The sequence below is a fragment of the Shinella yambaruensis genome (genome assembly GCF_022899355.1).
GTDB lineage: Bacteria > Pseudomonadota > Alphaproteobacteria > Rhizobiales > Rhizobiaceae > Shinella > Shinella yambaruensis.
Map to the genome: position 1 here is coordinate 113,130 of NZ_JALJCK010000013.1, position 56,533 is coordinate 169,662.

Genomic DNA, 56,533 nt, shown 5'->3' on the forward strand with positions numbered 1-56,533 from the left:
GAACGGTCATCGGCGGATGTCCGAACGATTCCTGATGCCCGATTGCCAAATCACGAGGAAAGCCATGTCCATCACCGTCTATTCCAAGCCCGCCTGCGTCCAGTGCACCGCGACCACCCGTGCGCTCGACCGCCAGGGCATCGACTACAGCGTCGTCGATATCTCCGAGGATGCCGATGCGTTCGCGCTCGTGCAGGGTCTCGGCTATCGCCAGGTGCCCGTCGTCGTTGCCGGCGAGCAGCACTGGGCCGGCTTCCGCCCGGACATGATCAGCGCGCTCGCCTGACCCCGCGCGATGGCCGGGCTCGTCTATTTCTCCAGCCGATCGGAAAACACCCACCGCTTCGTCGGGAAGCTCCGGGTCGCGGCGCTGCGGCTCCCGGTCGATGCGGCCGCGGAGCCGCCGGAGGCGGGAAGGCCTTTCGTGCTGGTCTCGCCGACCTATGGCGGGGGCGGGGAGAAGGGGGCGGTGCCGAAACCGGTCATCCGCTTCCTCAACAATCCCCGCAACCGCAGCCTGATCCGCGGCGTGATCGCGGCCGGCAATACCAATTTCGGCACCGGTTATGCCGTCGCGGGCAAGATCATCTCCGCGAAATGCGCCGTGCCGTTCCTCTATCGTTTCGAATTGCTCGGGACGGACGAGGATGTCGACAACGTCAGACAGGGACTGGAACGATTTTGGACACGATGACGCTCGAAAAAGCACCGAAGGCACCGGAGATCACGGCGCTGGACTACCACGCGCTGAACGCCATGCTGAACCTCTACGACGAGACGGGGAAGATCCAGCTCGACAAGGACCGGCTGGCGGCAAAACAGTATTTCCTCCAGCACGTCAACCAGAACACGGTGTTCTTCCACAATCTCCGGGAAAAGCTCGATTACCTGGTGACGGAGGGGTATTACGAGCAGGAGGTGCTCGACCAGTATTCCTTCAACTTCGTGCGCGATCTGTTCGATCACGCCTATGACAGGAAGTTCCGCTTTCCGACATTCCTCGGTGCGTTCAAATATTACACGTCCTATACGCTGAAGACCTTTGACGGGAAGCGCTACCTCGAACGCTACGAGGATCGCGTCTGCATGGTGGCGCTGACCCTGGCGCGCGGCAACGAGCAGCTTGCCCGCGGCCTCGTCGACGAGATCATTTCCGGCCGCTTCCAGCCGGCGACGCCGACCTTCCTCAATGCCGGCAAGAAGCAGCGGGGCGAGCTCGTCTCCTGCTTCCTGCTGCGTGTCGAGGACAACATGGAGAGCATCGGCCGCTCCATCAATTCCGCCCTGCAGCTGTCCAAGCGCGGCGGGGGCGTCGCACTCTCGCTCACCAACCTGCGCGAGATGGGCGCGCCGATCAAGCAGATCGAGAACCAGTCCTCGGGCGTCATCCCGGTGATGAAACTGCTGGAAGACTCGTTCTCCTACGCCAACCAGCTCGGAGCGCGGCAGGGCGCGGGGGCGGTCTACTTGCATGCCCATCATCCCGACATCATGCGCTTCCTCGACACCAAGCGCGAGAATGCCGACGAGAAGATCCGCATCAAGACGCTGTCGCTCGGCGTCGTCATTCCCGACATCACCTTCGAGCTCGCCCGCAACAACGACGACATGTACCTCTTCTCGCCGCATGACGTGGAGCGCGTTTACGGCGTGCCCTTCACCGAAATCTCGGTGACGGAAAAGTATCGCGAGATGGTCGAGGACGGACGCATCCGCAAGAAGAAGATCAAGGCGCGCGACTTCTTCCAGGTCATCGCCGAGATCCAGTTCGAATCGGGCTACCCCTACATCATGTTCGAGGACACGGTGAACCGGGCCAACCCGATCGCCGGCCGCATCACCATGAGCAATCTCTGCTCGGAAATCCTGCAGGTGAGCGAGGCGAGCGAATTCAACGACGACCTCTCCTATTCGAAGATGGGCAAGGACATTTCCTGCAATCTCGGCTCGCTCAACATCGCCGCCGCCATGGACTCACCGGATTTCGGCCAGACGATCGAGACGGCGATCCGCGCGCTGACCGCCGTCTCCGAGATGAGCCATATCTCCTCGGTCCCCTCCGTCGAGAAGGGCAACGACGACAGCCACGCCATCGGCCTCGGGCAGATGAACCTGCACGGCTATCTCGCCCGCGAGCGCATCTTCTACGGCTCGCAGGAAGGCGTCGACTTCACCAATATCTACTTCTACACGGTGACCTATCACGCCATCCGCGCCTCCAACCGGCTGGCGGTGGAGAAGGGCGTCAGCTTCAAGGGCTTCGAGAACTCGAAATACGCCTCGGGCGAATACTTCGACAAATACACCGAAGCCGAATGGCTGCCGGCGACAGAGAAGGTGAGAGGTATCTTCGAAGATGCCGGCATTCACATTCCGACGCAGGAAGACTGGGCGGACCTGAAGAAGGCAGTCATGGAAGGCGGCCTCTACAACCAGAATCTCCAGGCCGTGCCGCCGACGGGCTCGATCTCCTACATCAATCACTCGACCTCCTCGATCCACCCGATCGTCTCGAAGATCGAGATCCGCAAGGAGGGCAAGATCGGCCGCGTCTACTATCCGGCCGCGTTCATGACGAACGACAACCTGGACTACTATCAGGACGCCTACGAGATCGGTCCGGAGAAGATCATCGATACCTACGCGGCGGCGACGCAGCATGTCGACCAGGGCCTGTCGCTGACGCTGTTCTTCCGCGACACGGCGACGACGCGCGACATCAACCGGGCGCAGATCTACGCCTGGAAGAAGGGCATCAAGACCATCTACTACATCCGCCTTCGCCAGATGGCGCTGTCCGGCACGGAAGTGCAGGGCTGCGTGTCGTGCGCGCTTTAAACCCGGGCTGCCCCTCACCCTAACCCTCTCCCCGCAAGCGGGGAGAGGGGACCTGCCCCGCCGAAGCGGGGATGTTTGTGGAAAACGGTGCAGCATATCCCTTCTCCCCGCCCGCGGGGAGAAGGTGGCGGCAGCCGGATGAGGGGCAGAGCAAGAAGATTTCGAATTCGAGGAACGCCATGAACATCCAAGTGAAGACCAAGACCCCGAAGGCGGCCGCCGCCGTGCGCGCCATCAACTGGAACCGCATCGAGGACGACAAGGACCTGGAGGTCTGGAACCGGCTGACCGGCAATTTCTGGCTGCCGGAAAAGGTGCCGCTCTCCAACGACATTCCCTCCTGGGCGACGCTGAAACCGGAGGAGCAGAAACTCACCATCCGCGTCTTCACCGGCCTGACCCTGCTGGACACGATCCAGAACGGCGTCGGCGCAGTGAGGCTGATGGAGGATGCCGTCACGCCGCACGAGGAGGCGGTGCTCTCCAACATCTCCTTCATGGAGGCCGTGCACGCGCGCTCCTATTCCTCCATCTTCTCGACGCTGTGCCTGACGCCCGACGTTGACGACGCCTATCGCTGGTCGGAGGAGAACGAGTTCCTGCAGAAGAAATCCGCGCTGATCATGGAGCAGTATGCGTCGGGCGATCCCCTGAGGAAGAAGGTCGCCTCCGTCTTCCTCGAAAGCTTCCTGTTCTATTCCGGCTTCTACCTGCCGATGTACTGGTCGAGCCGCGCCAAGCTCACCAACACCGCCGACATGATCCGCCTCATCATTCGCGACGAGGCGGTGCACGGCTACTATATCGGCTACAAGTTCCAGCGCGGGACAGAGCGGTTGAGCGCGGAGAAGCGGCAGGAGATCAAGGATTTCTCCTTCGACCTGCTGCTTGAGCTCTACGACAATGAGGCGAAGTACACCGAGGAGCTCTACGATGGCGTCGGCCTTACCGAGGACGTCAAGAAGTTCCTGCACTACAATGCCAACAAGGCTCTGATGAATCTCGGCTACGAAGCGCTCTTCCCGCCGGAAGCCTGCAAGGTCAACCCGGCCATCCTTTCCGCCCTCTCGCCGAATGCCGACGAGAACCACGACTTCTTCTCCGGTTCCGGCTCGTCCTATGTCATCGGCAAGGCGGTGGCGACCGAGGACGAGGATTGGGACTTCTGAGGCCGGGAGCCCGAGATCCCGCGCGGCGGGTCAGCCGTTTTCCGGCGGTCCGCCCGGCAGCCCCGTGCCGAAGCTTCGCAGTGCCCAGCGCCTGCCGTCGCTGGAAAGCGCCAGCATGCCGAGCGGCTCGACGTCGATACGCCAGATCGAGGCCAGCGGCGCACCGGTCACATGCAGGAACAGCAGCTTCAGGACGATGGCATGGGTGACGGCCAGCGTGTTGCCGCCTTTCGCATGCCGGCTCTCCAGCCAGGCCGCCGCCCGGGCCTGTACCGTTTCGAACGGCTCGCCGCCATGCGGGGTGGAGGACGGGTCGGACATCCAGTGCTGCAGGTCCTCCGGCGACCGTTCCGCCACATCCGCAACCGTCCGGCCGTTCCATCGTCCGTAGTCGGCATCCCGGAGCGCCGGGCACGATGCCGCGTCGGGGGAGAAGGCGGCGGCGGTTTCAATGGCAGGACGCTCGGGTGCGTGCAGCACGCTATCGAACCGGCGGAGGCCCCGGGCCAGTTCGCCCAGTCGCGCCCGTTCCCTGGGCAGCAGCGGATCACCGGAGGAAAATCGCGATTGCTGATTGGCCACGGTCGCGCCGCGGCACAGGATCACAAGGCGCGTGGCCCTGCCTGCGGCCGGCTTCGGCTCTTCTGCTTCCGTCTTCACGTCTATCCATGCTCCACGCTGGTCAAGGGACAAGGGACGCCGCGCTGGCGCGCCGCCGATGGATATCCATATCATCCCGGCACGCCAGTGGAATCCCGCGGCGGTCACATCCCCGTCGCCGCATTTTGCGGGCGTAGGCTCCGCCGCTCCGCGAGCCAGTGCAGCCCGCCCGCCCTGACCGCGTCGTAGACGGCGCGCCCCAGCGAAAGGCCGACGTCGGTGTGAAGCCCGGCAAAGGGGGCTTCGGGGTTTCCGCGGGGCGAGGCGACGACGATGCAGTCCGTCCCCGTGCCGGTCACGACGTGGCCATCGCGGATGAGCCCGAGATCGATGATGGCGGCCGTGCGGGCTTCGGCGGCGATCGACAGCGCCTCGATGCGCGCCGCCTTGGACAACGGCGTTCCGGCATGGGCGAGGAGATTGATCGTGCCGGCCGGCGCGCTTCCGTCGAACGGTTCGCCCACCCGGCCGGCATTGGAAAGGCCGACGGTGGCGAGGCAGCAGGAGGTGACGGCGCCGGCCTCGACGCTGGCGAGATGGTGGTGCGCGAGGCTGCGCGACGTCATGAGATGCACCGCCTCGCCAAGGCCGGCGACCTCCATGCGCCTGCGCAAGAGCGCGACGGGATCGACATGCGCCGGCAGGTCCCCGTCGCGGACCTCGAGCCAGGCGACGGAGCGTGCAACGACGAAGCCCGGCCGGGTGAGCGACCAGCTCAGCATGTTCTGCGGCTCGGTGAATTCCGCGACGAGGAAAGGCGCCGTCCAGCGGATCGAGAAGGCGTGCACGCGGCCTGCGGATCCTTCCCGTTCAATGGCCGGGCGCATCGTCGTCCGCCGCTGTGGTGTCGGAAGCCTTGTCGAAGACCGCGCGCCAGCGCGCCACCAGCTCGCAATAGGTGCTGCCGGAGAATTTTTCGGCGAGGCGGTGCTGCTGGCGCAGCGTCAGGCGCAGCGCCGCGCGGCCGAAGCGGTCAGAGGGGGCGATGAAATCATCCGGTTCGACCTTCCGGCCCAGCGCCTCCAGCACGGCCTTGCGCAGAAGCGGCAGGTCGGGGCGGGCGAACTGGTCGTAGAGACCCTGGAAGCGGGCGTGGGCGTCGATGTCGAAGTCCGTATCCGCTCCCATGCCGTCCATGACCGGGTTGGCCGGGTGGAGATAGCCGAGCGGCACCAGATGGTCGGGGATCGGCGTGTTGGCCGAATGGGTGCGCTTCGCTTTCAGGAGCTGCGGCAGGAGGTGGGTATGGGGGCCGGGCGGCGAGACGCCGCCGGTATCCGGCCCGCCGATCTTCTGGAAGACCTCGACGCGGCCGATGCGCGTCAGCGCGACCCGGTGGGGATGGGCCTTCAGGATGGCGCCGCCGGCCGGATTTGCAGGATCGAACAGGCTGCGCCCGGCATTTTCCCGGAGGATGGCGAGGAGGTCCGGATCCGCGGTACGGATGCAGAAATCGCATTGCGGCAGGCCGAGGCCCATGTCGAAGAGGATCGCCCTGCGGTCGGCGGGGCGCACCGCATCCTCGTCCGGCCCGAGTTCCGTAAGGGTATCGCGCCGGTTCCCGGCGGCCTCCCGGTGGGGCAGGCACAGGGCGACGGCGTGGCTCCAGCGGTGCGGCTTCGGGCTCAGCGTCTCGTAGGCGACGGGCTCGATCCGGTCCACCGTCGCGGCATTGAGGCGGATCGCGCCGCGCCGGGTCGCCCGCACGAAGAGGGCCGGCGCATCGGCTTCGAGATATTCGCCCTTGTCCTGGTGGAATTCCGCGATGGCGCCGAAGGAGCCCATGCTCCAGCCCGCCTTCTCGTCGACGAGGTGGGTTTGCAGGATATCCCGGAGATCAGCCATGGTCGTCTTCATCCTTCTTCTGCGACAGGTCGACCGGCTGCACGATCAGGCCGCCGGCGGCGGCGCCGATGAACGCCTCGACCGTATAGACGTCTTCAAGGGTCCTTGCGGTCAGCACCGCCTCCGGCCGGCCTTCCGCATGGGCGCGGCCGCGATGCAGGAGGAGCAGCCGGTCGCACCAGCGCGCGGCGAGCGTCAGGTCGTGCATGGAGGCGATGATGATCCGGCCCTCCGCCGCCAGCTCCCGGAAGAGCCGCATGAGCGCGATCTGGTGCTGCGGGTCGAGCCCGGCCAGCGGCTCGTCCGCCAGCAGCACCGGCGTTTCCTGCGCAAGCGCCCGCGCGATGAGCACGCGTGCCCGCTCGCCGCCGGAAAGGCTGGTGACGGCGCGGTAGCGGAAGGCGGAAAGGTCCATGCGGGTGATCGCGGCCTCTATCGCCGCCCGATCCCGTTCCGAAGGGGCGGCGAAGCGCGCATGGTGCGGCAGGCGCCCGAGCGCCACCACGGCCTCCACGCTCATCGCCCAGGCGGTCTCGCGTTCCTGCGGCAGATAGGCGAGGTGGCGCGCGCGCTCCGCAGCGCGAAGGCCGGCGAGGTCGACGCCGTCGAGGCGGACCATGCCGCTGGCCGGCACGAGGCCGAGGCAGGCGCGCAGGAAGGTCGACTTGCCCGCGCCGTTCGGACCGATGAGGCCGGTGAAGCTGCCCTTGCCGACGGTGAGCGAGACGCCGTCCACGACGCGCTTGCCGGCGAGCGTCGCCGACAGGTTCTCGATGGTGAGGATGCTCACAGCCCCGCCCTCCTGTGCGACCAGACGAGCCAGAAGAAGAAGGGAGCGCCGACGATGGCCGTCAGCACGCCGAGCTTGATGTCGCGATCCGGCGCGATGACGCGCACCAGCGTGTCGGTGCAAAGCAGGAGCGCCGCACCGCCGAGCGCGCTGGCCGGCAGCAGCCGCGAGGGCTGTGCGCCGACAAGGGGCCGTAGCACATGCGGCACGACGAGGCCGACGAAGCCGATGGCGCCCGTGACGGCGGTGGCGGCCCCGACCGAGAGCGCGGTGCCGGCGACGGCAAGCCATTGCACCCGCGCAAGGTCGATGCCCATGCTCGCGGCCGCATCGGGGCCGAGGGCCAGCGCGTCGAGCGCCCGGCCGAGACGGAACAGCAGCAGCCAGCCGGCCGCCGTGAAGGGCAGTACCAGCCAGACATGGGGCATGGAGCGATCGGTGAGCGAACCGAGCATCCAGTACATGATCTCCGTCGCCGCAAAGGGATTGGGCGAGAGGTTGAGCACCAGCGAGGTCATCGCGCCGGCAAGGCTGGAGATCGCGATGCCGGTGAGGATGACCGTGAGCGGCCGCCCGTCCACGCCTGCCATCGCCTTGAGGACGAGGACGGCCAGCATCGCGCCGGCCAGCGCCATGAGCGGCAGGGCGAGCATGAAAAGCGCCGAAAGGCCGGTATAGATGGCGACGACGGCGCCGAGCGAGGCCGAGGCGCTGATGCCGATCAGCCCCGGTTCGGCCAGCGGATTGCGCAGATATCCCTGCAGCGCCGCCCCCGAAAGGCCGAGCGTCGCCCCGACGATGAGGCCGAGCAGCGCGCGGGGCAGGCGGATCTCCTGCATCACCAGGACGAGCAGTTCCTCGCCGCCGCCGAACAGGGCGTGAAGACTGTCGGAAAAGGCGACGTCGGCCGGGCCGATGGTGAGCGAGAGGAGAAAGAGCGCGAGGGTTATCGCCGCAAGGACGACGAGGGTGGTCCGGAAATGGGAGCGGATGGTCACGGTGCGGCCCCCCTGGCCCGGCGTGCGGCGGCCTGCAGGGCGCGGGCGGCCTCAAGGGTGAACGGCCCGCCGCAGACGGTCAGCCGGTTTTCGAGGGGTGCCTCGGCGCTGGCCGCCGCAAGGGCGCGATAGACCGGATGGGCGAAGTTCTGTTCGGCAAGGGCCGGCCCTTCGACCTCTGATTGGCCGCCCGCCATCAGCTCGGGATCGGCAAGGACGAGCAGTTCCAGCGGCAGGCGGGCGGTTCCCGTCATGCCAAGCATCTCGGCGATGTTGTCGAGGCCCGCACGCTTCACCACTTCGGAAACGAGCGTGCCGGAGCCGGCGGTATAGCTGTTGGCGAAGGTGAGGGCGGTGCGCAGCCGCGGCGTCCCTGCGGCTTCGAGCGCCGCGATCTGCGCATCCATGCCGGCGATCAGCGTCTTCGCCCGCACGGGATTGCCGAGCAGGTCGCCCATGCGGGCGAGGTTCGCGCGGACCCCGTCGAAGGAGGCTTCCGGCTGGAATTCCTCGATGCGGAAGCCGAGCCGGCGCAGCAGCGAGATGGTCGTGCGCGTCGTGTAGGTGCCGGCGAGCACGAGGTCAGGCTTCATCAGGAAGATCTCCTCCGCCAGCCCATGGTTGACGGCATAGGCGCCGGCCTCCTCCGCCATGGCCGAGGTGCCGGCGTCGCGCGCCAGATAGGAGACCGAATGGAGCTGGCCGGGCCGTGCGACGAGCATGGCCAGTTGGTCGGTGCAGACATTCATCGACACGACACGCTGCGGAACCTTGTCGGCACCGGTGGCCGCGGCCGGCCAGGCGAGGCCGGCAAGGATCGCCGCAAGCCAGCGCCGGCTGCCCATCAGAAGGTCGCCTTCAGGCCGGCGAAGGCTGTCAGGCCCGGCGTGTTGAAGCCGTAGACCTCCTGGTAGTCGCGGTCGAACAGGTTGTCGATGCGGCCGAAGATCTCCACCGTGTCGTTGACCTTGAAGCTGCCGCCGACATTGACCACCGTGTAGCCGCCGAGCGTCACGCGCGGCGGAACGAGGGTGGCGAAAACCACGTCCTTCATCCTTCCGTTGAACACCGCCTCGGCAAAGACGCGCGCCCGCTCGTCGTGGAAGACATAGGCGGCATTCAGCGAGCCCATGTGGCGCGGCCGGCGCACCTCCTCGAGGCGCGGCCCGCCGGCCTCCGCCTGCTCGGTCGCATGCGTATAGGTATAGGCGCCGGTCAGCGTGAGGCCGTTGAAGAAGTCGACGGTCGCGGAGACCTCGACGCCCTGCCGGCGGCTTTCGCCGTCACGGTTGACCGGCATCGACGTGAAGTCCGGATTGAAGACCGTGGCGATCTCGTTTTCGAGGTTCTGGCGGAAATAGGTCACGTCGACGACGAGTCCGCCGTCGAAGAAGCTCTTCTCGACACCGATATCCCAGCCGAGGCTTTCCTCCGGCTTCAGGTTGGGGTTGCCCTTGAACGTGCCGGGAAAATAGCCGAACTGCTCGTAGAAGGTAGGGTTGGTGACGGCGGTGCCGAGGGAGGCATGCAGGCGCGTATCGGCCTGCGGCACCTGCCAGGCCGCGCTCACCGTCCAGGTGGCGGCATCGGCGAATGCACCGTTCCAGTCCTGCCGGATGCCGCCGTTGAGATAGAACTGCTCGAAGAATTCCCCCCGGTATTCGCCGATCAGCGAATGGGTGTTGCGGCTGAAGGTTTGCGTGAGATGGGACGGCGAGAAGGTCTCGCGCTGCCATTCGTAGCCGGCGGTCAGCTGGTGCACCTGGTTTTCCAGCGCGTCATGGCGGTAGGAGGCCTGGTAGGTGGCGTTGTAGCGGTTGCCGTCGTTCCAGCTGTCGCCGAACGCTTCGGAATGATCGAAGCGGTGAAGGTCATAGGCGGAGAACCGGGCCTTCTGCGTCAACGCGCCGTCGAGCGCGCTGTTGCTGAGGCCGATGGAGCCGAGAAGCTCGCGGTTCTTCGTATAGTCGCCCACGTCATAGGCCATGGCCGTGTCGTTGTCCTGCTGGTCGAGGTCGCTGCGGCGGTTCACGTAGCGCAGCGTGCCATCGATTGTCGTCTCGGGCGAGAGGTCGACGGAGAAACGGCCGTTCAGCGTACCGTTGCGGTCGCCGTCCTTTTCCCCGCCGATGTCGGAAATGTTGAAGCCGCCGGTGCGGCGCAGCATGCCGGAGAGCGAATAATCATAGTTTTCCCCGCCGCCCCGGGTGGAAAGCGCGCCCATGACGGTGCCATCACTGCCGACCTCGGTGCGCGCGCTCGACGTGGCGGTGCCGCGCTCGCCGCGCTTCGTGATGATGTTGATGACGCCCGACATGGCGTTGGCGCCCCAGAAGGTGCTCTGCGCGCCGCGCAGGATCTCGATGCGCTCGATGTCGTCGGCGATCAGGCTGCCGAAATCGAATTCGCCCTGGTCGTTGTTGTTGGCCTCGACGCCGTCGATCATCACGAGCACGTGGTTGCCTTCCGCCCCGCGCACGCGCACCTGCGTGAGGCCGCCGAAAGACCCGGTGCGCGACACGGCGAAGCCCGGCACGAGCCGAAGCGCATCGGCGACATAGCGCACCTGGTTCTTTTCGATCTGTTCCCCCGTGATGACGGTGACGGCACGGCCGGATTTCTTGAGGTCCACCGAGGTCAGGCCGTCGGTGATGACGATCTCGTCGAGATCGGTCGGCGTATCGGCCGCGGCCCTTTCCTGGGCGTAAACCGGCGGACACAGCGCGATAACGAGCAGGGAGGCCCCCGCCAGGTGCTTCTTCATCTTTCCCCCAAGGCAGGACGCGCCTGCACGGTTTTCCACCGCGGGCGAGGGAGGATCATGGAAAAGCAGGCACTTTCCCGAACCGTCCACCGGCGCGGCGACATCGTCGACAATGTCACCGCTACGGACGGCCGCGCCCGGACACACCCCGTATCCTGGCATGGGTGACCGGCACAGGCAGGTCTCCTGACTTCCGCGTCGTCGCTATCCTCGCCTTCCCGTGCAGAGCGCACAGTGGCATCGTGAGGCAAGCTCGGCGGTTACAGTTGCGGGGGCAGCCACGGTCTCGGCCCCTGATGGGTAATCCTCACCGTGTTCCCTTTTCATCCGTCGGGCTGACGGAACCTGTGTCGCGAACAAAGTTTATTGGCGGTTGCGAAGCCCGGTCAAGGGGCATAAGGCCGTACCCACAGTCATGGGGGGCAGAAATTGACCGGCTAACGGCGCCAGCGCCAACGCCGTCAGGATCATGCCACCGGGGAAGGCATACGGCCGGCTCCGCAGGGAGCGAGCCTTATGGGTCCGATGCTTACCGCGCCGAGTTGGGGCCGAGGCGTGCCGTGGTGGGTGCGCTCCCCTGCCCTTGTGAACCTGGTGACGGAGGCCACGAAGTGCGCCGGCACGAGTTCGATGCCATAGCGGCCTTCCTGACCCGGACGGCATAGGCCGGTTGGGTCAGTCGTCCCGCCGCCGGTCTTGGAGTGGTCGGCTGGCCGGTGCGCACGCCGCGGGCACGGGAAGGTCGTGCAGGCGCATCAGGCCGTCGATGGATGCAGCCGCGTGTCCAGGGCGAAGCTTTCCTGGAATTTCAGGGCATAGGTGCCCGGCGCGGCGCCTGCGAGAAAGATCAGGTTCCAGCTGTGCGGCGAGACCGCGCTGGGGATCGCGACGAAACGGTGCCGTCGCAGCAGGTCGTCGCCGAAGGCCTGCTGGCCCGCGCCGGGAATGCCCGGGCGCAGCCAGTTGGGATTGGGCACCGTTTGCGGATCGACGACGTGGACATCGCCGATATCGGCAATGACGGCGGCCGTCATGCGATGGGCCACCGTGTCGAGCGCACGAAATCCCTTGTGGACCGCGACTTCGAGAATTGCGGTCGCAGGATCGAGCGAGCAGTAGACCGCGCGCGTGCCCTTGCTGTTCCAGCGGCCGCCCACGCGGTAGGCGCCTTCGCCGCTATCCCAGCTCGGGGCATGGATAGCCTGATCGAGCCGCCACGCGACCAGCTCGCTCCCGCCGAGCGCGATGGGCAGAACGGTCATGCGTAGACGCCGTATTCCAGGCGGTCGAGATGATCCTCGACCAGCTCCACGCCGGCAGGCGTGCCGAGAAGGTCGATGGGGCGGCGCTGGTCGAGCCCGATGGCCGGCCGCTCCAGCCATTGCTCGGCTTCCGCCTGCGATCCGAAAATATCCGTCGCCTTTGCGAGAATCTCGGCGAATTTCCAGGTCCGGCCGCTCTGTTCCAGGCTGAGCGGCTTGGAGGGCGTGTCCTTCCGCCGCTGCCAGGTGCGCAGGCTCATGCCCACGGCCTTTTCGAGCGATTCGTTCTTGCCGATGAAGACGAGATTGCCGACAAGGTGATCCAGCGCCGATGCGGGCAGGCCGTGCAGAAGCAGTTCGTGCGCGTCGAGCGCATTGGTCAGGCGGCGCGACAGGATGCGCGAACCGCCGAGCAGGGCTTCGATTTTCTGCAGTTCGCCACCGGTTGCTGCCTGCGATGCTTTTGCTGCGACGGCCATGGCCATTCTCCCGCGTCATCTGTCGCTTGGAATATGTCATCTGTCGCATGCAATTTCAAGGCCTGGATCGCATCCGGGGCGTCTGCGGAATATGGATCCGGCCTAGTGCACCATGAAGCGCGAACTGAAGGGCAGGCTTGCGGCGCCGACGGCTTTCGGGGCTGCGGATGTCCTTCCCACGACGGCGCTCACCGAGGGGATTTCCTGCCGGATGAGGCTGCACAATGCCTCGCAGATCTCGGTGGGGACGAAGGACGAGAGCACGACAGTCTTAAGCTCGATGAATTGCAGGAGAGATTGCGTCAGCTGGATGAGGCTTTCCGCGCAGGCCTGCTGCCAGGCCGCGAGGGCCGGCCCCATGGGCGGCCATGACGGAACCTCTCCCCAGAGCTTTTCCGCCAGCGTGCTGCCGGAGGGCAGGGCGCGTTCCAGCGCGAGCACGCCGACATCGTAGCTCAGCGGCGAATTGCCGTTGTAGATCTGGTGGTTGAGCACGAGGCGGCCGTGCAGGCGGGCGCCGAGATAGAAGAACAGGAAGTCCTGCAACTGCCGCGCCGTGCCGAACAGGCTTTCGCCACCAGCCGCCGCCGTGATGTCGTTCTGCACGAAAACCGGCAGGCCGAGCTCGGCCTCCAGATGGCGGTGCAGCACGTCATGGTCCGGGCCGGAGCGGATCGGCGGGGTGGGCAGCGCCAGGCCGACGCCGGCGATGCGCGCCTGCCGGCTTTCCGAAAGACCGGCGATGGCCTGGTGGATTTCGAGTGCCAGGGCTTCCGGCGCGTCGAACGTATCGGCCGCCCTGTGCGGCATCACGCGGTGATGCTGCACATTGCCGATGAAATCGACAACGACGATGTGGGTGTTGCGGTAGCCGACGCTGACGCCGACGGAATAGGCGCCCTCGGAATTCAGCATGAGGGGCGTCGTCGGCGGGCCGACGCGGCCCTTCTGCGCGGCGCCGCGCACGACAAGGCCCTCCTGTTCGAGCGAGCGCACGATCACGGAGATCGTCTGCGCCGAAAGGCCGGTCTTCTCGCCGATCTCGAGGCGGGTCGTCGCTTCGTTCTGCAGCAGCAGCGAGAGCACCAGACGCTCGTTGTGGCTGCGCACGCTCAGCGAGTTGAGGCCGCTGGCGCGGTCCGCGATGCGGAGCGGGTTGGGCGGCGCGAAACGCATGTCAGGCATGGGCGCGCTCCCCGGCAAGGGCGATGACGGTGCTGTGGAAACGCCTAGGCATCCGGCCACCCGATCGCCAGCACTTCCTGGGCAAGCGCCTCGCCGAGCTGGCGGTGCGCCTGTTCGTCGATATGAAAGCCATCGGCCGGTGAGCACCGGCAGACCGTGCCGGCATCGAAGAAATGGGCCTCCAGCGAATCCGCCATGATCTCGAATTCCAGCGCAAGCCTGCGGGATTTCTCCTGCGCGCCGGAGAAGATCGATTCCCATTCCCTCAGATCGTCCAGCATCGGCGGCGGGGCGACGATCATGATCTCCGGATCGTGGCCGGCCGGGCCGGGGGACAGCTCGCGGATGTCGTGCACCAGGCAACCGATACCCATGGCGACCTCGGACGGCGGCATGTTGAAGCGCCGTTTCAGGTCGTTGGTGCCGAGCATGATGATGATGAGGTCGAGCGGCGCGTGGCTCTGCAGGCAGGGGCGCAGATAGGTCCGGCCATTCTTCAAGGCGCCCTCGATCGGGTCGTCATGCACCGTCGTGCGGCCGCTGAGGCCCTCCTCGATGACCTGCCAGCCGGGGCCGAGCTGACCTTCGAGAACGCCGGCCCATCGCTGTTCCCGGCGATAGCGCTCGAGCGGCCCGCGGCCGGGAATCTGGCCATGGGTGTTGGAATCCCCGAAGCATAGAACGGTCCGCGTCACTGTCTCCTCCACCGGGCCGTATGCCCGTAATTGCGGTTGAGATTTCGCATCCACAGGGGCGATTTGCAAGGACGGTAGATTATTCATTCAGTCTGAATAACTATTGACAGCCGAAAGCGCCAGTGGTTTTGTGTTGGCCGGAGGAGAGTTTCAGGTCGTTTCAAAGGCTGCGGGCGAGCACCGGACATGGGTCGCGGGCTGGTGGTGCCGCATGCCTTCCGGCCGGCCTTGGCCTCTTTGGACGCCAGCTTTTGGAGGAGAAGTATGAGCAGCATCATCAGGAAAATCGGCCTGTCGGTTCTGTTGGCCGGCGTGGTCTTCGCAACGAACAGCCTGGCGCAGGACGTGCCTCTGCTCGACGGCGTGACGACCCGCGCGGACAACAATCCGACGGTGGAAGAGGGCAAATACAAGAAGGATGCCCCCTGGGTCATCGGCATGAGCAGCTTCGGCGTCAACGCCAATACCTGGACGGTGCAGGTGGCACACGAGGCGCAGGCCGCCGCCGACCGCGACACGCGCATTTCCAAGTTCATCCTGCTCGATGCCGGCTTCGACCAGAAGAAGCAGGTCGCCGATATCGAGGACCTGATCGCCCAGAAGGTGGATGCGATCATCGTCCAGCCGGTCACCTCGACCTCGGCCAATGCCAGCATCGAGAAGGCCGTGGCGGCGGGCATCCCCGTCGTGCTGCACACGGGCCGCATCGAATCCGATGCCTATACGACGGAAATCCAGGGCGGCGCCGAGCATTTCGGCAAGGTCATGGGCGATTTCCTCGTCAAGGAGCTCGGCGGCAAGGGCAATATCTGGGTGCTGCGCGGCCTTGCCGGGCATCCGGAGGACACGAACCGCTACAACGGCCTGAAGCAGGCGCTCGAAGGCAGCGAGATCACGATCACCGCCGAGGAGCACGGCGACTGGCAATATGACAAGGCCAAGAAGGTCTGCGAGACGCTTTATCTCAACGACCCCGATGTCGCCGGCATCTGGTCGTCGGGCGCGGACATGACGCGCGCCTGCGTCGATGTCTTCAAGCAGTTCGGGGCAGCCATTCCGCCGATCTCCGGCGAGGGCAACAACGGCTTCTTCGGCCAGTGGATCGCCGACGGCTTCAAGTCGGTCTCGTCCGAATACAGCCCCGCCCAGGGCGCTGCCGGCATCCGCGCCGCCGTCGCCCTCCTGGAAGGCAAGGCGCTCCACAAGCACTACGACTACAACCCGCCGGGCTGGGATCTTGAAAAGGTCAAGAAATACTACCGCGACGACCTTTCGGCCAATGTCTGGTGGCCGTCGGAGCTCTCCGAGGATCAGCTCAAGCAGTTCTACGCCAAGCAGTAGGCGCGCCGCGCGGGAGGCGGGCGATCACCCGCCTTCCACCGTCACGGCGGGGGGAATCCATGTCGCATCTCATTGAAATGTCCGGAATATCCAAGGCATTCGGCGGCAGCGTCGCACTTCGTGACGTGTCGCTGGCACTGGCGCCTGGCACCGTGCACGCCCTGATGGGCGAGAACGGCGCCGGCAAGTCGACGCTGATGAAGATCCTTGCCGGCGTGCATCAGCCGGACAGCGGCGAGATCCGCCGCGCGGGCCGCCCCGTCGCCTTTGCCAATCCGCGCGCCGCGCTGGAAGCGGGCATCTCGACGGTGTTCCAGGAGCTGTCGCTGCTGCCCAACATGACGATCGCGGAAAACATGTTCCTCGGTCGCGAGCCGGCCGGCCGTCTTGGCGGCATCGATCGGCGGCGCATGCGGCAGGAGACGAAGGGCGCGCTCGCCCGCCTCGGCCTGACGCTCGATCCGGACATGCTGGTCTCCGAACTGTCCATCGCCGAGCGGCAGTTCGTCGAGATCGCCCACGGCATCGATGCGGATGCCGACGTCTTCATCCTCGACGAGCCGACCGCCGCGCTCAACGCCGCCGACGTCGAGATCCTCAACCGGCATATCCGCGCGCTGCGCGATGCCGGCAAGGCCATCGTCTACATCTCCCATCGCATGGACGAGATCTTTGCGATCTGCGACGTGGTCACGGTGCTGAAGGACGGCCAGCGCGTCGGCACGAAGCCGCTCGCCGAGATGACGCCGGCCTCGTTGATCGCAATGATGGTCGGGCGCGAGCTGCAGGACCTCTTCCCGGAACGGGGCGAAGGAACAGGCGTGGCCGCGCTCTCGGTTTCCGGGCTGCGGCTCGATGCGGCGGCGCGGCCGTTTTCGTTTACGGTCGAAAAGGGCGAGATCGTCGGCTTCGCCGGGCTGGAAGGGCAGGGCCAGCAGAAGGCGCTGCGGGCACTGGTCGGGCAATTCGCGCCCGTTGAAGGCGTGGTGTCCCGGCGCGGCAAAACCATCCGCCTGCCCGTGGCGAAGGAAAGCGGCGTGCGGCATTGGCAGGCGCTCGGCGGGGCGTTCGTGCCCGAGGATCGCAAGGACGAGGGACTGTTCCTCGGCCATTCCGTCGGCCAGAACATCGTCGCGGCGCTGCATGCCGGCCGGCCGGCGCTGAAGGCAGCCAGGCGCTACGGCACCGTCATCGCCGAGACGATGCGCCGGCTGAACATCAAGGCTTCGGGTCCGTCCGCCCCTGTCGGCGCGCTTTCCGGCGGCAACCAGCAGAAGGTGTTGCTGGGCCGCTACCTCGCCACCGATGCCGACCTCCTCCTGATCGAGGAGCCGACGCGCGGCGTCGATGTCGGCGCCAAGGCGGAAATCTACCGGATCCTGCGCGATTTCGCCGAGGCGGGCGGCGCCGTGCTCGTGCTCTCGCGCGAGACGGTCGAGCTCATCGGCCTCTGCGACCGCCTCTACGTGATCCACGGCAATACCGTCGTGTCGGAAATGCGGGCCAGGGATGCGACCGAGCACGGCATTCTCGACGCGGCTCTCAGCGCATGACGGAATGGACCGCCCGATGAACCCTTCTTCTTCCTCCCTCTTCGGAAAACTGCTGGCGGGCCGTGGCAGCCGGCAGGGCCTCTGGCTGCTGCCGCTCGTCATCGCGCTTGCCATGGCGCTCTGGCTCGCGGCGGCCACCAGCCAGTTCGGCCAGTGGAGCAACCTTGCCAATCTCGTCGCGCAGGGCATGCCGCTGCTCATCACCGCGGTCGGGCAGATGTTCGTCGTGCTCGTCGGCGGGCTGGATCTGTCCATCGGCTCCGTCGTCAGCTTCACCACGGCGATCCTTGCGCTCGACCTGCCGGGCGTCATCACCCTTCCCGGCGTCTTCCTGCTTGCCGCGCTGATCGGCGCGACCAACGGCTACTGCATCACCCGGCTCAACGTGCACCCGATCGTCGCGACGCTGTCCATGCAATATGTCGTGCTCGGCATCACCCGCGTGCTGCGTCCGGTCTCGGGCGGCGCGGTGCCGGATGGCGTGCGCTGGATGGTCGAGGGAACGTTTCTCGGCCTTCCGCTGCCGGTCTTCTGGGGCATCGCCACGATCCTTCTCGCCTGGAAGCTGCTTTACGGCTCGCGCTACGGCCTGCATCTCTTCGCCATCGGCGGCGGCGTTGCCTCGGGCTCGAGCGATGCGGCACGCAACTTCGGCATTCCCGCCAGCCGCAACATCATGCTCGCCTATGTGATCTGCTCGCTCTTTGCCGCTCTTGCCGGCGTGTTCCTTGCCGGGCGCATCGTCTCGGGGGATCCGAACGTCGGCCTGCTGATGGAGCTCGACGCCATCACGGCGGTCGCGATCGGCGGCACGCAGCTTTCCGGCGGCGTCGGCAGCCTGCATGGCACCATCATCGGCGTTGCGGTGCTCGCGCTGCTCTCCAACGGCATGAACCTGCTCAACGTTACCCCCTTCGTCCAGACGGCGGTCAAGGGCGTCCTGCTCCTGGCGGTCGTCGCGCTCCAGTCGCGCAAGAAGATCGGACTGTGACCATGTCGGCTTTCGTCAGCTCGCCTCTCTTCCGGCGGATTTCCAAGGTCCCGCCATCCTATTACCTGCTCGCCGCGCTGCTCGTCATCCTCTTCGTCGCGCGCCCGCAGATGCTCAACGCCAATGTGCTCGGCGTCTTCGTGCGCCAGGTCGTGCCGCTCGGCATCCTCGTGCTCGGCCAGCTTCTGGTGATGCGGGTGAAGTCGATCGACCTCTCGGGTGGCGGCATCATCCTTCTCATCAACTATTGCATCTCGTCCGGCATCTTTCCCGGCGCCTCGCTCGGTTTCTACGTCGCGCTCGCGCTGGCGACCGGCCTTGCCATCGGCCTCTTCAACGGCCTGATGGTGGCCAAGCGCCGCGTTTCGGCGGTCATCGTCACGCTGGCGCTCTCCATCGTGCTCGTCGGCTTCGTGCAATACCTTTCGAGCGGCAAGCCGCCGGGCGACGTGCCGAAAATCTTCGGCGAGCTGTTCAACACCCGCTTCATTGGCCTGCCGAGCCCGGTTCTCTTCTGGATCGCGCTCACCGCGCTGATGGCGCTGCTGCTGTCGCAGACCGTCTTCGGCCGTTTCGTCGCCGCCGTCGGGGAAAGCATGCCGGCCGCGCATTTTTCCGGCGTGCCGGTGGAGCGCACGGTGATCCTCGCCCACACGCTCGCCGGCCTCATGGCCGCGCTTGCCGCGCTCGTCCAGACGGCCTCCATCGCCGTCGGCAGCGTGCGCGTCGGGCTCGACCTGCCGATTCTCTCGGTCGCCGCGACCATTCTCGGCGGCGTCGTCTTCGGGCGGGGCGAGGGCGGCGTCTGGGGGCCGTTCTTCGGCGTGCTCTGCTTCGCCTTCCTCTTCGTCGTCATGACGATGTTCGGCGTGGGCGACGCCGGCAAGCTCGTCGCCCAGGGCCTGATCATCCTGCTCGCGGCCATTTTCTACGGCCTTCGCGCCGGCAAGTGACAACAACCGACAGCCATTCAAGGAGGACGTCAATGGCGGACAAGCGCTCAATCCTGTGCTTTGGAGACTCGCTGACATGGGGCTGGATCCCGGTGAAGGAATCCGCACCGACCCTGCGCTATCCCTATGAGCAACGCTGGACCGGGGCCATGGCCGCAAGGCTCGGCACGGGCTACCATATCATCGAGGAAGGCCTCAGCGCCCGCACCACCAGCCTCGACGACCCGAACGACACGCGGCTCAACGGCAGTGCCTATCTTCCCGCCGCGCTCGCCAGCCACCTGCCGCTCGATCTCGTCATCATCATGCTGGGCACGAACGACACGAAGTCCTACTTTCATCGTACGCCCTACGAGATCGCCAACGGCATGGGCAAGCTCGTCGGCCAGGTGCTGACCTCGGCCGGCGGCGTCGGCACGCCCTATCCGGCGCCGCGGGTGCTCGTCGTCGCCCCGCCGCCGCTGGCGCCGATGCCCGACCCGTGGTTCGAGGGCATGTTCGGCGGCGGCTACGAGAAGTCGAAGCAGCTGGCCGGCCTCTACAAGGCACTTGCCGATTTCATGAAGGTCGAGTTCCTGGCCGCCGGCGACCACGTCGCCACCGATGGCGTCGACGGCATTCATTTCTCGGCGGAAACCAATATCAAGCTCGGGCACGCCATCGCGGACAAGGTCGCGGCGTTGTTCTGAGCAAGGCCACTCCGGCTCCTCCCCGGCCGGAGTGGCACCTTCCCAGGCCTCGTTCCTGTCGAATGTCGGCAGGGCCGGCCGCTGTCGCGCTGCATCATGTCATTTGGGTGCTTGCCGCTGCTCTTCCCGGTGGATTTCCTCGCACAGGCAATTCCACCGGTCCGGCCGGGCGGCTAAGGTGCCGCTGCCATTGCCAGGGGACTGCACATGCGGAGAGCGGCCGAATGACGACAATCACAGTGGACGCGGTCCTCGACCGTGCCGGCGCCGGCGCCTATCAGCGGCGGCTTCTGGCGATCTTCGGCCTGGTCTGGACGGCCGATGCGATGCAGGTGCTCGCGGTCGGTTTTACGGCGGCATCGATCGCCGCCACGTTCGGCCTCACGGTTCCGCAAGCCTTGCAGACCGGCACGCTCTTCTTCCTCGGCATGCTCGTCGGCGCCGCGGGTTTCGGCAGGCTTGCGGACCGCATAGGCCGGCGACGGGTTCTGGTCGTCACGGTCGCCTGCGATGCGCTCTTCGGCACGCTGTCGGTCTTCGCGCCGGATTTCACCATCCTGCTCGTGCTGCGGTTCCTCACCGGCGTGGCCGTGGGCGGCACGCTGCCCGTCGACTATGCGATGATGGCGGAGTTCCTGCCGGCCAGGAATCGCGGCCGCTGGCTGGTCATGCTCGAAGGGTTCTGGGCCGTCGGTACGCTCATCGTCGCGCTTGTCGCCTGGGCCGTCAGCCTTGCGGGCATCGCGGACGGCTGGCGCTACATCTTCGCGGCGACGGCCCTTCCGGCGCTCATCGGCATCGGCTTGCGCTTCCTGGTGCCCGAATCCCCCCTCTACCTCTTGCGCCTGGGGAGGACGCAGGAGGCGAAGGCCGTCCTCGACAGGATCCTCGTTGCCAATGGCAAGGCGCCGCTGGCGGCGGATGTGCCCCTGGTCTCGCCGCCCGTCGTCGGTAAACCCGGCATCTTCGGCGCCGATCTGCGCCAGCGCAGCCTGATGATCCTGGCAATCTGGTTTCTCGTCTCCGTCTCCTATTACGGTGTCTTCACCTGGCTGCCGCCAAGGCTGGCGGGGGAGGGCTTCGGCTTCGTCCGGGGATACGGCTTCCTCGTTTTCCTCGCGCTGGCCCAGATACCCGGCTATGCGCTGGCCGCCTACGGCGTGGAGACATGGGGACGCCGGCCGACGCTGACGGGCTTCTGCCTGCTGTCGGCGCTGGGATGCCTGCTGTTCGTCGTCGCCGGAACGGGGATGCTGATCGGTGCGTCCCTGTTGCTCATGAGCTTCGCCCTGCTCGGCACCTGGGGCGCGCTCTATGCCTTTACGCCGGAGCTCTATCCCACGGCGTCGCGGGCGACGGGCATGGGCACGGCAGGCGCCGTGGCCCGGCTCGGCGGCTTGCTGGCGCCGTCCTTGACGGGGCTTGTCGTGGAGCAGAGTTTCGGCCTTGCCATCGGCATCTTTGCCGGCCTTCTCGTCGCCGCCGCGGTCGCGGCCTTCCTGATCGATGCGGAGACACGGCAGGCATCGCTGGCCTGAACCGGCCCCAACCCGGCGAAATCCTGCGGCAAAGGCGGGGAGCGGCAAAGCGCTGCCTGCTCTGCCTCGGCGCAGCGCAGCCGGCATCGCGCCCCTTGTGCTGCTGGGGCGCATCATGCCATTAGGACGTCTTCCTGCGGAGACTGGTACATGATCACGAACACAATGGCCGGACGACCATGGAAGAGCCTGGTGTTTGTTGCATCCCTTTTCCTGTGGACATCGGCACATGCAACGCCCGTGCTCGTCGTGGATGCCGACAATCATCGGGTGCTGCATGCGGAGGATGCCGGGGTGCCCTGGTATCCCGCCTCGACGACCAAGCTCATGACGGCGCTCGTCGTGTTCGAAGCGATCCGCGCCGGCGAGGTGACCCTGACGACACCCGTCACCATGACCCGCAACGCAACGAAGCAGGCCTTCCTGGAATCCGGCCTCACCCTCGGTCGGACGATGACGCTCGAAGACGCGCTCTTTGCCATGATCACCGCCTCGGCAAACGATGTCGCCGTGGCGCTGGCGGAGGCGGTGGCCTCCGATGAGGCCTCCTTCGTTCGACGCATGAACGAGACGGCGGCGCGCATCGGGCTCACCGGCACGCATTTTTCCAATCCGAACGGCCTGTTCGACCGGAGTAACTATACGACGGCGCGCGATCTAGCGGTTCTCGGCATGGAAGTGGACCGGCTGTTCCCGGAATATCGCCGCTTCTTTCTGGCGTCGGCCGTCACGATCGACGGCAAGGAGATCAAGTCGAACAACCTGCTCTTGACCCGCTTCAGCGGCACCATCGGTATGAAGACCGGCTTCCTGTGCGCATCCGGGCGGAATTTCGTCGGACTGGCGACGCGCAATGGAAAACGCGTGATGGTGGTCGTTCTGGGCGCGACGACCGAACGGGAACGCAACGAACGGTCGGCGCAATACCTGACGGAGGCCTTCGATGGCCGCCTGTCTTCCGATGCGGGACTTCTGGAAGACCTTAAGAACCGGACCGATGTCGCGCCGCAGGACATGCGCATCCTTCTCTGCACCGACAAGAGCGCGGCCTACGAGGCGAGCCGGAACGCGCTCTATCCGATGGGCCTGCCGGGTCACGAGACCTATCTGCAGGACGAGGTGCCGGGGCAGGTCCGCGTGATCAGCACCTGGGCCGTGGACAATGCGGACGACGTGCCGATACCCACGCGCCGTCCTTCCTGACCGCTGCAACGAACCGCTTGGCGGCGCCCGCCCTCCAAGGGGCGGCCCTTCATGAGGATGCGGCCTCGCGTTGCCGGGCGATGTGGCCTGCCAGATGGTCGGCATCGTGCCAGACGCCCCAGATGAAGGACGAGGCGCGCCGCGACAGCCAGGGCAGCCCGAGGAAATAGAGGCCCGGCACCTTGGAGACGCCGCGCTCGTGCACCGGCCGTCCCTTCTCGTCGAAGGCGTCGATCTTCATCCAGCCGTAATCGACCGCATAGCCGGTTGCCCACAGGATCGTCGTGACGCCGGCCTCGCGGAGGTCCAGCGTGAGCAGCGGATCGGTCACGCAGGCCGGGTCGGGCTCCAGGATGCGCGCGGCGGGCTCTTCCGGCAGGTCGAGGCCGTTGCGGGCGGCATAGTCGTCGGCGCGGTCGAGCAGGGAGAGATAGTTGGCGTCGCCGAGCGCGATGTTCCGGGCGAGATCCGGCGCGAATGTCATCACGCCGTTCCGGAAGGCCTCGGCGCGGCCGACGAGCGTCATGCCGCGCGCCGCGAGTCGGCGGAAGTCGACCGTCTGCCCGCCATAGGCGCCGCTGACCGCGATCGTGACATGTTCCGTATTGGGGGCGGGGACCTTGAGGTCCCAGATGCCGAGCGCGCCCAGCCACCAGCAGAAGTCGCGCCCGCGATAGCGCCGCGGCGGGCGGTCGTGCGGGCCGACGGAGAGATAGACGCGCCGGCCCGCGCGCAGCAGCTCGTCTGCGATCTGCGTGCCGGACGAGCCGGCGCCGATCACCAGCACCGCGCCTTCGGGCAGCTGGCCCGGATTGCGGTACGTGTTGGAATGCATCTGCCGGATGCGGGCCTCGGCCGGCACGACGGCCGGGATGACCGGGCGCTGGAAGGCGCCGGTGGCGGAGACCACGCGTCTCGCCTCGATCACGCCGTCGGACGTCTCGGCACGAAAGGCGTCGCCCTCCTTGCGCAGGACCCTGACCTCGACGCCGCAGCGGATGGGCGCCTTGATCTTCTCCGCATAGGTGACGAAGTAGTCGGCCACCTGTTCCTTGGAGGCAAAGGCGTCGCCGTCGAGCCCTTCGAAGGTCATGCCGGGGAAGCGGTCGTGCCAGGCGGGGCCGTTGGCAACGAGGGAGTCCCAGCGGGCGCTGCGCCAGCTTTCGGCAATCCTGCCTTTTTCGATCACGAGATGGGGAACGCCGCGTTTGCCGAGATGCTCGCTCATCGCGACGCCGGCCTGGCCGGCACCGATGACGAGCGTGTCCACTTTTTCCACTGGCATGCCGCTTTCCTCTTCCCTTGCCGGAGCGTCGACCTTGCAGCCGACCCATGCCGATTTGTGTAGTGGAAGGCGAAAGAGGCGGACATGAGCGTTTGGTTCAGCGCTGGTTAGGCGGCCGCTAAGCTCGCCCCTGGATCATGATTTATGTATACAATTATTCTCTGCTTTCATTGAATAAAACCGGAGATTTGTGAGCGAGCTGGGCTTCTTCACCCGCCGTAGGTTCGCACGCCGTACATTTTTCAGCAGAAGATTTTCGGAGAACGACTCGCTCCGTACAAAAAGGTGGCCTCAGATTGGAGACGCCAGGATGGGGTTTCATATCATATCGTGCACGCTTAACATTTGAAAAATAATAAAAAATCTAAGGATCTTGGATGGTGGTGCCGAGCCGGGAGCGGCTGGCTGCTTCTTTTCCGGGGCTCGTCTCGAAGTGGAAGCGGAAAGGCAATTCTGGCCATCCTTGGCATAATCGCATGCATGATTGTTGCAAATATTTGCATACAATATTGACAGATGTGATAGCTTGTAGGACGCTTGGTCAAATGGCCAAGAGGAAAGCATGACCCAGGTGCCCCCATCCCCAGCGGTTTCGATCCGGACGGTTTCCAAGAGCTTCGGCAAGGGAATCTATGCCTTTCGCGTGCTCGACGATGTCTCGCTCGACATAGGACGGCGCGAGTTCTTCACACTGCTCGGGCCGTCCGGCTGCGGCAAGACCACGCTGCTGCGGCTGATCGCCGGTTTCGAGACGGCCGATAGCGGCGCCATCGCCATCGAGGGCGAGGACGTCACGGCAAGACCGCCGTTCCACCGTCCCGTCAACACCGTGTTCCAGAGCTATGCGCTGTTCCCGCACCTGACGGTGGAGCAGAACGTCGCCTTCGCGCTCGAGGAGCAGGGCATGGCGCGCGATGCGATCCGCAGGCGCGTCGGCGAGGCGCTGGAGATGATGCGCATGGGCGCCTTCGCCAGGCGTCGCCCGGCCGAGCTGTCCGGCGGCCAGCAGCAGCGCGTGGCGCTTGCCCGCGCACTGGCGCCGCGGCCGCGGGTGCTCCTCTTGGACGAGCCGCTTTCGGCGCTCGACCTGAAGCTGCGCAAGGAAATGCAGATCGAGCTGAAGATGCTGCAGGAGGAGGCGGGCATCACCTTCCTCTTCGTCACGCACGACCAGGAGGAGGCGCTTACGCTCTCCGATCGCGTCGCCGTCATGCAGTCCGGCAGGATCCTCCAGATGGGGTCGCCGCGCGAGATCTACGAGGCGCCGACCCACCGTTTCGTCGCCGACTTCATCGGCGACATCAACCTGCTCGATGGCGAGGCGCTGCCGGGCGGCGGCGTTCGCCTCGATAGCGGCACCGTGCTGCCGGCCGCGCATGCCGCGTCCGGCCGGGTGACGGTCGCCATCCGCCCTGAGCGGGCGCGGCTGGTGCCGGCCGGTACGGGGGCGCTGGAGGCGACGCTCGTCCATTCCGCCTATCTCGGCACCGCCATGCTGCACAAGCTCGAGCTGCCTGTCGGCGGCACCTTCCTGCTGCGCCAGTCCGATCCCGCCGAGGCCGCGCCGGAAGCGGGACGCCGCGTCGGCCTTTCGCTGCCCGGCGAGGCGCTGCGGGTGCTCGCGCAATGAGCGTCGCCTTTCGCCGTCTCTGCCTCCTGTCGCCGGCCCTTCTTGTCATCCTGCTTTTGGTCGGCGTGCCGCTGTGCCTCATGGCCTGGGTCTCGCTGCTCGACAAGGGCGGCAGTGCCGGGGTCGACTGGTCGTCCGCTCCCTCGGCGGCGAACTATGTGCGCCTCGTCTGGGAGGAGGATTTCGACGGAACGATGATCCTCAACACCGGCTATCTGTTGATCTTCCTGCGGTCGGTGGCGCTCGCCGCCGTCACCACCGTGCTCAGCCTTGCGCTCGGCCTGCCGGTGGCACTGTGGATGGCGAGCCTTTCGCGCACCGGGCGCGACGTCATGCTGCTGCTGATCACCATTCCGTTCTGGACGAACCTTCTGGTGCGCAACTACGCCTGGCTGATCATCCTACGCGAGGACGGCTGGGTCTCGCAATTCGTCAACATGCTCTCGCCCTGGCCGGTGCAACTGCTCTACAACGATGCGGCGGTGGCGATCGGGCTCACCTATTCCTTCCTGCCCTTCACCATCCTGCCGCTCTACACGGTGTTCGAGAAGTTCGACTGGCGCCTGCTGGAGGCCGCGCACGATCTCGGCGCGACGCGCCGGCGGGCGCTGCGCCGGGTCGTGCTGCCGATCGCCACGCCCGGCATCGTGGCCGGCGCGCTGCTCGTCTTCATTCCCTGCCTCGGCGCCTTCGTCACGCCGGCGCTGCTCGGCGGCGGCAAGACGCTGATGCTCGGCAACATCATCCAGATGCAGTTCGGCGCCTCGCGCAACTGGCCCTTCGGGGCAACGCTCGCGGTCGTGCTGCTCGCCATCATGCTCGTCGTGATGACCGCCATGGCGCTCTGGCGCAACAGGAGGACCGCATGAGCCCGCGGCGTTTCCCCTTCACGCGCGAAACCGCGCTGCTCGTGCTGGCCTATCTCTACGTGCCGGTCGCGGTGTTGATCGTCTATTCGTTCAATGCCAATCGCACGGCGACGGTCTGGACCCATGCCTCGGTGGACTGGTACGGCCGCATCCTCGTCAATCCCTCGATCCAGGCGGCGGCCTGGAACTCGCTGGTCATCGCGGTCTGCGCCGCCACGGCCGCGACCGTCCTCGCGCTGCTGGCGGCGCTTGCGACCCGCCGCGCCTTTCTCGGCCGCGGCGCCTCGGAGGCGGTGCTCAACATGCCGCTGATCCTGCCGGAGATCGTGGTGGCGGTCGCCACGCTCATCCTTTTCGTCTCGCTCGGCGTGAAGCTCGGGCTCGGCGCGATGGTGGCGGCTCACACCGCCTTCTGCATCCCCTTCGCCTACCTGCCGATCCGCGCGCGGCTGGAGGGCATCAGCGGCACCTACGAGGAGGCAGCGCACGACCTTTACGCCAACCGCGTCCGCACCTTCCGCCGGGTGACGATGCCGCTGCTCTGGCCCGGTGTCATGGCCGGCTTCACGCTCGCCTTCGTCACCAGCCTCGACGACTTCCTGACCTCGTTCTTTCTCGCCGGCCCCGGCATGACGACGCTGCCCGTCTACATCTTCTCCGCCATCCGCGCGGGCATCTCGCCGGAGATCAACGCGATCTCGGCGGTCATGCTGGTCGTCTCGGTCCTGCTCGTGTCGCTTTCGTTTTTCCTCGGCCGCCTGCGCCGATAACCTGGAGGAGCTGCAATGTCCCTGAAATCCTGCCTCGGCGCGGCCTTTGCCGCCGTCGCCCTTCTTGCGTCGCCCGCGGGCGCGCAGGATGCGGAAAAGACGCTCTATTTCTACAACTGGACCGACTACTACCCGGTCGAGCTTCTGGCGAAGTTCGAGAAGGAGACGGGCATCAAGGTCATCCTCGACGGCTATGACAGCAACGACACGCTGCTCGCCAAGCTGCAGTCGGGCGGTGCCTCCTACGATGTGATCGTGCCCAGCGATTATGTCATCCCCGGCCTTGTCAAGGACGGGCTGCTGATGAAGATCGACACGCATGCGATGTCGAACTACGCCCATATGAAGGATGCCTTCAAGAACCCGGAATTCGACCCCAGGCACGAATATTCCGCGCCCTATCTGTGGGGCGTCACCGGCCTTGCCTATGACAGCGCCCAAGTGCCGGGCGGCATGCTGGAGCCGAGCTGGAAGGAGTATTTCGAGCCGCGGCCGGAGCTCGCCGGCAAGATTGCCGCGCTCGACACCGCAAGCGACGAGATCCTCGCCGCCTCGCTCTATCTCGGCATTCCGCAGTGCACGGAGAGCAACGAGGATGCCGCCCGCATCCTGGCGCTGTTGCAGGCGCAGAAGGAGAAGCTGAAGCTCTACAGCTCCGACAGCACCGTCGACCGCATGGCCTCGGGCGAGGTGGCGATGCACCATCTGTGGAACGGCGCCACGGCGCGGGCCACCGCCCAGCGCGATACGATCCGCTTCCTCTATCCGAAGGAGGGGACGCCGATGTTCCGTGACAATTTCGCGGTTCCCGCCAATGCGCCCCATCCGGAAAACGCGAAGATCTTCATCAACTGGATGATGGCGCCGGAAAACGCCGCGGCCGTCTCCAACGCCATCGCCTATGCCAATGCCATGAAGTCCGACGAGTTCCTGAGCGACCAGTGGCGCAAGATGGATGCCATCAACATGCCCGAGGATTTCGCCTCGCGCCTCGTGGCCACGCAGGATTGCAACGGCAAGGCCCGCGAGCTGCGCGACCGCATCTGGACGCGCCTGAAGGGTTGACGCCGCAGAGACCGCGCGGCCCTTCGCGGGCCGCGCCGGTGCGATTTCAGGCGTAACGCGCGACGGCGAGGTCGGTGGCGTCGATCTCCGGCTTCCGGCCGGAAACGAGGTCGGCGATGACGCGGGCCGAGCCGGAGCTCATCGTCCAGCCGAGCGTGCCGTGGCCGGTGTTGAGGAAGAGGCCGGCGACCTTGGTCGGGCCGATGATGGGCGTGCCGTCCGGCGTCATCGGGCGAAGGCCCGACCAGAAGCTCGCCTTCGACACGTCGCCGCCGGGGAAGAGATCGGTGACGGAATGCTGCAGCGTCAGGCGGCGGGGTTCGCCGAGGTCGTTGGTATAGCCGGAGATCTCGGCCATGCCGCCGACGCGGATGCGGTCGCCGAGGCGGGTGATGGCGATCTTGAAGGTCTCGTCCATCACGGTCGATTCCGGTGCGCGCGCGGCATCGGTGATCGGGATCGTCAGCGAATAGCCCTTGACCGGATAGACCGGCAGGCGGATGCCGTGCGGGCGAACGAGGAGCGGCGAGAAACTGCCGAGCGCGACGACCACGGCGTCGGCCGCGAGCACTCCGTGGGCGGTGACGACGCCGCGGACACGGCCGCCGTCCACGTCGAGCCCCCGGATGATGCTGCCATAGTTGAAGGTGACGCCGAGTGCCGCGGCCTTCGCCGCCAGCGCATTGGCGAACTTGAAGCAGTCGCCGGTCTCGTCCTTCGGCGTCAAAAGGCCGCCGACGATCTTTTCGCGCACATGTTTCAGCGCGGGTTCGACGCGGATGCAGCCCTCGGGGTCGAGCACTTCATAGGGAAAGCCGTCGGCGGCGAGCGCCTTGACGTCCTTGGCCGAGGCGTCGAGCTGGGCTTCGGTGCGAAAGAGCTGCAGCGTGCCCTGCATGCGCTCGTCGTAGGTTATGCCGGTTTCCGCGCGCAGCGCGGCGAGCGAGATGCGGCTGTAGTCGGCAAGGCGCAGCATGCGGCTCTTGTTGAGGGCATAGCGGGCCGAGGTGCAGTTGCGCAGCATCTGCGTCATCCAGGACAGCATGGCCATGTCGACCTTGGGGCGCAGGATCAGCGGCGCATGCTGCATGAACAGCCACTTCATCGCCTTCATCGGAATGCCGGGCGCGGCCCAGGGCGAGCAATAGCCGAAGGAGACCTCGCCGGCATTGGCAAAGCTCGTCTCGAGCGCCGGGCCGGGCTGGCGGTCGACGACCGTGACCTCGTGGCCGGCGCGGACAAGCTGGTAGGCCGAGGTGACGCCGACGATGCCGGCGCCGAGAACGATGACTTTCATGATGTCCTCATTGGGGAAGAAAATGGCTCAGCGGTACTGCCGCCGGTAGCGTTGGCCGAGGCCGGTCAGGATTTCGTAGGCAATGGTGCCGGCATCGCGCGCCACGTCCTCAAGGCCCTGGTTGGGGCCGAGGATCTCGACGCGGCTGCCGAGCGTGAGGCGGCCCTCCGGCAGGGCGGAGATGTCGATCGTGATGCTGTCCATCGACACGCGCCCGACGATGGGCAGTCGCACGCCGTCGCAATAGGCGGCGCCCCGGCCCGAGAGGCTGCGGGGCAAGCCGTCGGCATAGCCCGCGGCGATGGTGGCAAGGCGCGCCGGACCGGCCGTGACATGGCTGGCGCCGTAGCCGACGCGCGTGCCGGAGGGCACGCTGCGGGTCTGCACCACGGCGACGTCGAGGCTGACGACCGGCTCCATCGGGTTCGCCCGGCCGGCGGTCGGCGCGCCGCCATAGAGCGCGATGCCGGGGCGGGCAAGCACGCCGTGATAGGCCTTGCCGAGAAAGATGCCGCCCGAATTGGCAAAGCAGACGTCGAGGCCGGGAAATTCCGCCGCAACGCGCTCCATCTCGGTGCGCTGGTCTTCGTTCTGTTCGCTCTGCGCATCGTCGGCGGAGGCGAGGTGGCTCATCAGGAACAGGACGTCGATGCCGCCGGCGCTGACGAGGCCGGCAAGCGCCGCGCGCTCCTCCGGCGGCACGCCGAGGCGCGACATGCCGGTGTCGAATTGCAGCCCCGCCGGCAGCGTGCGGCCGAGGGCCTTCGCCATGCCGCTCCACGCGTGCCACTGTTCCAGCGAATTGACGACCGGTACGATGTTGTCGCGGGCACAGGCGTTTTCGTTGCCGGGCTGCAGGCCGTTCAGCACGAAGACCGCGGCGTCGGCCGCCAGAAGCGGGCGCAGGCGAAGCGCCTCGACGAACTGCGCGACGAAGAAGTGGCGGCAGCCATGGGCGTAGAGTTTCTCGGCCACCCAGCCGGCGCCGAGCCCGTAGGCATCGGCCTTGACGACGGCAGCCGCGCGCGCCGGGGCGACCTCGGCGGCGAGCTTTTCATAGTTGCGGGCGAGCGCCCCGAGATCGATGCCGAGATAACCCGATGCGCCGTCGATCACGGTCGTTCCGCCGGTCCTGTCCCGTAGTATGCCGCCGTCCATCCCAAGCCCCCTCCGTTGCGCGAAGCCTAGTGAAACGATCGTGAAATTGCCGAGGAAACAGCGATTGATTATTGCGTCAAAGCATGATTTTTGAACGAAACGACCACGATCTGGAATGATCTGCCATGGCCGCCCTCGACGCGATCGACCGCAACATCCTCCGGCTCCTGCGGCTTGATGCGCGCATGAGCAATGCCAGCCTTGCGGCCGATGTCGGCCTTTCCCCGTCCGCCTGCCTTCGCCGGATCAAGCTGATGGAGCAGGCGGGCGTCATTCGCGGCTACACGGCGCTGGTGGACACGTCGAATGTCGAGGCGAGCATCGCCGTCATCATCAACATCACGCTGGAGCGACAGACGGAGGACCATCTCGACCGCTTCGAGGCGGCGGTGCGCAAGCATCCGGAAATCCGCGAATGCTTCCTGATGACGGGCGGTTCGGACTACCTGCTGCGCGTCGAGGTGGCCAATGCGGGCGAGTTCGAGCGCATCCACAAGGAAATCCTCTCGGCCATGCCGGGTGTCTCGCGAATCCATTCGAGCTTCGCGATCCGCAACGTGCTGGCGACGCGGCCGCGGGGGCGGCGATAGGCGCCATCTCGGGCGTCAGGTCCGGCCGCCGTAGTATTTCTCCGCGATGCCGCGGGCGGCGGCGGCGGCCTTGCGGCCGATCTCGTGCATGCGGGCCATGTCGGCGCGCGCGGTCGGCGCCGCCACCGCCAGCGCGCCCATCGGCCGCCCGCCGGGCGTGAGGATCGGCGCTGCGGCGCTGATGACGCCGATCTCGAAGCCCTGCTGGCTGATCGAATAGCCCCGCTCCACCGTTTCGCGCAGGAGCGTGCGCACGGCGCCCGCATCCGTGGCCGTATGGGCGGAAAAGCGCTCCAGCGGCCGCGCCAGCGCACGGTCGATCTCGCCGGGCGGTAGGAAGGCGAGATAGGCGAGCCCCGAAGCGGTGGCATGGAAGGGCAGCACGGCCCCGGGATCGACGATCACGCGGTGCGCCTGCGCGGAATCCTCCACATGGATGGTGGAGAGCCGCCCGCCGGAAAATTCCGACAGGTGCACCGTCTCGCCGGCCTCTTCCGCCAGCGCCTTGACGAAGGGGGCGGCCACGGCGACGAAGGGGAAACGCGCCTGGCGCAGGCGCGCCAGCCGGACGGGTGCCGCGCCGAGACGGTAGCGGCGCGTCTCCTCGTCCTGTTCCACGAAGCCGTGTCTTTCCAGCTCCACCAGAAAGCGCCGCGCCGTCGCCTTGTCGAGCGCGGAAAGCCGCGCGAGGTCGCTGAGGCCGATATCCTTGTCGAGTTCGGAAATCAGGTCGAGGAGGGAAAGGGCCTTTCCGATGGTGCTCATGCTGCGCTCCGCGGCGTTGTGTCTGTCTTCTCGCAAGGAGCCAGTTCCCGCTTTCTGCCTTTCCTGTTCCGCACGCGCGACATATCGAGATACTTAACATGAGAAATAACTTGACGGCGGAACTGGCTTTTGCAAATCTATAATTAAAATACTGGTTCAAATATTGAACCTCAAGGAAAATGTTTCGTGGGAACCGCCGTCGCCTCGGCACGGCATCGGACAAGCGGCTGCCGGACGCATGAAGGCGGCCGCCAGGATGGGAGCAAGATCATGACAGAACACAGCGTGCCGCCCGGCGGCGCGAACCAGTTGCGCAAGAACAGCCTCGGCGTCGGGGCGGTCACATTCCTCGTCGTCTCGGCGGCCGCGCCGCTGACGGCGGTTGCCGGCGGCGTGCCGCTGTCGATGATGCTGGGCAACGGCCCGGGCATTCCGCTGACCTTCGCCTTCGTGACGACGGTGCTGCTGCTCTTCGCTATCGGCTATGTCGCCATGGCCCGGCATATCAGCAATGCCGGCGCCTTCTATGCCTATACGGCGCAGGGCCTCGGCGGCCTTGCCGGCGGCGCCGCGGCGCTCGTCGCCATCCTCGCCTACAATGCCATGCAGATCGGCGTCTTCGGCCTGTTCGGCGCCGCCACGGCCGGCTTCCTCGCCGGCTACGGCCTCGACCTGCCCTGGTGGGTCTGGACCTATATCGGCATAGCCCTCGTCGCGGTCTTCGGCTATCGGCGAGTGGATTTTTCCGCCCGCGTGCTCGCTGTGCTCGTCGTGCTGGAATATCTCGTCGTGCTGGTCATAGACGCCGCCATCCTCGTGAAGGGCGGCGACAGCGGCCTTTCCGCCGCGCCCTTCACGCCGTCGGCCTTCTTCTCGGGCACGCCGGCCATCGGCATCCTGTTCTGCTTTGCCGCCTTCATCGGCTTCGAGGCGACGACCATCTACAGCGAAGAGGCCCGCGAGCCGGAAAAGACCGTGCCGCGCGCCACCTACATCTCCGTTCTGATCATCGGCCTCTTCTACATGCTGACCTCCTGGCTGATGGTCAACGGCGCGGGCGTCGACAAGCTGGTGCCGGAAATCCAGGGCCTCGCCGACCCGACCACCTTCCTCTTCGGCCTGGCGGACCGCTATGTCGGCGGTGGCATCACTACCATCATGAGCATCCTCTTCATCACCAGCCTCTTTGCCGGCGTCGTCGCCTTCCACAACGGCGTCGCCCGCTATCTCTACGTCGCCGGCCGCGAGGGCCTGCTGCCCAGAGCGCTCGGCGTCACCCATCCGGTGTTCCAGAGCCCGCATGCCGGCTCGGTCGTGCAGACGGTGATCGCCGTCGCCGTCGTCGCGCTCTTCGCCTTCACAGGGCAGGATCCGGTGCTGGCACTGTTCTCCTGGCTCACCAATGTCGGTACGCTGGCGATCATCCTGCTGATGGCGCTGACCGCCTTCTCCATCGTCGCCTTCTTCGGCCGCAATCCGGGCCTCGAAGGCAACCGCGTCGTCACGACGGTTCTGCCGGTGCTGACGGGCCTTATCCTCCTGGCGCTGGTCTTCTACATTGCCACGAATTTCGGCGCGCTGGCCGGTGCGGAGGGGGCGCTTGCGGTGTTCCTGCCGGGCCTCGTGCTGATCGCCGCGATCATCGGCCTCCTGTGCGCCTTGCGCCTGAAGGCGGGCGATGCCGGTGCCTTTGCCCGGCTCGGCGTCCGCCGGGAAGTGTGAGAATCCGGGTGGCGCTCCGGCGCCACCCGTCCTTGAAGGAAAGACCATGCAGGAAAAGATCGAAGCGCTCCGCAACCTCGCCGTCGCGCCGCGGGCGCTGTTCATAAACGGTATCCGGCAGGACCCGGCGGATGGCGCGGTGCTGGATGTCGTCTCGCCCATCGACGGGCGCAGGCTGACGACCATCGCGGATGCCGGCGCGGAGGATATCGACCGGGCGGTGAAGGCCGCCCGCGTCGCCTTCGAAAGGGGCCGCTGGGCGAAGGCGGTGCCGGCCGAGCGCAAGCGGGTGCTGCTGAGGATCGGCGAGCTGATCGAGAAACATGCCCTGGAACTCGCCGTGCTCGGCGTGCGTGACAACGGCACCGAGATTTCCATGGCGCTGAAGGCCGAACCCGGCAGCGCCGCCGGCACGTTCCGCTACTATGGCGAGGCGATCGACAAGGTCTATGGCGAGATCGCGCCGACGGCCGGCGACATCCTCGGCCTCGTCCACCGCGAGCCGGTCGGCGTCGTCGGTGCCATCGTGCCGTGGAATTTCCCGCTGATGATCGGCGCGTGGAAGATTGCCCCGGCGCTTGCGGCCGGCAATTCCGTCGTGCTGAAGCCGGCGGAGGCCGCCTCGCTGACACTGCTGCGCCTTGCCGAACTTTGCGCCGAGGCCGGGCTGCCGGAGGGCGTGCTGAACGTCGTGACCGGCCGTGGCGCGGTGGCCGGGGAGGCGATGGGCCTGCATCCGGATATCGACGTGCTGGTCTTCACCGGCTCAGGCCCCGTCGGCCGGCGCCTGCTCGAATATTCCGCCCGTTCCAACCTGAAGCGTGTCTATCTGGAGCTCGGCGGCAAGTCGCCGAACATCGTCTTCGCCGACGCGCCGGACCTCGACCGCGCGGCCAAGGTCTCGGCCTATGGCATCTTCCGCAATTCGGGGCAGGTCTGCGTGGCCGGCTCGCGGCTGCTCGTCGAGCGCTCCATCGCGGAGGAATTTTCGCAGAAGGTGGCCGAGATCGCCGCCGCGATGACGGTCGGCGATCCGCTGCTGTTGACCACCGAGGCGGGCGCCGTCTCCAGCGAGGCCCAGCTCGGCAAGAATCTCGGCTTTGCCGAACAGGCGCTTTCCGAGGGCGCCAGGCTGCGCACCGGCGGCAAACGTGTCCTTGCCGAGACCGGCGGCTTCTACATGCAGCCCACCGTCTTCGACGTCACGCCGGACATGACGCTCGCCCGCGAGGAGGTTTTCGGGCCGGTCCTCTCCATCATCCCCTTCGACAGCGAGGAGGAGGCCTTGCGCATCGCCAACGGTACGGATTACGGCCTCGCCTCGGCCGTGTGGACCGCCGACCTGTCACGGGCGCATCGCATGGTGCGCGGCATCCGCGCCGGCGTTGTGCATGTCAACACCTATGGCGGGGCCGACAACACCGTGCCGCTCGGCGGCGTTCGCCAGTCCGGCAACGGGCACGACAAGTCCCTGCACGCGCTGGACAAGTATCTCGACCTGAAGACGGCCTGGATCCAGCTCTAGAACCGATCGACATTCAGTCCATGCCGGTCTGCAAATGGCGCTTTTCCGCGCTTCCGGTGCTCACATACGTTCAGTACGCTGTGCTCCGGGTCGCGGAAAACCACCATTTTCGCCACGGCCTGAACTGAATGTCGATCGGTCCTAGGCGTCTTCCAGCGAGCGGGCGATTTCCGTGATGACCGTGAAGGCGGTGTCCGCGTCGCCGCGGGTCATCTCGAACTGGCCGGCCTGGAAGCGGATGGCGATGCGGCCGTCGACGCGGGTCTGTGTCAGGTAGATGCGGCCATCGTCGTTGATGGCGTTGACGAGGGCGATATTGTGCCGGTCGGCCTCCGCGCCGCCCTTGTGGCGGAAAGAGAAGAGCGAGAGCACCGGCTCGCTGACGATCTCGAAATCCGGCTCGCCGGCAAGACGCTCCGCCAGTTCCCTCGACCAGGCGACGTGGTTGCGGATCATCGTGCGCAGCCCTTCGAGGCCGTGGTAGCGCAGCAGGAACCACAGTTTCAGCGCGCGGAAGCGGCGGCCGAGCGGCACGGACCATTCGGAATAGTTGATGATGCCGTCATGGCCGTGGGTCTTCAGGTATTCCGGCTGGATGGCCAGCGTGCGCACCTGGTCCTCGGGGCTGCGGATGAACTGCACCGAGCAGTCGAAATTGGCGCCGAGCCATTTGTGCGGGTTGAAGACGATGGAATCGGCCGCCTCGACGCCCTCCCAGAGCTCGCGGAATTCGGGGCAGATCATGGCCGAGCCCGCCCACGCGGCATCGACATGCAGGTAGAGGCCATGCGCCTTGGCCACTGCCGCCACAGCGCGGATCGGGTCGCAGGCGCCGATGGAGGTACCGCCGGTGCAGGCGATGACGCCGGCCGGGATGTGGCCAGCGGCACGGTCCGCGCGGATCGCGGCGTCGAGCGCCTCGGGGTCCATGCCGTTGAGGGGGCCCTTGGTCGGGATGCGCACGAGGTTCGCTTCGCCGATGCCGGCAATCCAGATCGCCCGGTCGATGGAGGTGTGCACCTGCTTCGACGCATAGACGCGCACCGCCCCGTGCGCCGCCAGCCCCTCGCTGTTGCCTTTCCAGCCGAGCGCCTTCTCGCGTATGACCAGCACGGCGGCGAGCGTCGCGGTGGAGGCGGAATCCTGGATGACGCCGGAAAAGCCGTCCGGCAGGCCGAGCGCCTGGCGCAGCCAGTCGACCACCCGCGTCTCGAGCTCGGTGGCGGCCGGCGAGGTCTGCCAGAGCATGCACTGGGCGGCGACGGAGGTGACGAGATAGTCGGCAATCACCGAAACGGGGGCGGCATTGGCCGGGAAATAGGCGAAGAAGCGCGGATGCTGCCAATGGGTGAGGCCATCGGGAATGATGCGCTCGAAATCCGCGAAGATCGCCTCCATCGCCTCGCCGTCTTCGGGGGGCGCACTGGCGATCTGCCGGGCGATGTCGCCCGGCTTCGTCTGCGCCCGCACCGGCCGGTCGCGCAGGCCCGCGCGGTAGTCGGCGCCCCAGTCGGCGGCCGTTCGCGACCACTTGCGGAATTCTTCGCTGTCCATCTCTTGCTCCTGTCTGGCGCTACGCAGTTCTCGGTGTTCGTCCGTCGATTTGCAAGGCCCGTGAAGGGGCCTGCAATCCGAGCTTGCCGTGCGCGGTTTCCGCAGGGTATCCGCACGAATATATTTAACGCGTTAATAATTTTTTGGTGCCTGTCAAGCCCGCGACGGAGCATCTGTCGATGCGGCTGCGAGCGCCGCGGTTGCGACGGGAAAACTTATTTTATGGTTCAATATATGAACCAATGCTTCAAATATAGACTTGCAAGCGGCGGCACTTCCTGTCAAGTTAATTCGCATGTTAAGTATATTGGTCGCGACACCCGAAGAGCTGCTGCGGGCGGAGCCGGACTTAGCGGGAGGAGAACGGAAATGCACGTCGACGACATGGCCCGGATGCCGCGGGGCTCTTTGTCCACACCGGATATCGAGATGGAGCTGACGCAGGCCGTGCCGGCCCGCTATCCTCCGGCGGGAGACCGTCTTGGCAGCGAGACGGCATGCCACGTCTTGCGCCGGCCGGATGCACCTTCGGGGCAGGTCAGGCGATTTGTCCCGCTGTTCGTATCGAGGAGGAATGGTCGATGAGCGCGAGCGCCCGTCTGCCCCATATTCTGGTGATCGGCACCGGTGATACCAAGAGCGAGGAGCTCCTGTTCATGGCCGATGTCATCGGCAAGGCCGGGGGCGTTCCCGTTCTGGTCGATGTCAGCGTGCTCGGCGACCCGCCCTATGTGCCGGACCATTCCAAGCACGACATCGCCGCCGCGGCCGACACCACCATGGAGGCGATCACCGGCAGCGGCGACGAGAACACCGCCATGGCGCTGATGGCAAAGGGCGCCGCGGCGCTGGTGCGCCGGCTTTCGGAGGCGGGGGAGGTGGACGGCATGATCGCGCTCGGCGGCTCGCTCGGCACGGACCTCGCCCTCGACGTCGCCGCCGTGCTGCCGCTCGGCGTGCCGAAGTTCATCGTCTCCACCATCGCTTATTCCCATCTCCTGCCGCCGGAGCGCATCGCGCCCGACCTGATGATGATCCTGTGGGCCGGCGGGCTCTACGGCCTCAACCCGATCTGCCGGGCGGTGCTGTCGCAGGCTTCGGGCGCGGTCGTGGGCGCAGCCAAGGCCGGCGAGCGGCCCGCCCGCCAGCGCCCGCTGGTGGGCATGACCTCGCTCGGCTCCTCCTGCCTCAGCTACATGAAGCTGCTGAAGCCGGAGCTGGAGCGGCGTGGCTACGACGTCGCCGTGTTCCATTCCACCGGCATGGGCGGGCGCGCCTATGAGGCGGTGGCGGCGCAGCGGGGCTTTGTCGCCGTCTTCGATTTCTGCATCCAGGAGGTGACCAATGCGCAGAACGGCTCTGTCGCCGTCTCCGGGCCGGACCGTCTGGAAAATGCCGGCCGCGCCGGCATTCCGCAGATCGTCGCGCCCGGGGCCGTCGACATGGTGGACATGCCCGCCTGGCAGGAGACGCCGGACCGCTTCGCCGGCCGGCCCTATCATGCGCACAACCGGCTGATCGCCTCCGTCACCGTCTCGCCCGACGAGCGCCGTGCGGTCGCCCGCGTCGTCGCCGCCAAGCTGGAGGGGGCGAGCGCCCCCGTCGCCTTCCTGCTGCCGACGAAGGGCATCCAGGAATGGGACCGGGAGGGCGAGCCGCTGCACGAACCGGACGCGCTGGAGGCCTTCCTCGACGAGATGCGCCGGGCCGTGCCGGCCTCCGTCGCCTTCGAGGAGGTCGACGCGCATATCAACGCCCCGGACTTTGCCGAAAGAGCGCTGGAAATCTTCGACCGCTGGGTGGCCGAAGGCATCGTCGAGAAGGGACAGGCGGCATGACAGAGGCCAGGCGGGCATTGATCCTCGATTTCGGCGGCGTCGTCACCCGCACGCTGTTCGAAACGCATGACATCACCGAGCGGGCGCTCGGCCTGCCGGCCGGCACGCTGACCTGGCGTGGTCCCTTCGACCCGGCCAGCGATCCGCTCTGGCAGTCGATGCAGGCGCGAGAAATCACCGAGCGCGACTACTGGATGATGCGCACGCGGGAGGTCGGCGCGCTGCTCGGCGAGGATTGGACGGACATGAAGACCTTCGTGCAGCGGGCGCGCGGGGCCGATCCCGAACTCGTTTTGCGCCCCGAGGCGCGTGATGCGATCCTGAAAGCCAGCGAAGCCGGGCTGAAGCTCGCCATCCTCTCCAACGAGCTCGACCTCTTCTACGGCGAGAGCTTCCGCAGGCGCTTCCCGCTGATCGACCTTTTCGACGTCATCGTCGATGCGACATACACGAAGATCCTGAAGCCCGATCCGCGCGCCTATGAACAGGTGCTGGCGGAACTCGCTCTCAGCCGTGCCGACTGCGTCTTCGTCGACGACCAGAAGAAGAACATCGAGGGCGCGGCGGCCGTCGGCCTTCCCCATGTGCATTTCGACGTGACGCGGCCTGCGGAAAGTTATGCGCAGGCGCTGAACATGCTTGGACTTTGAAAGGATATCCCATGCGCGATTCCAACTTCCTGATCGAGAACAATGCCCGTCATCTCTGGCATCCCATGGCGCATCCGGCGGAAATGCAGGCCAAGCCCCCGCGCATCATCAATGCGGGCGAGGGCGTTTCTGTGGTGGATATCCATGGCAAGACGGTGCTGGATGCCGTCGGCGGCCTGTGGAACGTCAACCTCGGTTATTCCTGCGAGCCGGTGAAGAAGGCGATCCGCGACCAGCTCGACGAGCTGCCCTATTATTCCACCTTCCGCGGCACCACCAATTCGCCGCTGATCGAACTGTCCTATGAACTGGCGGCGTTCTTCAGGGAGGACGGGCTCACCCGGGCCTTCTTCACCTCGGGCGGCTCGGATTCCGTCGATACGGCGCTGCGGCTCGCCCGTCAGTTCCACAAGATCAACGGCCAGCCGGAGCGCACCAAGTTCGTGGCGCTGAAGAAGGGCTATCACGGCACGCATTTCGGCGGCGCCTCGGTCAATGGCAATGCCAATTTCCGCCGCAACTACGAGCCGCTGCTGCCCGGCGTGTTCCACCTTGCAGCGCCCTATCCCTATCGCAACCCCTTCAACACGGCCGATCCGGTGGAGATCGCCCAGGCGATCGCCCGCCAGTTCGAGGACGAGATCGCCTTCCAGGGCGCCGACACCATCGCCGCCTTCATCATGGAGCCGGTGCTCGGCGCCGGCGGCGTCATCGTGCCGCACGAGACCTTCATGCCGCTGATGCGCGCGATCTGCGACAGGCACGGTATCCTCCTCATAGCCGATGAGGTCATCACCGCCTTCGGCCGCACCGGGGCCTGGACCGGTTCGCGCGGCTTTGGCGTCAAGCCCGACATGATGACCACCGCCAAGGCGATCACCAACGGCTACTTCCCCTTCGGCGCGGTGATGATCGCGGACAAGGTCGCCGGTGTCTTCGAAGCCAACAGGGATTCCTTCGGGACCATCGGCCACGGCTACACCTATTCCGGCCATCCGGTCGGCGCGGCGGCGGCGCTGGCAACGCTGAAGGAAACCGCCCGGATCGACACAGCCGCCAATGCCGCCGCGCGCGGCGCCGAGCTGATCGCCGGGCTGGAAGACCTGAAGGCGAAGCACGAACTGGTCGGCGACGTGCGCGGGAAGGGGCTGATGGCCGCGCTGGAGCTCGTCTCCGACCGCCGGACGAAGAGCGCGGCCGCCAAGGACGTGGTGCAGAAGGTCTATGATGCCGCCTATGACGAGGGCGTGATGGTCCGCACGTCGGGCGCCAATGTCATCCTCTCGCCGCCGCTCGTCATCACGGCGGCCGATGTGCAGAAGATCGTCTCGGCGCTGGATGCGGGGCTGTCGGCAGCACGAGGGGTGTCGCCATGACCGATGTGCAGGCCCTGCGCGCCCGCCGCGAGCGGCTGCTCGGCCGCAACATGTCGCTCTTCTACGATGACCCGGTGCATCTGGTGAGGGGCGAGGGCGTCTGGCTGTGGGATGCGGACGGGCGACGGTATCTCGACTGCTACAACAATGTGCCGCATGTCGGCCATTGCCATCCGCGGGTGGTCGAGGCGATCTACCGGCAGGCGTCGATGCTCAACACCCATACACGCTACCTGCACGAGGGCATTCTCGACTATGTCGAGCGGCTGACGGCGACCTTCCACAGGAGCCTCGACACGGCGATCCTCACCTGCACCGGCAGCGAGGCCAACGACGTGGCCCTGCGCATGGCGCAGGCGGTGACCGGCCGGACGGGCGTCATCGCCACCGACTTCACCTATCACGGCAACACGACGGCGGTCTCGCAGCTCTCGACGCGCATGCCGCCGGTCGGCGGCTATGGCGGGCATGTGCGCCATGTGCCGGCGCCGGATGCCTATCGTCCGCTTGGCGGAGAGGGCGGAGAGGCCTTCGCCGAGGCCTGGGCCGCCACGGTGGAGGCGGCGATCGCCGCGCTGCAGGAAAGCCCGTTCGGCTTCTCCGCGCTGATCATCGACCCCTTCTTCGCCAATGAGGGTTTTCCGGACCTGCCGGCGGATTTCCTCGCACCCGCCGTCAAGGCTGTCAGGAAGGCCGGCGGCCTTGTCATCTGCGACGAGGTTCAGCCCGGTTTCGGCCGCACCGGCACGCATTTCTGGGGGCATCAGAAGGCCGGCATCCTCCCCGATATCGTCACCCTCGGCAAGCCGATGGGCAACGGCCATCCGGTCGGTGGTGTCGTGGCGGCATCCGAAACGCTGAATGCCTTCCGCAAGGCGTTCCGCTACTTCAACACCTTCGGCGGCAATCCGGTCTCCTGCGCGGCGGCCATGGCCGTTCTCGACGTGCTGGAGGAGGAGAAGCTGCAGGAGAACGCGCTTCATGTCGGCACCCATGCCCGCGAGGGGCTGCAGAAGCTGGCGGACAAGCATGGGCTGATCGGCAATGTGCGCGGCAGCGGCCTGTTCTTCGGCGCGGAACTGGTGCTCGACCGGCAGGAAAAGACGCCGGCCTCGGACATCGCCACGCGGGTGATCAACGGCATGCGCGAGCGCGGCGTCTTGATGGGCAAGCTCGGCATCCACCAGAACGCCACTAAGATCCGCCCGCCTATGCCCTTTTCCCGGGAGAATGCCGACCTGATGCTGGCGGTGCTCGACGACGTGCTGAGCGGGCTGTGACGCGATGGACGACATGATCGCGGCCCTGACGGCCCGGGCGGCGGGCGCCCTTCTTCATTGGAACCTGCCGGACCAAGTGCCCGAACTCTTGAAATACCGCGAGAACGCGGTCTTCAAGGTTCACCTGCGCGACGGCCGGCCGGCGGCCTTGCGGCTGCACCCCCCGGCCTATCATTCGCCGGCGGCGCTCGCCTCGGAACTCGCCTTCATGGCGGCGTTGCGCGAAAAAGGCATCGCCGTGCCGCTGCCCATCGCCGCGCCGGACGGCAGCCTGCTTGCCGCCTTGCCATCTCCGGCGCCGGGCGAACCACATTATGCCGACCTGATCGACTGGATGGAGGGCGAGCCACTCGGCGATACGGGCGCTCCGCTTCCCCGGGGCGGCCGGGATTTGCCGGCGCTCTTTGGCGCCATCGGCCGGGAGATGGCGCGCCTGCACGATGCGGCCGATGCCTTCGTGCGGCCGGCCGGGTTCGAGCGTCCAGCCTGGGATGTCGAGGGGTTGCTGGGCGAAGCGCCCTTCTGGGGCCGGTTCTGGGATTGCCCGGTCATCACGCCGGTGCAGCGGGATGCCCTGGCGCGCCTGCGCGCCCGCCTCCTGCCGCGGTTTTCGGCGCTGGCGCCGGGGCTGGACTACGGCCTGATCCATGCCGACCTGGTCCGCGAAAATGTCCTCGTGGCGGGAGGCGCCGTCGCCTTCATCGATTTCGACGATTGCGGCTTCGGCTTCCGGCTGTTCGATCTGGCCACCGCGCTGCTGCGCAACCGGCACGAACCCGACTATCCGCAATTGCGTGCGGCCCTGCTGGAGGGATATGCCGCCGTCCGGCCGCAGGCGGAGGCGGAGTTCCGGCACTTGCCGCTGTTCCTGCTGCTGCGCGCGCTCACCTATATCGGCTGGGCGGCGGCGCGGCCGGAGCTTCCGGACAATCCCGCGCGCCTGCAGCGCTATCTTGGCGACATGGAGACGCTTGCGCGGGATCTCGGCCTTTGACGGCAGTCCGTCAGCGCGGATCGGCCTTGCGCACGGCCGTCGGCACGATGCCGAAGCGGCGGCGGAAGGCGGTGGCGAAATTGGCGGCGCTGGTATAGCCGGCGATCGCGCTCGCCTCCTGCACGGTGACGTTTTCCCGGTCGAGGGCGGCAAAGGCGCGCTCCAGCCGGATATTGCGTACATAGTCGAAGACGCTGCGGTTTTCCGCGACGCGGAACAGGCGTTGCAGGCCGCTCGCGCTGATGCCGGCCTCGCGCGCGATCGTTTCCACGCTCAGCGCTTCGGTGGCGCGGGCCGCGATGAAGTCCCGGGCGCGGCCGAGGCAGATCGCGTCCTGCCGGCTCAGCAGCGTGCCGCCCGCCCCGCGCCGGTCGGCCTGCAGCACCGCCGCCATCGTCTCCGCCACGAGCTCGACGGCGCGGCCTTCGAGATAGAGGTCGCGCAGTTCGGGAATGAGCGGCGAGGGGCTGAAGATCTGCCGCACCAGCTCCATCATGCGCGGCGTCAGCGTCCAGCGGTGCTCGCTGAGGTGATCGCGCAGCAGCCGCGCGCCGCCCGTCGTATCCGCCACGGCTTCCAGCGCGTCGCGGTGCAGCCATTCCGGCGTTGCGGAGACCACGAGATGGCGCAGGTGCTGGCCGCCGCGCGAGGCGCGTTCGAAATTTTCCGGGCAGGCATTCATGATCGCCACGCCGCGCACCGCGCTGCGGTCCGCCTGGAAGGCAAAGCGGCGGTCGCCGATCGAAAGATCGACGCTGCCTTCCAGGAAGAAGATGCAGGAAAGCTCCTCCGGCAGGAGCGAGGTGGCCGTGAAGGCCCGCTCCTCAATCGCGTCGCTGACATGCAGGACGAGGCCGCGGCGCAGCTCCCTGTGCAGGAACTTACCCTTCATCAGCGTGTCGTCGGGCGAAAGCCGGTCGTCGGGGCTGTCGAAGGCGATGCCCTCGTGGCGCAGGAAATCGCGCACGCGCACGCGGCCCCCCTTGCCCTCGTTTCCGGCGTTGCCAGGTGCGGCCGCCATCCCCTGTCCTTCACTGTTCCGGTCACCGGCATTGCGCAGGATGACCCGTGATTGGTGATCGAATTCCGGCACCGCGCGGAGATTTGCCGGTGCGCAAAGGCATCTGCGCGGTGCGCAAAGGTGCCGACATTGTCCGTCGTGCAAGTGTTGCCCTAGAGATAGCTTAACTTGATTTACGAGGTCAAGTTTAGGAAAAGGCTATCGGACGGTGGGACCGCGATCATGAGATTGGCAGAAGAGACGGTGGGAGCAACGGAGAGGGCGGGGCGCGCGATCTGGCGCAGGCACCTGTGGCTGGCCGCGACCGTGGCGCTGGCGGGGTTTGCCGGCCCGGCACAGGCGCAGGAGGCCGGCGCGACGGCGCTCCAGACGATCACCGTCGAGGGCGGCGAGGACAACCCGAAGGGGCCGGACCAGGGCATCGTCGCAAAGCGCAGCCTCAGCGCCTCCAAGACGGACACGTCCCTGCTCGAAACGCCGCAGGCGGTCAGCGTCGTCACGCGCGACCAGATGGATGCGCAGGGCGTGAACACGGTCGCCGAGGCGCTGCGCTATACGCCGGGCGTGCATCCTGATCCGAACGGCTACGACATCCGCTACGACTGGCTCTATATCCGCGGCTTCAACGCCTATGGCACGATGTGGCTCGACGGGCTCATTCTGCCGGGCGACCCGAGCAACTATGCGACGCCGAGCGTCAATGCCTTCGCGCTGGAACGCATCGACGTCATCAAGGGGCCGGCCTCCGTGCTCTACGGCAGCACCGTGCCGGGCGGCCTCATCAACCAGGTGAGCAAGCGTCCGCAGGCGACGGCGCACAACGAGGTGGGCCTCCAGACCTCCTCGCACGGCGGCGTGCAGGCGACGCTCGACATGACCGGCCCGCTGACCGAGGACGGCGACTGGCTCTACCGCCTCGTCGCGCTCGGCAAGAACATGGGCAGCCAGGTCGACCGGGAACGGGAGAAGCAGCTGATGCTGGCGCCGAGCCTCACCTGGTCGCCCACCGACCAGACCACGCTCACGCTCTATGGCTACTACCAGAAGGATCGCCCGACCTTCAGCCCGCGCTTCTACCCCGCCGTCGGCACGCTGATCGACAATCCGACCGCACGCGTGCCGCGCGACATCTATCTCGGCGATCCCAATGCGGATGTCTTCGACCGGGATTTCTATGCCCTCGGCTATGAATTCGAGCATGAGTTCAACGAGACCTTCACGGTGCGGCAGAACCTGCGCTACAGCCGCTCCGACCAGAACATGTTCCTCGTCCTCGTCAACCCGGCCTTTGCCTGGCAGCCGGACGGGCACACGCTCAACCGCGCCTCGGCGATTTCCGACGACTGGGTCTCGGCCTTCAATGTCGACACGCAGCTCGAAGCCCGCTTCGATACGGGCGCGCTCGACCATACGATGCTCTTCGGCCTCGATTACCTGAAGGCGACGTCCTCCACCAATTTCGGAAATGCCATCGCCGGCGTGCCGCCGCTCGACCTCTTCGACCCGCGCTACGGCGAGGTGGACATCCCCGTGCCGGCCATCCAGCGCTCCGGCCTGCAGGAGCAGCAGCAGATCGGTTTCTACATGCAGGACCAGATCCGCTACGACAACTGGGTGGGTACCTTCGGCCTGCGCTACGACCTGTCCGAGATCGACAGCACGAACCGCCTTGCCGGCACGCCGACCGTGACGACACAGGACCGGGAGCTGACCTGGCGCGCGGGCCTCACCTATCTCTTCGACAACGGTCTTGCGCCCTATGCCAGCTACGCCACTTCGTTCCTGCCGACGCTCGGCACGGATCGTGACGGCAATCCCTTCCGGGCGCAGACGGCCGAGCAGTATGAGATCGGCCTGAAATACGAGCCCCCGGGCGGCCGCGGCATGATCACCGCCTCGCTCTTCGACCTGACGCTCGACAATGCCCTGACGCCGGACCCGGCCGATATCCTGTTCGACGTGCAATCGGGCCGGCAGCGGGTGCGGGGTCTGGAGATCGAGGGCAAGTACGAGCTGACGCCGGAGCTCGACCTTCTCGCCGCCTATGCCTATTCCCATTCCGAAGTGCTGAAGTCCAACAATCCCATCGAGCTCGGCCGTGAGGTGCTGCGCCTGCCCGAGCATCAGGGCAGCGTCTGGCTCAGCTATCGGCCGGTCTTCGCCGACGGGCTGACGCTCACCGGGGGCGTGCGGGCCATGTCCTCCTACCAGACGGACAGCACCTACAAGGCGGAGCTGCGCATTCCTGGCCGGGCGCTCGTCGATATCGGCGCGGAATACGATTTCGGCGCCATCGACAAGGACTTTTCCGGCACGAAGCTTCGGGTCAACATCACCAACCTGTTCGACAAGGAGTACGTCTCCCATTGCCTCAACAGCACCGGCGGAAGCTGCAACTACGGCGCGGGCCGTGCCATCACCGCGAGCCTGAAATATTCGTGGTGAGCGCTTCGCATCGAACCGGGACGAGCGGAGGGGGCGCCGGCTTGCCGGCGGCCCTCTGTCGGCTGTCGCTCCTGTTGCTGCTGGCGTTTCCGGCATTCGCCTTGCCGGCGCGGGCCGAGATCCTGCTGTCGGATGCCGCCGGGCGCAGCGTGCGCCTTGCGGAGCCGGCGCGTCGCATTGTCACGAACGAAAGCCTGCTGCTCCTCTCGCTCGCCCTTGTCGATCCCGATCCCGTCGCGCGCATCGCCGGCTGGGCCGCGCCGCAGCGCATCGATCGCGGCATGTACGAGGCCTATCGCCGGCGCTTCCCGGCCATCGACGCCATCCCCACCGTCGGCGCCGTGCTGCCGGGGAAGACCTCTGTCGAGGCGATCCTCTCGGTCAAGCCGGACCTTTTCGTCGTCTCCATCTGGGAGAGCGGCTGGACGGAGGCGGCCGCGACGCTGGAGGCGGCGGGCGTGCCCGTCATCTTCCTCGACGGACCTGTCAATGACGGCAAGGGACCGGCGGAAACGACCGCCTTTTCCGTCACGCTGCTTGCCGCCGCCATTGGCCAGGAGGCGAAGGGCAGGGCGTTCGGCGATTTCCTGCGCGAACGCTACCGGCGCATCACGGAGCGCACGGCGAGGGCGAAGCCGGTTTCCGTGCTGGTCGATGCCCATGCGGGGGCTACGTGCTGCTCGACGCCCGGAAAGGGCAACCGCATGACGGATTATCTGCGGCTTGCGGGCGGCGAGAGCATCGGCGCGGATGTGCCGGGTTATGACGGCCAGCTCAGCCCGGAATTCGTGCTCGGCGCGGATCCCACGGTCTATATCGCGACCGGCGGCCCGCATCTTGCCGCCCAGGGCGGGCTCGTGCTCGGCGGCGATGTCGATGCCGAAAGCGCGCGAAAATCCTTCGCGGGCATTCTCGGCAAGGGCCTGCGCGACGGGCTGACGGCGGTGCAGCAGGGCCGGGCGCATGCGGTGTCGCACCAGCTGTCGATCTCGGTTCTCAACATCCTCGTCTTCGAGTGTTTCGCGAAGTGGATGCACCCCGATCTCTTCGCGGACGTCGATCCCGCCAAGACGCTCGCCAAGATCAACGACCGTTTCCTGGCGGTGCCGCTGGAGGGCACCTTCTGGATCGACGCGCAATAGGAAAGAGAGATGCACGCAAGACAGTACACCGCCCGGGCGCGGATCGCCCTGCGCAATCCCGCTCCCGTCATCGCGGAATTCTGCGACCACATGCAGGAGCACAATGCAGAAGTGAGCGAGGGGCCGACCGGCCCGCTGCTTCGGCTCGGGAGCATCCGCGCGCAGTTCTCGCGCGAGGGCGAGGCGACGCTGGTCGATGTCGCCGCGCCGGATCTCGAAGGGCTCTATCTCGCCCGCATGGCCGTCGCCTCGCACATCCTGGAATTTGCCGGCGACGATCCGCCGGCCATCACCTGGACGGGCGATGGCGGGGAGATCGTCCGCCCGCCGAACTTCCAGATACTCAAAGTCGTCGCCTGCCGGACGCTGACGCCGCATATGCGCCGCCTGACGCTGTCCGGCGAAAACGTCGCGCGGTTCGCCGGGCTGGACGCGCTGCATCTCAATCTCATGGTACAGCGGCCGGAGGCGGGCGAACCGCAATGGCCGCATGTCGGCGCGAACGGGGTGATTGCCTGGGAGAAACCCGAGCTGCGCCCGCTGATGCGCAAATATACGGTGCGCTCCGTCGATCTGGCCGCCGGCACGCTCGATATCGATTTCGTGCTCCATGCGGATGCAGGTCCCGGCTCCGGCTTTGCGGCGGCCGCGGCTGTCGGCGACCGGATCGGCGTGGTTGGTCCCGGTGGCGGCGGCCTCGTTGCGGCCGACTGGTATCTCTTCGCCGGCGACGAGACGGCGCTGCCGGCCATCGCCCGCATGCTGGAAAACCTGTCGGCAGGCGCACGCGGCCGGGTCTTCATCGAGGTTGCGGATGCCGGCGAGGTCCAGGTCCTCGCGCCGCCGCCCGCGGTCATCGTCGAATGGCTGTTCCGCGATGGCCGGCCAGCGGGCAGCACGAACCTGCTGATCGATGCCGTGCGGTCCGTGGCATTCCCGATGGATGGCGAGGCCGTCTATGTCTGGGCGGGCTGCGAGTTCGAAGCCTTCCGGGCGATCCGCAGCTTCGCGCGGCAGGAAAGGCGCCTTTCCAACACCGAGCACCTCGTCGTTTCCTACTGGCGTCGCGGGCGCGCGGAAGAGGACTAGAGCCGGCCGCAGCGGCATCGCTTCGGTGCCGGACAATCCAGGTAAAACAAGGTTTCGGAGTAGCTCCGGATGCGTGCCGGCAATATCCGGCTTTTGCGTCGTCGATTGCGGTGCGAAAGCCGGGCTTCCATGAATAGTTATGTCTTTGGAATGATGGTCTTCTAATATTTCTCCGGCGTAATATGAATTAATCCTGTATTTTTTGTTTATTTTATACGAAGTTCTTCAATTCGTTATATTTATAAAAATACATCGATAATTGATGTTTTACAAGTATATTCATGAGTGAAAGTGGAAAGTTTATTTCACTTTATTTTCATTGGGGCGATGCTAGTATCACGACGATGATTGGTATCGGAGGACGCATACCTTGTCTGACGTCGCCCCGGAACAACTGACGCCACAAACGCCCGGATCACGCCGGCGGCGCGAGCTTATCACGTTCTTCGTCCTTGCTTTCGGCATCTGGCCCATCGTCGCCGTCGGTGTCGTCGGCGGCTACGGCTTCCTCGTCTGGATGTTCCAGATCCTCTATGGGCCGCCCGGTCCGCCGGGCCATTGAGGGGAAGGCCATGACGCAGCAAGTCCTTTCCAGGCGGAATTTCCTGCGCGGCGGAAGGCATGACGCGACCGCCCGCATCCGTCCGCCCGGCATCGCGGAGCACGCCCTTGCCGCCTGCACGGGCTGCGGGTCGTGCGTGGAGCACTGTCCCACCGGCGTGATACGCCTCACTGACGATTTGCCCGTGCTCGATTTTGCGGCGGCGGAATGCACCTTCTGCGGTGCCTGCGCGGAGCACTGTCCCGAGCCGGTGTTCGCCGATGGCGTCGCCGGCCGCTTCGATCATGTCGTCGCCATCGCGTCCTCCTGCCTGCCGTTCCAGGGTGTCGACTGTCAGGCCTGCCGGGACGCCTGTCCGGCGGAGGCGATCCGCTTCCGTCCGGTGCGCGGCGGCCCCTTCGCGCCGCAGCTTGTGGCCGAGGCCTGCACCGGCTGCGGCGCCTGCATTTCCGTCTGTCCGGCCGGCGCGGTCGCCATCGCGCCCCGCAGCGTGGAGGTGGCCTATGCCTGATGGGCGCCGCTATCACATTTCAAGCGCGGTGATCGCCGTCAGGCCGGACTTCATGGTGGGCGTGCTCGAGGCGCTTGCCGGCTTTGCCAATGTCGAGGTGCACGGCTGCGACAAGGGCAGGATCGTCGTGGTCATCGAGGGGCCGAGCACCGGCGTGCTCGGGGATACGCTGATGCGCATCTCCGTCCTCGACGGCGTGATCGCGGCGAACATGGTTTTCGAACATGTCGAATTGGAAGAGGACGAGGTGCATGGGCAGCGAACTGACGCGGCGTGACATCCTGAAGGCCCAGGCGGCGGGCGTCGCGGCGGCGGCGGCGGGCATCGCGCTTCCCGCTGCCGCGCAGCCGGTTCCGGGCGGGGTGAGCGCGCTGGAGATCAAATGGGACAAGGCGCCCTGCCGCTTCTGCGGCACCGGCTGCGGCGTCATGGTGGGCGTCAAGGAGGGCAAGGTCGTCGCCACGCACGGCGACATGCAGGCCGAGGTCAACCGCGGCCTCAACTGCATCAAGGGCTATTTCCTCTCGAAGATCATGTACGGCTCCGACCGCCTGACGGCGCCGCTCCTGCGCAGGCGGAACGGCGTCTATGCCAAGGACGGCGAGTTCGAGCCGGTGACCTGGGAAGAAGCCTTCGACGTGATGGCCGAACAGGCCAAGAAGGTGCTGAAGGAAAAGGGGCCGACCGCCGTCGGCATGTTCGGCTCCGGCCAGTGGACGATCTTCGAGGGCTATGCTGCGACAAAGCTGATGCGCGCCGGCTTCCGCTCGAACAATCTCGACCCGAATGCCCGCCACTGCATGGCATCGGCCGCCGTCGCCTTCATGCGCACCTTCGGCATGGACGAGCCGATGGGCTGCTACGACGACTTCGAGCATGCCGACGCCTTCGTGCTCTGGGGCTCGAACATGGCGGAGATGCACCCGATCCTGTGGACGCGCATCGCCGACCGGCGGCTCGGCAACGAGCATGTGCGGGTGGCGGTGCTGTCCACCTTCACCCACCGCTCCATGGACCTCGCCGATATCCCGATGGTCTTCAAGCCGGGCACGGATCTGGTGATTCTCAACTACATCGCCAACCACATCATCCAGTCCGGCCGGGTGAACGAGGATTTCGTGCGCAATCACACGAAGTTCGTGCGCGGCGTCACCGATATCGGCTACGGCCTCAGGCCGGACAATCCGGTGGAGGTGAATGCCGCCAATTCCGCCGATCCGGGCAAGACGGAGCCGATGGACTACGAGGCCTTCAAGGCTTTCGTCGCGGAATACACGCTGGAAAAGGCGGTCGAGATGACCGGCGTCGAGGCCGGCTTCCTCAGGCAGCTCGCCGAGCTCTATGCGGATCCCGACCGCAAGGTCATGTCGCTCTGGACCATGGGCTTCAACCAGCATGTGCGCGGCGTCTGGGCGAACCAGATGGTCTATAACCTCCATCTTTTGACGGGAAAGATTTCCGAGCCCGGCAACAGCCCCTTCTCGCTGACCGGCCAGCCTTCGGCCTGCGGCACGGCGCGCGAGGTCGGCACCTTCGCGCACCGCCTGCCCGCCGACATGGTGGTGACGAACCCGGAACACCGCAAGCATGCCGAAGAGATCTGGCGCGTGCCGCATGGCATCATTCCGGAAAAGCCCGGCTATCATGCCGTCCAGCAGGACCGCATGCTTCGCGACGGCAAGCTCAATTTCTACTGGGTGCAGGTCAACAACAACGTCCAGGCCGGCCCGAACACCTCGAACGAGACCTATCAGGGCTACCGCAATCCGGAAAACTTCATCGTCGTGTCGGATGCCTATCCGACGATCACGGCGATGAGCGCCGACCTCATCCTTCCCGCCGCCATGTGGGTGGAGAAGGAGGGCGCCTACGGCAATGCCGAGCGGCGCACCCATGTCTGGCACCAGCTCGTGCAGGCGCCGGGCGAGGCGCGCTCCGATCTCTGGCAGATGGTCGAGTTCTCCAAGCGCTTCACCACGGACGAGGTCTGGCCGGCGGAGCTTCTCGCCGCCAACCCGGATTATAAGGGCAAGACGCTCTATCAAGTGCTCTTCGCCGAGAGCGACGTCGCGAAATTTTCAATCGACGAGGTTAAGCCCGAGCACGCCAACAACGAGGCACAGCATTTCGGCTTCTACATCCAGAAGGGCCTCTTTGAGGAATATGCCGCCTTCGGCCGCGGCCATGGCCACGACCTTGCACCCTATGACACCTATCACGAGGTGCGCGGCCTGCGCTGGCCGGTGGTCGACGGCAAGGAGACGCTGTGGCGCTATCGCGAAGGGTACGATCCCTATGTGAAACCCGGCGAGGGCGTGAAGTTCTACGGCAACAAGGACGGCAAGGCCGCGATCATCGCCGTGCCCTACGAGCCGCCGGCCGAATCCCCGGACGACGAATACGACATCTGGCTCGTCACGGGCCGCGTGCTGGAGCACTGGCATTCCGGTTCGATGACCATGCGCGTCCCCGAGCTCTACAAGGCCTTCCCCGGCGCGCGCTGCTTCATGAATGCCGACGATGCGCGCAAGCGCGGCCTCAACCAGGGATCGGAGATCCGCATCATCTCGCGGCGCGGCGAGATCCGCTCGCGCGTCGAGACGCGCGGGCGCAACCGCATGCCGCCGGGCGTGATCTTCGTGCCGTGGTTCGATGCCAGCCAGCTCATCAACAAGGTCACGCTCGACGCCACCGACCCCATCTCGAAACAGACGGATTTCAAGAAATGCGCAGTCAAGATCGAACCCGTCGCCTGACCCCGAGCCCCGGATGGATTTTCGCCGCGATCGGCGTGGCGGTGCTCGCCACCGGCGCCATGGCACAGATGGTGCCGCAGCTTTCCGGCCCGCAGGGCGACGCGATGCAGACCCTGCCGGCCGATCCCCTGCCGAAATGGGTCATCGACGACATCCGCCGCATGCGCGCCTATCCGGAACAGCCGCCGGTCATCCCGCATTCGATCGACGGCTACCAGCTGTCGGTCAACGCCAACCGCTGTCTTTCCTGCCACAAGCGTGAATTCTCGCAGGATGCCGGCGCGCCGATGATCAGCATCACCCACTACATGACGCGCGAGGGCCAGATGCTCGCCGACGTCTCGCCGCGGCGCTATTTCTGCACCGCCTGCCATGTGCCGCAGGCCGATCACAAGCCGCTCGTCGAGAACACGTTCAAGGACATGAGCGACATGGGCGTCACCAAGGCGGGAAGCGAGTGATGGTGGCGCGCATCAAGGCCGTCCTCGCCTGGGTCTGGACCATTCTGACCACGCCTGCGGCGACCCTCAGCCTCGCCTTCCTGACGCTCGGCGGCTTCGTCGGCGGCGTCATGTTCTGGGGCGCCTTCAACACCGCGCTGGAGCTGACGAACACGGAGAAGTTCTGCACCTCGTGCCATGAGATGCGGGACAACGTCTACCAGGAGCTGACCAACACGGTGCATTTCACCAACCGCTCCGGCGTGCGCGCCTCCTGTCCGGATTGCCATGTGCCGCATGAATGGACCGACAAGATCGCCCGCAAGATGCAGGCCTCGAAGGAGGTCTGGGGCAAGATCTTCGGCACGATCAACACGCGCGAGAAATTCCTCGACCATCGGCTGGAGCTTGCCCAGCATGAATGGGCGCGGCTGAAGGCGAACGACAGCCTGGAATGCCGCAACTGTCATTCGGCCGTCGCGATGGATTTCACCAAGCAGACCCAGCGCGCGGCCGATATCCACGCCAGGTTCCTCCTGCCCGGCAAGGCGACGTGCATCGACTGCCACAAGGGCATCGCCCACGAGCTGCCCAACATGGAGGGCGTCGATCCCGGCTGGAAGATGCCGCGCGAACTGGAGGGCGAAGAGCTTCCCGCGGCGTCCAACGGGGCGATCGAAGATCTGCGCAAGGCGGTGGCGAGCGCGCATGGCGCGATGACGTTCTAGTTCCGGGAGCTTGAGCGCTATGGCCGCTTCTGCGCCAGCGTATCCGTCAGGCGGCTGCGGCCGACGCGGATGACGGTTTCCATGGCGCGCCGCGCGCCGTCCTCGTCGCGCCGGCGGATCTCCTCGACGATGCGCATGTGGCTTGCGGCGACGTCGCCGATCTTGATGTGGTCGGCGGCGGGCGAGGAGAGCTTGAAGATGCCGGCCAGCGCCGCCTCGATGAGGCTGCCCACCGTGCGCATGAAGGGATTGCGTGCCGCATCGATGACGCTGAGGTGGAAACGCAGGTCGGCGAGCGCCAGGGTCTCCGGCGTGTGGGCCGGGTCGCCCATGGCGACGGCGAGTAGCATCATCTGGTTGATGTCGGCCTCGCTCGCGTGACGGGCGGCAAGGGCGGCGGCCTGCGGCTCGAAGCCGAGGCGGATCTCGCTGAGATGAACGAGGAACTGCTCGTCCACGCCGACCGCGAAATGCCAGGTGAGGATGTCGCTGTCGAAGAGGTTCCACTGGGTCTTTGCGGTGACGCGCGTGCCGATGCGGGCGCGCGGCACGACCAGCCCCTTGGCCGCCAGCGTCTTCATCGCTTCACGCAGCACCGTGCGCGAGACGCCGAAGCGGGCTTCGAGATCCGCATCGCCGGGCAGCGTGGCACCCACCGGAAACTCGCCGGCGACGATCGCCCTGCCGAGCTCGCCCACGACCTGCGAGTGGCTGGTGCGGGCCACGGGTCCGTTCATCATCGTTTCGAGCAGGCCCTTCTTGCGCACCGGTCCGTCCTCGCATCGAGCAATTCCAGCAAAGGTGCGAAGCGGTTTTGCGTCCGGAATTGCGTTAAAACAAAAGGCTAGAGCGCTTTCGCGTTCTGAAGAAAAGCGGAAGTGCTCTAGCCGCCGGGGTTTCGGGTACGGGCGAGGGCGGCGGGACGCATGTCAGGCATGCCGCCTCCGCCGGTCCGTCGCGAGGATCAGGCCCTTCTGGAGCAGGATGAAGGCGAAGAGCAGGAGGCCGATCAGGATCTTCGTCCACCAGCTCGACAGCGAGCCGTCGAAAGTGATGTAGGTCTGGATGAGGCCCTGGATGAGGATGCCGACCAGCGTGCCGGCGACGAAGCCGGAACCGCCCGTCAGGAGCGTGCCGCCGATGACGACCGCGGCGATGGCGTCGAGTTCTACGCCAACCGTGGCCAGCGAATAGCCGGCGGAGGTGTAGAGCGAGAAGACGATGCCGGACAGACCCGCGAGGAAGCCGGAGAGGGCATAGATCATCACCGTCGTGCGCCCGATCGGCACGCCCATCAGCCGCGCCGTCGCCGTGCCGCCGCCAAGCGCGTAGATGTTGGCGCCGAAGCGGGTGCGGTGGGCGATCAGGATGCCGGCAGCGAAAACGAGGAGCATCAGGCCACCGATGAGGGTGATGCGTCCGCCGCCGGGCAGCTTGTAATAGACACTCTTCAGCGTGGCGTAGAAGGGATGCTTGATCGGGATCGAATCGATCGACAGCACGAAGGCCATGCCGCGCGCCAGGAACATGCCGGCAAGCGTGACGATGAAGGGCGGCATTTCGAGGTGATGGATGATCGCGCCCATCAAGGCGCCGAAGGCCGTGGTGACGGCAAGCGCCAGCACGAAGGCGGCAAGCGGATGGATCGCGGTCGATTGCAGCAGCACGGCGAGAAGGACGCCGGTGAAGGCGATGACCGCGCCGATGGAAAGATCGATGCCGCCGGACAGGATCACGAAGGTCATGCCGACCGCCGCGATGCCGAGGAAGGCATTGTCCGTCAGCAGGTTGCCGATCACCCGCGTCGACAGCATGTTCGGATATTGCGCGATGCAGACGGCATAGGCGATGAGGAAGATCGCGATCGTGGCGGTGAGGGGGAGATAACGCGGGTTCATTTCGTCTCCTCGCCCGTCTTGCTTGCCGCCGCCTGCGGGCGGGAGAGGAAGACGAAGGCCGACTGCGCGCGCGGCGACTGGATGACGAGGATCAGCACGATGATCGCCGCCTTGATGATCAGGTTGAATTCGGGCGGGAAACCGGACAGCAGGATGCCCGTGTTGATCGACTGGATGATGAGCGCGCCGAGCAGCGAGGCGGCGATGGAAAAACGCCCGCCGAGCAGCGAGGTGCCGCCGACGACGACGGCGAGGATCGCGTCGAGCTCCAGCCAGAGGCCGGCATTGTTGGCATCCGCGCCGCGGATGTCTGCGGCGGCGATGATGCCGGCGAGCGCGGCGCAGAGGCCCGAGAGCACATAGGCGGCGATCAGCAGCACGCCGGTGGAAACGCCCGAGAGCATGGAGGCGCGCCGGTTGACGCCGAGCGCCTCGATGAGCATCCCGAGCGCCGTGCGCCGCACGATGAGCGCCACGGCAAGGCCGAAGACCAGCCAGATGACGACGGGCATGGGCAGCCCGAGGAACGACCCGCTGCCGATGAAGATGAGGCCGGAATCGTTGAAGGTGAGGATCGCCCCCTCGGTGATGAGCTGGGCGATGCCGCGGCCGGCGACCAT

At 66.3% G+C, this 56,533-nt stretch carries 53 protein-coding genes and 1 riboswitch (1 of these 54 running past the window's edge); of the genes, 33 read left to right on the forward strand and 20 right to left on the reverse strand.

Features of this window, described 5'->3' with window-relative positions:
- Positions 1–64 precede the first annotated feature (64 nt).
- The 4 genes from nrdH to nrdF all read left to right on the forward strand — a co-directional run bounded on the left by nrdH (position 65) and on the right by nrdF (position 4,007).
- Positions 65–286: a glutaredoxin-like protein NrdH gene (gene nrdH, locus MUU56_RS26110; protein ID WP_244770199.1), complete on the forward strand. Its 222-nt coding sequence runs from the start codon at positions 65–67 to the stop codon at positions 284–286.
- Between the two features lie 9 nt (positions 287–295).
- The gene (gene nrdI / locus MUU56_RS26115) at positions 296–694 is read left to right on the forward strand and encodes a class Ib ribonucleoside-diphosphate reductase assembly flavoprotein NrdI (RefSeq protein ID WP_244770200.1); all 399 of its coding nucleotides are present in this window, start codon (positions 296–298) and stop codon (positions 692–694) included.
- Positions 691–2,838, forward strand: coding sequence for a class 1b ribonucleoside-diphosphate reductase subunit alpha (gene nrdE / locus MUU56_RS26120; RefSeq protein ID WP_244770201.1), 2,148 nt, complete (start codon positions 691–693; stop codon positions 2,836–2,838). Before nrdI ends, nrdE begins: the two co-directional genes overlap by 4 nt.
- Before the next feature lie 179 nt (positions 2,839–3,017).
- A complete protein-coding gene (gene nrdF, locus MUU56_RS26125; RefSeq protein ID WP_244770202.1) occupies positions 3,018–4,007 on the forward strand; it encodes a class 1b ribonucleoside-diphosphate reductase subunit beta in 990 nt (329 codons plus the stop codon).
- A gap of 30 nt (positions 4,008–4,037) precedes the next feature.
- Here the strand turns inward: nrdF and MUU56_RS26130 are convergent, their stop codons facing one another.
- From MUU56_RS26130 to MUU56_RS26180, 11 genes are all read right to left on the reverse strand, one after another.
- Positions 4,038–4,667: a histidine phosphatase family protein gene (locus MUU56_RS26130; RefSeq protein ID WP_244770203.1), complete on the reverse strand. Its 630-nt coding sequence runs from the start codon at positions 4,665–4,667 to the stop codon at positions 4,038–4,040.
- A 104-nt stretch (positions 4,668–4,771) separates the two neighbouring features.
- On the reverse strand, positions 4,772–5,494 hold the full coding sequence (locus MUU56_RS26135) for an adenosylcobinamide amidohydrolase (protein WP_244770204.1): 723 nt from the start codon (positions 5,492–5,494) through the stop codon (positions 4,772–4,774).
- Positions 5,478–6,512 carry a DUF6925 family protein gene (locus MUU56_RS26140; protein ID WP_244770205.1) on the reverse strand — a complete coding sequence of 345 codons (1,035 nt, stop codon included), beginning with the start codon at positions 6,510–6,512 and terminating at the stop codon, positions 5,478–5,480. Before MUU56_RS26140 ends, MUU56_RS26135 begins: the two co-directional genes overlap by 17 nt.
- On the reverse strand, positions 6,505–7,302 hold the full coding sequence (locus MUU56_RS26145; protein WP_244770206.1) for an ABC transporter ATP-binding protein: 798 nt from the start codon (positions 7,300–7,302) through the stop codon (positions 6,505–6,507). Before MUU56_RS26145 ends, MUU56_RS26140 begins: the two co-directional genes overlap by 8 nt.
- Positions 7,299–8,300: a FecCD family ABC transporter permease gene (locus MUU56_RS26150; RefSeq protein ID WP_244770207.1), complete on the reverse strand. Its 1,002-nt coding sequence runs from the start codon at positions 8,298–8,300 to the stop codon at positions 7,299–7,301. The genes MUU56_RS26145 and MUU56_RS26150 overlap by 4 nt, the downstream gene beginning before the upstream one ends.
- Positions 8,297–9,145: an ABC transporter substrate-binding protein gene (locus tag MUU56_RS26155; protein WP_244770208.1), complete on the reverse strand. Its 849-nt coding sequence runs from the start codon at positions 9,143–9,145 to the stop codon at positions 8,297–8,299. The genes MUU56_RS26150 and MUU56_RS26155 overlap by 4 nt, the downstream gene beginning before the upstream one ends.
- On the reverse strand, positions 9,145–11,064 hold the full coding sequence (locus MUU56_RS26160; protein WP_244770209.1) for a TonB-dependent receptor plug domain-containing protein: 1,920 nt from the start codon (positions 11,062–11,064) through the stop codon (positions 9,145–9,147). The genes MUU56_RS26155 and MUU56_RS26160 overlap by 1 nt, the downstream gene beginning before the upstream one ends.
- Positions 11,065–11,223: 159 nt before the next feature.
- A riboswitch (cobalamin riboswitch) is annotated at positions 11,224–11,428 on the reverse strand.
- Between the two features lie 391 nt (positions 11,429–11,819).
- Positions 11,820–12,326: an RES family NAD+ phosphorylase gene (locus MUU56_RS26165; RefSeq protein WP_244770210.1), complete on the reverse strand. Its 507-nt coding sequence runs from the start codon at positions 12,324–12,326 to the stop codon at positions 11,820–11,822.
- Entirely contained in the window at positions 12,323–12,805 is a 483-nt protein-coding gene (gene parS, locus MUU56_RS26170; protein WP_244770211.1) for a type II RES/Xre toxin-antitoxin system antitoxin, read from the reverse strand. Before parS ends, MUU56_RS26165 begins: the two co-directional genes overlap by 4 nt.
- Positions 12,806–12,907: 102 nt before the next feature.
- Positions 12,908–13,981, reverse strand: coding sequence for an ROK family transcriptional regulator (locus MUU56_RS26175; protein WP_317633319.1), 1,074 nt, complete (start codon positions 13,979–13,981; stop codon positions 12,908–12,910).
- Between the two features lie 53 nt (positions 13,982–14,034).
- A complete protein-coding gene (locus tag MUU56_RS26180; RefSeq protein ID WP_244770213.1) occupies positions 14,035–14,685 on the reverse strand; it encodes an SGNH/GDSL hydrolase family protein in 651 nt (216 codons plus the stop codon).
- 264 nt (positions 14,686–14,949) lie between these two features.
- Here MUU56_RS26180 and MUU56_RS26185 point away from each other — a divergent pair, with 264 nt between their 5' ends.
- From MUU56_RS26185 to MUU56_RS26215, 7 genes are all read left to right on the forward strand, one after another.
- On the forward strand, positions 14,950–16,026 hold the full coding sequence (locus MUU56_RS26185; protein ID WP_244770214.1) for an ABC transporter substrate-binding protein: 1,077 nt from the start codon (positions 14,950–14,952) through the stop codon (positions 16,024–16,026).
- Between the two features lie 59 nt (positions 16,027–16,085).
- Positions 16,086–17,579, forward strand: a complete 1,494-nt coding sequence (locus MUU56_RS26190) for a sugar ABC transporter ATP-binding protein (protein WP_244770215.1) — start codon at positions 16,086–16,088, stop codon at positions 17,577–17,579.
- 16 nt (positions 17,580–17,595) lie between these two features.
- Complete coding sequence (locus MUU56_RS26195; RefSeq protein ID WP_244770216.1) at positions 17,596–18,570, forward strand: ABC transporter permease; 975 nt, start codon at positions 17,596–17,598, stop codon at positions 18,568–18,570.
- 2 nt (positions 18,571–18,572) lie between these two features.
- The gene (locus MUU56_RS26200) at positions 18,573–19,523 is read left to right on the forward strand and encodes an ABC transporter permease (protein ID WP_244770287.1); all 951 of its coding nucleotides are present in this window, start codon (positions 18,573–18,575) and stop codon (positions 19,521–19,523) included.
- 32 nt (positions 19,524–19,555) lie between these two features.
- Entirely contained in the window at positions 19,556–20,212 is a 657-nt protein-coding gene (locus MUU56_RS26205) for an SGNH/GDSL hydrolase family protein (protein ID WP_244770217.1), read from the forward strand.
- Positions 20,213–20,436: 224 nt separating this feature from the next.
- Complete coding sequence (locus tag MUU56_RS26210; protein WP_244770218.1) at positions 20,437–21,750, forward strand: MFS transporter; 1,314 nt, start codon at positions 20,437–20,439, stop codon at positions 21,748–21,750.
- A gap of 150 nt (positions 21,751–21,900) precedes the next feature.
- Positions 21,901–22,953 (forward strand): D-alanyl-D-alanine carboxypeptidase family protein, encoded by a 1,053-nt coding sequence (locus MUU56_RS26215; protein ID WP_244770219.1) that lies wholly within the window; start codon positions 21,901–21,903, stop codon positions 22,951–22,953.
- A 49-nt stretch (positions 22,954–23,002) separates the two neighbouring features.
- Here MUU56_RS26215 and MUU56_RS26220 read toward each other — a convergent pair whose 3' ends face one another.
- Complete coding sequence (locus tag MUU56_RS26220) at positions 23,003–24,238, reverse strand: flavin-containing monooxygenase (protein WP_244770220.1); 1,236 nt, start codon at positions 24,236–24,238, stop codon at positions 23,003–23,005.
- A 562-nt stretch (positions 24,239–24,800) separates the two neighbouring features.
- Here MUU56_RS26220 and MUU56_RS26225 point away from each other — a divergent pair.
- Genes MUU56_RS26225 through MUU56_RS26240 form a run of 4 tightly spaced genes read left to right on the forward strand, consistent with a single transcriptional unit; the run spans position 24,801 to position 28,572 of the window.
- Positions 24,801–25,868, forward strand: coding sequence for an ABC transporter ATP-binding protein (locus MUU56_RS26225; RefSeq protein ID WP_244770221.1), 1,068 nt, complete (start codon positions 24,801–24,803; stop codon positions 25,866–25,868).
- Positions 25,865–26,737: an ABC transporter permease gene (locus MUU56_RS26230; RefSeq protein WP_244770222.1), complete on the forward strand. Its 873-nt coding sequence runs from the start codon at positions 25,865–25,867 to the stop codon at positions 26,735–26,737. Before MUU56_RS26225 ends, MUU56_RS26230 begins: the two co-directional genes overlap by 4 nt.
- Positions 26,734–27,507, forward strand: coding sequence for an ABC transporter permease (locus MUU56_RS26235; protein ID WP_244770223.1), 774 nt, complete (start codon positions 26,734–26,736; stop codon positions 27,505–27,507). Before MUU56_RS26230 ends, MUU56_RS26235 begins: the two co-directional genes overlap by 4 nt.
- 15 nt (positions 27,508–27,522) lie before the next feature.
- Positions 27,523–28,572: an extracellular solute-binding protein gene (locus tag MUU56_RS26240; protein WP_244770224.1), complete on the forward strand. Its 1,050-nt coding sequence runs from the start codon at positions 27,523–27,525 to the stop codon at positions 28,570–28,572.
- Between the two features lie 46 nt (positions 28,573–28,618).
- Here the strand turns inward: MUU56_RS26240 and MUU56_RS26245 are convergent, their stop codons facing one another.
- On the reverse strand, positions 28,619–29,869 hold the full coding sequence (locus MUU56_RS26245) for a D-amino acid dehydrogenase (protein WP_244770225.1): 1,251 nt from the start codon (positions 29,867–29,869) through the stop codon (positions 28,619–28,621).
- Between the two features lie 27 nt (positions 29,870–29,896).
- Complete coding sequence (alr, locus tag MUU56_RS26250) at positions 29,897–31,027, reverse strand: alanine racemase (protein WP_244770226.1); 1,131 nt, start codon at positions 31,025–31,027, stop codon at positions 29,897–29,899.
- A gap of 125 nt (positions 31,028–31,152) precedes the next feature.
- On the opposite strand from alr, the gene MUU56_RS26255 reads away from it, so the two are divergent.
- Entirely contained in the window at positions 31,153–31,617 is a 465-nt protein-coding gene (locus tag MUU56_RS26255) for an Lrp/AsnC family transcriptional regulator (RefSeq protein WP_064333838.1), read from the forward strand.
- A gap of 15 nt (positions 31,618–31,632) precedes the next feature.
- On the opposite strand, the gene MUU56_RS26260 is transcribed toward MUU56_RS26255, so the two are convergent.
- Complete coding sequence (locus MUU56_RS26260) at positions 31,633–32,382, reverse strand: IclR family transcriptional regulator (protein WP_244770227.1); 750 nt, start codon at positions 32,380–32,382, stop codon at positions 31,633–31,635.
- A gap of 270 nt (positions 32,383–32,652) precedes the next feature.
- Between MUU56_RS26260 and MUU56_RS26265 the strand changes: the two genes are divergently transcribed.
- Both MUU56_RS26265 and MUU56_RS26270 read left to right on the forward strand, forming a co-directional pair.
- Positions 32,653–34,104: an APC family permease gene (locus MUU56_RS26265; protein WP_244770228.1), complete on the forward strand. Its 1,452-nt coding sequence runs from the start codon at positions 32,653–32,655 to the stop codon at positions 34,102–34,104.
- Positions 34,105–34,150: 46 nt separating this feature from the next.
- The gene (locus MUU56_RS26270; protein ID WP_244770229.1) at positions 34,151–35,629 is read left to right on the forward strand and encodes an aldehyde dehydrogenase; all 1,479 of its coding nucleotides are present in this window, start codon (positions 34,151–34,153) and stop codon (positions 35,627–35,629) included.
- A gap of 141 nt (positions 35,630–35,770) precedes the next feature.
- Here MUU56_RS26270 and MUU56_RS26275 read toward each other — a convergent pair whose 3' ends face one another.
- Positions 35,771–37,183: a pyridoxal phosphate-dependent decarboxylase family protein gene (locus MUU56_RS26275; protein ID WP_244770230.1), complete on the reverse strand. Its 1,413-nt coding sequence runs from the start codon at positions 37,181–37,183 to the stop codon at positions 35,771–35,773.
- Positions 37,184–37,552: 369 nt separating this feature from the next.
- On the opposite strand from MUU56_RS26275, the gene MUU56_RS26280 reads away from it, so the two are divergent.
- Genes MUU56_RS26280 through MUU56_RS26305 form a run of 6 tightly spaced genes read left to right on the forward strand, consistent with a single transcriptional unit; the run spans position 37,553 to position 43,321 of the window.
- Positions 37,553–37,768: a hypothetical protein gene (locus MUU56_RS26280; protein ID WP_244770231.1), complete on the forward strand. Its 216-nt coding sequence runs from the start codon at positions 37,553–37,555 to the stop codon at positions 37,766–37,768.
- On the forward strand, positions 37,765–39,021 hold the full coding sequence (locus MUU56_RS26285) for a Tm-1-like ATP-binding domain-containing protein (protein WP_244770232.1): 1,257 nt from the start codon (positions 37,765–37,767) through the stop codon (positions 39,019–39,021). The genes MUU56_RS26280 and MUU56_RS26285 overlap by 4 nt, the downstream gene beginning before the upstream one ends.
- The gene (locus MUU56_RS26290) at positions 39,018–39,671 is read left to right on the forward strand and encodes an HAD family hydrolase (RefSeq protein WP_244770233.1); all 654 of its coding nucleotides are present in this window, start codon (positions 39,018–39,020) and stop codon (positions 39,669–39,671) included. Before MUU56_RS26285 ends, MUU56_RS26290 begins: the two co-directional genes overlap by 4 nt.
- 11 nt (positions 39,672–39,682) lie before the next feature.
- Positions 39,683–41,047, forward strand: a complete 1,365-nt coding sequence (locus MUU56_RS26295; protein WP_244770234.1) for an aspartate aminotransferase family protein — start codon at positions 39,683–39,685, stop codon at positions 41,045–41,047.
- Positions 41,044–42,327 (forward strand): aspartate aminotransferase family protein, encoded by a 1,284-nt coding sequence (locus MUU56_RS26300; RefSeq protein WP_244770235.1) that lies wholly within the window; start codon positions 41,044–41,046, stop codon positions 42,325–42,327. Before MUU56_RS26295 ends, MUU56_RS26300 begins: the two co-directional genes overlap by 4 nt.
- Positions 42,328–42,331: 4 nt before the next feature.
- A complete protein-coding gene (locus tag MUU56_RS26305) occupies positions 42,332–43,321 on the forward strand; it encodes a phosphotransferase enzyme family protein (protein WP_244770236.1) in 990 nt (329 codons plus the stop codon).
- Between the two features lie 10 nt (positions 43,322–43,331).
- Here the strand turns inward: MUU56_RS26305 and MUU56_RS26310 are convergent, their stop codons facing one another.
- Entirely contained in the window at positions 43,332–44,342 is a 1,011-nt protein-coding gene (locus tag MUU56_RS26310; RefSeq protein WP_244770237.1) for a helix-turn-helix transcriptional regulator, read from the reverse strand.
- Between the two features lie 222 nt (positions 44,343–44,564).
- Between MUU56_RS26310 and MUU56_RS26315 the strand changes: the two genes are divergently transcribed.
- From MUU56_RS26315 to MUU56_RS26355, 9 genes are all read left to right on the forward strand, one after another.
- Positions 44,565–46,787, forward strand: a complete 2,223-nt coding sequence (locus MUU56_RS26315; RefSeq protein ID WP_244770238.1) for a TonB-dependent siderophore receptor — start codon at positions 44,565–44,567, stop codon at positions 46,785–46,787.
- 41 nt (positions 46,788–46,828) lie between these two features.
- On the forward strand, positions 46,829–47,929 hold the full coding sequence (locus MUU56_RS26320) for an ABC transporter substrate-binding protein (RefSeq protein WP_244770239.1): 1,101 nt from the start codon (positions 46,829–46,831) through the stop codon (positions 47,927–47,929).
- A gap of 9 nt (positions 47,930–47,938) precedes the next feature.
- Positions 47,939–49,018, forward strand: a complete 1,080-nt coding sequence (locus tag MUU56_RS26325) for a siderophore-interacting protein (protein ID WP_244770240.1) — start codon at positions 47,939–47,941, stop codon at positions 49,016–49,018.
- A 394-nt stretch (positions 49,019–49,412) separates the two neighbouring features.
- Positions 49,413–49,580, forward strand: a complete 168-nt coding sequence (gene napE / locus MUU56_RS26330) for a periplasmic nitrate reductase, NapE protein (protein ID WP_398432221.1) — start codon at positions 49,413–49,415, stop codon at positions 49,578–49,580.
- A gap of 10 nt (positions 49,581–49,590) precedes the next feature.
- Entirely contained in the window at positions 49,591–50,091 is a 501-nt protein-coding gene (gene napF / locus MUU56_RS26335; RefSeq protein WP_244770242.1) for a ferredoxin-type protein NapF, read from the forward strand.
- On the forward strand, positions 50,084–50,368 hold the full coding sequence (locus MUU56_RS26340; RefSeq protein WP_244770243.1) for a chaperone NapD: 285 nt from the start codon (positions 50,084–50,086) through the stop codon (positions 50,366–50,368). The genes napF and MUU56_RS26340 overlap by 8 nt, the downstream gene beginning before the upstream one ends.
- Positions 50,343–52,847, forward strand: coding sequence for a periplasmic nitrate reductase subunit alpha (gene napA, locus MUU56_RS26345; RefSeq protein ID WP_244770244.1), 2,505 nt, complete (start codon positions 50,343–50,345; stop codon positions 52,845–52,847). Before MUU56_RS26340 ends, napA begins: the two co-directional genes overlap by 26 nt.
- Positions 52,817–53,308 (forward strand): nitrate reductase cytochrome c-type subunit, encoded by a 492-nt coding sequence (locus tag MUU56_RS26350; RefSeq protein WP_244770245.1) that lies wholly within the window; start codon positions 52,817–52,819, stop codon positions 53,306–53,308. Before napA ends, MUU56_RS26350 begins: the two co-directional genes overlap by 31 nt.
- A gap of 2 nt (positions 53,309–53,310) precedes the next feature.
- The gene (locus MUU56_RS26355) at positions 53,311–54,015 is read left to right on the forward strand and encodes a cytochrome c3 family protein (RefSeq protein WP_284221061.1); all 705 of its coding nucleotides are present in this window, start codon (positions 53,311–53,313) and stop codon (positions 54,013–54,015) included.
- A gap of 17 nt (positions 54,016–54,032) precedes the next feature.
- Here the strand turns inward: MUU56_RS26355 and MUU56_RS26360 are convergent, their stop codons facing one another.
- The 3 genes from MUU56_RS26360 to MUU56_RS26370 form a co-directional block, all read right to left on the reverse strand.
- Positions 54,033–54,755, reverse strand: coding sequence for a FadR/GntR family transcriptional regulator (locus MUU56_RS26360; protein WP_244770288.1), 723 nt, complete (start codon positions 54,753–54,755; stop codon positions 54,033–54,035).
- A 189-nt stretch (positions 54,756–54,944) separates the two neighbouring features.
- Positions 54,945–55,913 carry a galactofuranose ABC transporter, permease protein YjfF gene (gene yjfF / locus MUU56_RS26365; protein ID WP_244770247.1) on the reverse strand — a complete coding sequence of 323 codons (969 nt, stop codon included), beginning with the start codon at positions 55,911–55,913 and terminating at the stop codon, positions 54,945–54,947.
- A protein-coding gene (locus tag MUU56_RS26370) for an ABC transporter permease (protein ID WP_244770248.1) crosses the window boundary here: on the reverse strand, positions 55,910–56,533 show its 3' portion. Its footprint extends 402 nt past the window's final position; the window shows 624 of its 1,026 coding nt (coding positions 403–1,026); its start codon lies off the right edge, out of view — the gene reads right to left on this strand; it ends in the stop codon at positions 55,910–55,912. The genes yjfF and MUU56_RS26370 overlap by 4 nt, the downstream gene beginning before the upstream one ends.

Coding starts and splice junctions, on each gene's coding strand:
- nrdF (WP_244770202.1), top strand. CDS start 3,018: ATGAACATCCAAGTGAAGACCAAGACCCCGAAGGCGGCCGCCGCCGTG.
- MUU56_RS26295 (WP_244770234.1), top strand. CDS start 39,683: ATGCGCGATTCCAACTTCCTGATCGAGAACAATGCCCGTCATCTCTGG.
- MUU56_RS26225 (WP_244770221.1), top strand. CDS start 24,801: ATGACCCAGGTGCCCCCATCCCCAGCGGTTTCGATCCGGACGGTTTCC.
- MUU56_RS26360 (WP_244770288.1), bottom strand. CDS start 54,755: ATGATGAACGGACCCGTGGCCCGCACCAGCCACTCGCAGGTCGTGGGC.
- MUU56_RS26210 (WP_244770218.1), top strand. CDS start 20,437: ATGACGACAATCACAGTGGACGCGGTCCTCGACCGTGCCGGCGCCGGC.
- MUU56_RS26155 (WP_244770208.1), bottom strand. CDS start 9,145: ATGGGCAGCCGGCGCTGGCTTGCGGCGATCCTTGCCGGCCTCGCCTGG.
- nrdI (WP_244770200.1), top strand. CDS start 296: ATGGCCGGGCTCGTCTATTTCTCCAGCCGATCGGAAAACACCCACCGC.
- MUU56_RS26135 (WP_244770204.1), bottom strand. CDS start 5,494: ATGCGCCCGGCCATTGAACGGGAAGGATCCGCAGGCCGCGTGCACGCC.
- MUU56_RS26280 (WP_244770231.1), top strand. CDS start 37,553: ATGCACGTCGACGACATGGCCCGGATGCCGCGGGGCTCTTTGTCCACA.
- MUU56_RS26215 (WP_244770219.1), top strand. CDS start 21,901: ATGATCACGAACACAATGGCCGGACGACCATGGAAGAGCCTGGTGTTT.
- MUU56_RS26175 (WP_317633319.1), bottom strand. CDS start 13,981: ATGCGTTTCGCGCCGCCCAACCCGCTCCGCATCGCGGACCGCGCCAGC.
- MUU56_RS26270 (WP_244770229.1), top strand. CDS start 34,151: ATGCAGGAAAAGATCGAAGCGCTCCGCAACCTCGCCGTCGCGCCGCGG.
- MUU56_RS26240 (WP_244770224.1), top strand. CDS start 27,523: ATGTCCCTGAAATCCTGCCTCGGCGCGGCCTTTGCCGCCGTCGCCCTT.
- MUU56_RS26300 (WP_244770235.1), top strand. CDS start 41,044: ATGACCGATGTGCAGGCCCTGCGCGCCCGCCGCGAGCGGCTGCTCGGC.
- yjfF (WP_244770247.1), bottom strand. CDS start 55,913: ATGAACCCGCGTTATCTCCCCCTCACCGCCACGATCGCGATCTTCCTC.
- napF (WP_244770242.1), top strand. CDS start 49,591: ATGACGCAGCAAGTCCTTTCCAGGCGGAATTTCCTGCGCGGCGGAAGG.
- MUU56_RS26265 (WP_244770228.1), top strand. CDS start 32,653: ATGACAGAACACAGCGTGCCGCCCGGCGGCGCGAACCAGTTGCGCAAG.
- MUU56_RS26325 (WP_244770240.1), top strand. CDS start 47,939: ATGCACGCAAGACAGTACACCGCCCGGGCGCGGATCGCCCTGCGCAAT.
- parS (WP_244770211.1), bottom strand. CDS start 12,805: ATGGCCGTCGCAGCAAAAGCATCGCAGGCAGCAACCGGTGGCGAACTG.
- MUU56_RS26185 (WP_244770214.1), top strand. CDS start 14,950: ATGAGCAGCATCATCAGGAAAATCGGCCTGTCGGTTCTGTTGGCCGGC.
- MUU56_RS26235 (WP_244770223.1), top strand. CDS start 26,734: ATGAGCCCGCGGCGTTTCCCCTTCACGCGCGAAACCGCGCTGCTCGTG.
- MUU56_RS26140 (WP_244770205.1), bottom strand. CDS start 6,512: ATGGCTGATCTCCGGGATATCCTGCAAACCCACCTCGTCGACGAGAAG.
- napA (WP_244770244.1), top strand. CDS start 50,343: ATGGGCAGCGAACTGACGCGGCGTGACATCCTGAAGGCCCAGGCGGCG.
- MUU56_RS26290 (WP_244770233.1), top strand. CDS start 39,018: ATGACAGAGGCCAGGCGGGCATTGATCCTCGATTTCGGCGGCGTCGTC.
- nrdH (WP_244770199.1), top strand. CDS start 65: ATGTCCATCACCGTCTATTCCAAGCCCGCCTGCGTCCAGTGCACCGCG.
- MUU56_RS26220 (WP_244770220.1), bottom strand. CDS start 24,238: ATGCCAGTGGAAAAAGTGGACACGCTCGTCATCGGTGCCGGCCAGGCC.
- nrdE (WP_244770201.1), top strand. CDS start 691: ATGACGCTCGAAAAAGCACCGAAGGCACCGGAGATCACGGCGCTGGAC.
- MUU56_RS26260 (WP_244770227.1), bottom strand. CDS start 32,382: ATGAGCACCATCGGAAAGGCCCTTTCCCTCCTCGACCTGATTTCCGAA.
- MUU56_RS26200 (WP_244770287.1), top strand. CDS start 18,573: ATGTCGGCTTTCGTCAGCTCGCCTCTCTTCCGGCGGATTTCCAAGGTC.
- MUU56_RS26190 (WP_244770215.1), top strand. CDS start 16,086: ATGTCGCATCTCATTGAAATGTCCGGAATATCCAAGGCATTCGGCGGC.
- MUU56_RS26255 (WP_064333838.1), top strand. CDS start 31,153: ATGGCCGCCCTCGACGCGATCGACCGCAACATCCTCCGGCTCCTGCGG.
- MUU56_RS26285 (WP_244770232.1), top strand. CDS start 37,765: ATGAGCGCGAGCGCCCGTCTGCCCCATATTCTGGTGATCGGCACCGGT.
- MUU56_RS26165 (WP_244770210.1), bottom strand. CDS start 12,326: ATGACCGTTCTGCCCATCGCGCTCGGCGGGAGCGAGCTGGTCGCGTGG.
- MUU56_RS26310 (WP_244770237.1), bottom strand. CDS start 44,342: ATGGCGGCCGCACCTGGCAACGCCGGAAACGAGGGCAAGGGGGGCCGC.
- MUU56_RS26160 (WP_244770209.1), bottom strand. CDS start 11,064: ATGAAGAAGCACCTGGCGGGGGCCTCCCTGCTCGTTATCGCGCTGTGT.
- alr (WP_244770226.1), bottom strand. CDS start 31,027: ATGGACGGCGGCATACTACGGGACAGGACCGGCGGAACGACCGTGATC.
- MUU56_RS26350 (WP_244770245.1), top strand. CDS start 52,817: ATGCGCAGTCAAGATCGAACCCGTCGCCTGACCCCGAGCCCCGGATGG.
- MUU56_RS26340 (WP_244770243.1), top strand. CDS start 50,084: ATGCCTGATGGGCGCCGCTATCACATTTCAAGCGCGGTGATCGCCGTC.
- MUU56_RS26315 (WP_244770238.1), top strand. CDS start 44,565: ATGAGATTGGCAGAAGAGACGGTGGGAGCAACGGAGAGGGCGGGGCGC.
- MUU56_RS26205 (WP_244770217.1), top strand. CDS start 19,556: ATGGCGGACAAGCGCTCAATCCTGTGCTTTGGAGACTCGCTGACATGG.
- MUU56_RS26275 (WP_244770230.1), bottom strand. CDS start 37,183: ATGGACAGCGAAGAATTCCGCAAGTGGTCGCGAACGGCCGCCGACTGG.
- MUU56_RS26230 (WP_244770222.1), top strand. CDS start 25,865: ATGAGCGTCGCCTTTCGCCGTCTCTGCCTCCTGTCGCCGGCCCTTCTT.
- MUU56_RS26195 (WP_244770216.1), top strand. CDS start 17,596: ATGAACCCTTCTTCTTCCTCCCTCTTCGGAAAACTGCTGGCGGGCCGT.
- MUU56_RS26305 (WP_244770236.1), top strand. CDS start 42,332: ATGGACGACATGATCGCGGCCCTGACGGCCCGGGCGGCGGGCGCCCTT.
- MUU56_RS26245 (WP_244770225.1), bottom strand. CDS start 29,869: ATGAAAGTCATCGTTCTCGGCGCCGGCATCGTCGGCGTCACCTCGGCC.